Here is a 42205-nt window from a genome sequence, read left to right as displayed (position 1 = left end):
AAACGCACCCGCCAGTGCAGGTTGCCGGCGTGATAGCCGAGTTCAAGCGCGTCGCTTGCCGAACGCGGCGTGAATCTCAGCCAGCGCTGCTCGCCAGCGCGTACGATCACGGCGCGATGATGGTCGAGCACCAGCACGGCGCCGTCATGCAGTTTCTGGTCGCGCGGCAAGGTGATCGCCACCTCCTCACCCTTGTCGGTTCGCGCCATCAGCCGCCGGCGGTCGAGATCGCCGACGGCCACCGTCACGAACTCCACGGCGTGGTGGTGTTCGAGATGATGGATCGCCTCATGCATTGCCGGATCGCTTCGGCTGCCAAGCACGCCTTCAACTCGGAGCATCTCAAAATCCTTTCTGCGCTTGACCTGCAGGCCCCCAGCCGCCTTCGCGGCTAAAGGCCCATGTGTTTGTGGATCAGTTCGTTGCTGAGGTCGGCGGTGTCGCCGGCCGCCGCGATCTGTCCCTTTTCGAGGATGGCGAAGCGGTGCGCCGCGGTACGGGCAAAACGTATCTTCTGCTCGACCAGGATGATGGTCAGGCCATGGTCCCGGTTGAGCGACACGATCGCCTCTTCGATGTGCTCGACGATGTTGGGCTGGATGCCCTCGGTCGGCTCGTCGAGAACCAGGATGCTCGGGTCGGTGGCAAGCGCGCGGGCAATGGCCAGCTGCTGCTGTTGTCCGCCCGAGAGGTTGGTACCGCGCCGGTGGAGGTGATCCTTCAGGAACGGAAACAGCGTCCAGACCAGCGGCGGCACCGACGTCTGGCCGTCGGCGCGGGCGTTGCAGCCGAGCAGTATGTTGTCGAGCACGCTGAGCCCGGGCACGATCTCGCGCCCCTGCGGCACGTAGCCGATGCCGCGCCGTGCCCGCTGGTAGGTCAGGTCGCCGCTGATGTCGGCGCCTTCGAACTCGATGGCGCCTTTGGTCTGCACGCCGATGCCGAGCAGGCTGCGCAGCAGCGTCGTCTTGCCGACGCCGTTGCGGCCCATGATGCAGAAGACCTCGCCCTCGCGGATTTCAAGGTTGAGATCGTGGATGATGTGGCTCGTTCCGTAGAACGCGTTGAGGTCTTTGAACTTAAGCATGGCTGAGTGTCGCCGATCCCAGATAGGCCTCTATCACTGCGGGGTTGCGTTCGATCTCCTCGGCCGTCCCCTCGGCGAGCACAGCCCCCTGGTGCATCACGGTGATGGTCCGGCAGATGCGGCGGACGAAGGCCATGTCGTGCTCGATCACCAACACGGTGTGACCGCCGGCGAGATCGAGCAAAAGCTCCGCCGTCTTGTCGGTTTCGGCCGCCGTCATGCCGGCGGCCGGCTCGTCGAGCAGGATGATCTTGGGTTCCTGGCTCAGCACCATCGCCAGTTCGAGCCATTGCAGCTGGCCGTGCGACAGCTCCGAGGCCTTGCGCTTCATCGAGCCGAGAAGCCCGGTACGCTCGGCAACCGCTACCTCCTTGTCGCTCGGCCTCCCTTTCACCCGCTCGAACAGGTTCTCGAAGACGCGGACACGGCGATTGCTCGCCACCTGCAGGTTTTCCAGCACCGTCATGTCCTTGAACACCGTCGGCGTCTGGAACTTGCGACCGACGCCGCTGCGGGCGATTGCGGCCTCGCCGATGCCGGTGATGTTGCGGTCGCGCAGCCAGATCTCGCCTTCAGACGGCAGCGTCTTGCCGCACAGGAGATCCAGCAAGGTCGACTTGCCGGCGCCGTTAGCGCCGATGATCACTCTGAGCTCGCCATCGGCGATCGACAGGTCGACGTCGCGCACGGCGGGAAACTCATCGAAGCGCACGGTAAGGTTTTGTGTCCGCAGGATCGGTGCAGTCGACACCGCGCCTGCTTGGGATGGCCTATGAACGGCATTCATCGGTTACGCCTCCCTTGCCGACAGCTCAGACTTGACGAGAAGATCGGCCTTGTCGGGGCGCTCGGTCTTGCCGGAGAGCTTGGCTCCGCCGAGACGCTCAGCCTTGCCGGGACGATCGATGAAAGCCTTGAAGATCCCGGCTATTCCGTTCGGCATGAACAGCACGACGACGACGAAAAGCAGCCCCAGGATGATAGGCCACACCGGCTGGAAAGTCGCGCTTTCGCTGGCCAGCGAGCCGACGAAGTTGACGATCAGCGCTCCGATGCAGGCCCCGAGCAACGAGGCGCGGCCGCCGGTCGCCGCCCAGATCACCATCGAGATGCTGAGCGACGTCGCCATCAGCGACGGCGTGGCGAACTCCGACGTGACCGTGAAGAGCATGCCGGCCAGGCCGGCGACGCCGGCGGAGACACAGAAGATGAAGAGCTTGTAGTTCTCGACGTCGTAGCCGAGATAACGCGCGCGCGCCTCATCCTCGCGAATGGCCTTGAGCACCTGGCCGATGCGCCCGGTCAGCATGTAGCGGGCGAGCAGGATCACCGCGATCAGGGTGAGTGCGACGGCATAATAGGCGCTCGGTCCGTAGGGGTCGAATTCGAAGCCGCCGATCTCCAGCAGCGCGAGGTCGGCCAGGCCGTTGAAGCCGCCCGTCAGCGGCTGGTTGTTGATGATCAGCAATTGCCCGATCACCGCGAAGGCCAGCGTGATGATGCTGACATAGACGCCGGTCGTGCGCCGCTTGAACATGACGTAGCCGATGGCGGCGGCGAGGATGCAGGGCACGACGATGCCCGCGATCATACCGACCGCGACCGACCGGAACGGGATCCACAGGAACGAACCTGTCGTGACGCAGCACAGGTCACGAACCGCATTCGGTTCCATGTTGAGCAGCATCAGCTGCGGCACCGGATTGTTTTCCGGCACGGCAAGCGTCAGCGACATCGCCAGCATGTAGGCGCCCATGCCGAAGAACAGGCCCTGCCCGAGGCTGAGGATGCCGGCATAGCCCCACGACATGCTGATGCCGATCGCGCAGATCGAATAGACCAGATAGATCGCGACGCGGTTGGTCCAGAAGCTGTTGAGCACCAGCGGAAGCGCGAGCACAACGGCGAAGAAGGCGATGTAGGCGATGATGGAAGCGGTGCGGTAAGTCATGCGCTCGTCCATGTTGCAGCCAAGCTCAGCGGCTCTTGGTGACAAAGAGGCCCTGAGGCTTGAAGAGGAGAATGAAGATCACGACGGCAAACAGGACCGTCCGTCCGTAAACGTCGTTTGCCCAGGTGGCGACGAAACTCTGGACTTCGCCGAGAATGCCTGCCGAGGCGAAGGTGCCGAGCAGATGACCGACACCGCCGGCGACGACGACAAGGAAGGCGTCGACGACATAGGGCGTGCCCATGTCGGGCGACACGGTCTTGAAGCCGGACACCAGAACCCCCGCGATCCCGGCGAGGCCGGAGCCATAGGCGAAGGCCAGCATGTTGACGCGCTTGTCGTTGATGCCGCAGGCCGCGGCGGTATTCCGCGCAACCGAGACGGCGCGCAACTGGCTGCCGAAACGCGTCCTGAACATCAGGAGCCAGGTAATCGCACCCAGCGCCAGCGCGGTGACGAAGACGAAGGCTCTGTAGACCGGGATGTTCGCGCCGAACAGTTGAATGGCCTGCTGGAGCTCGGCGGGAACCGGGACGTTCTGCAGGTCGGAGCCCAGACCATCGATCTCGACACCGAACAGGCCGAGCCCGAAATGTATACGGATCAGCTGCTGCAGGATGAGCGCAATGCCCCACGTCGCCAGCAATGTATCAAGCAGCCGGCCGTAGAGCCTGCGTACCACGGTGCGTTCGATGATCAGCCCGAATGTCGCCGTCACCAGGAACGCCAGCGGCAGGCAGAGATAGATGTTGAAGCCGAGATGTTTGGTTGCCAGCACCGTGGTGTAGGCGCCGATCATCACCATCTCGCCATGGGCGAGATTGATGACGTTCATGGTGCCGTAGATGATCGCCAGGCCCAGGGCGACCATGAACAAGATCGATGCGATGCTCAGGCCGATGACAAAAGTTTCCATGCCGCTTCCATCCGCGTTGGTCGGGGGCGTGCCGGCACGAAATCCGTGCCGGCACAGCTGGCAGTCAGGGACTAGAGAGTCGCCCCACTCGTCGTGCAGACCCGCTTCTCGGCGGTCTCGCCGACGCTGGAGTAAGGCAGCGGCACCAGCGGTTCGGCGTACTGGTCGACGATGTCGAGCAGGCCGTCGGCGCGGGTCTTGCCGATGCGCGGCGTGAGGTAGCTGTGCAGGTTGTCGGGGTCGATGGTGACCTTGCCCTGGGGGGCGGCGAAGGACAGCCCGCCGGCATTGGCAACGATCGCATCGGGCGCGAGGTCGCCTGCCTTTTCCGCCGCCATCGCCCACATGTTGACGCCGATATAGACCGCCTCCATCGCGGCATGGGTCACGGCGTCTGGGCCGGCATAGGCCTTGAACGCCTCGACGAAGACCTTGTTCTCAGGCGTGTCGACGGTCTGGAAATAGGGCAGCGAAACATAGCTTCCGAGCGCGTATTCCGGGCCCATCGCCTTGATCTCGACCTCCGTCGTCGTCGAGGCGCAGAGCGGCAGCTTGTCGAAATCGTAGCCCTGGTTGCGCAGCTCCCTGTAGAAGGCGACGATCGAGTCGCCGACCACGTTGGAAAAGATCACGTCAGCGCCGCTCGCGCCGATCTTGGAGACCATCGACGCCCACTCGGTGTGGCCGAGCGGCAGATATTCGTCGCCGACCACCTGCATGCCGATCTTTTCGCAGATCGTCTTCGATGTCTTGGCCATGCCGCGCGGAAACGCATAGTCGGAGCCGACGATGAACACCTTGTTCTTGCCCAGGCTCTTCTGCAGCCACGGCAACGAGTTTTCCAGCTGCTGGTTAGGCACCGCGGAACCGGCATAGAGCACGTTCTTGGAGCACTCCTCGCCTTCGTACCAGGTCGGCCAGACGAGCAGGCCCTTGCGCCGCTCGACGACCGGCAGCACCGCCTTGCGGCTGGCGGTGGTGTAGCAGCCGAAGATCACCGGAACCTGGTCCTCGATCGTCAGCTTGCGGGCCTTTTCGCTATAGATGCGCGGTTCGGACGCCGGATCCTCGATGATCGCGCGCAGCTTGCGGCCAAGGACCCCGCCCTTGGCGTTGATTTCGTCGATTGCCATCTGGGCGCACTGGTTCATCGATTTCTCGACGATCGCGGTGGTCCCGGTCAGCGAATACATGATGCCGACGGGAATCTCGTCGGCTGCCCAGGCCTTGTCGCCCAGACGCAGGATCGAAGGAGCTGCCAGTCCGATGGCCGTGAGGCCCGACGCTTTCAGAAACGTACGCCGATCATGGTTCTTCATAGGTCCTCCTGTTCGCATCGTTGTGCGTTTGGTTTTTGTGAAGCCGCCCCATTCGCGACCACCTGCACGCTTTATTAGAACGTCCTAATAGTCAATACACTCATAAGTATATTTTATTCTGTATAAGTGCATTGACGAATACATTCTTCATTCCACATCCAAATCGACGCAGAGTAACAAACTACTATTTCTAATAGTTTCATTGTTATTTCGGCTTTACGGAACGAACCCTTTCACAAGTGGAGCAGCATGCTTCCAAACACGGACAAAACGATGCCGCGCACGCGTTCGCACGCGCTGACCAAAGAGCGTCAAGAAAGTGCTGCAGATCGAACCAACGGCTGCCAACGGCCTTGTCGGAAGCCGAAAAACAAAAAAGCCCGCCAACTCCGACGAGGAGTTTGCGGGCTACATAGCCACTCGGTGCGGACCGCATTGTCTCACACCGTATCGACATCCGAGGTTCACCCGGCGTCAATTATTTTTCATATTAGTCACGCATGTCCTTGAACGTCAAGAGCTCATGCGCGTTGATGATCGCGCTTGCCAGATCGTCCATCGGCACGCGCTTCGCCATCGCTTGCCGGCGGATGTTCTCATACGCGTCCTGCTCGCTAAGCCCTTGCGTTTCCATGAGAATATTCTTAGCGCGTAGGATGCGGTTGTTGCCGGCCAGCTTGCGCTCCAGCTTGCGGATGCGCTTGCTGGCATTTTGCCGCTCGAGCCAGAGCGCGCGCGCGATTGTCAGATTGGTCAACAGGCCGAACGGGCGTATCGGCCGCTCGATGACCGCCAGCGCCCCGCACTCCAGCACCACCTGCAGCGTGCTCGGATCCTCATAGGTGACGACCGCAATCAAGGCGGGATCGGATGGCTCCACCGGCCGGAACAGGCTCAAGATCTTGTCGCGGTTCTCCTGCTCGATCGAAACCAGCACCACCACCGCCGATGGGTTTATCGCATCGGGCAAGGGCCAGGTCGTTTCGCAACTGCAGCCGATACGCCTGAGATGTTCGACCAGCGCCAATCCCGCCGCATCCGGCGGGTGGATGACTTGGACACGCAAGCCCTTCAGGTCCTGGAGTATGCTGGTTGCCACCGAGAACGATCCGCTAAGCCTTGCGTTTCAGCTGATGGGGTTTGCTCATCCAATCATCGAATGACGCCGTGACGAAGTAGGGGTCGGGCCTTATCCTCGTCTCGGATTGCCAGATGATGTCGAACTTGCCTTCGACATTGACCCGCCCGATGCGCGACCACAATTCGGTGTGGTGGTTGTCGGGGTCGATGCGTATCCGCCCTTGCGGCGCGTCGAACTCCAGCCCGGCGAGATGTTTGGCCAGCGCTTCCGGTTCGTCCGTGCCGGCAAGCTCCAGCGCCTTGGCGTAAAGATGAACCTGGAAATAGGCAGCCTCGGCGCTCGCCGTGACAGGGGCGTCGGCGCCGAACCGTTGCTTGAAGGACGATACGAATTGGCGCGCCTGCGGCGTGTCCAGCGTCTCGAAGAACGACGCCGAGGTCAGGTGTCCTGCCGCGATGTCAGGTGCCATCTCCGCGACCTCCGCTTCGGTGGTCGTCAGGCTGGCGATCGGCATGGTGGCGACGTCGAAACCGGCTTCCTTGTAGGCCTCATAGAGCATGACTGCGCCGGTGCCGACGACCGTCGACACCACGATGTCGGGCTTCAGCTTGCTGATCTGCTTGATGACACGATTGAAATCCTTGCGCGCCGGTTCAACGGGCACGTAGAGCTCGTCGAGAATGGTCCCCTTGGCTCTCATCACCAGGTCCATGACGACGCGGTTGTACTCGTAGGGGAAGACGTAGTTGGAGCCGACCAGCAGGAAGCGCGTGCCGTAGTTGTCGATCAGATAGCGCGCAAGCTGGACCGCGTTCTGGTTCGACGACGAACCGGTATAGAAGCAACGCGTCGAATACTCGAACCCCTCATAGAAGGTCGGGTAAAACAGCATACCGCGATAGGCTTCGATTTCTGGCAGGACGGCCTTGCGCGCCGACGACATGTAGCAGCCGAAGATGACCTTGATGCCGTCCTCGGCGAGAAGGCGAACGGCGAGTTCCTGATACTTTTTGGCCGAACATTCCGGATCGTAGAAGACCGCTTTTATCTGCCGCCCGCGAACGCCGCCGGCTGCGTTGATCTCCTCGATGGCAAGGCGCGTCGCGTTCGCTTCGGCCGTCTCGGCCGCCGCGGTCACTCCACTGTTGGAAAACAGGACGCCAATCCGCCAGTCACCAGTCGCCATGCGCTATAAGCCACCTATTGAGCAGGTCGATAGAATACTGCCCGGTCATCGGCGCGAGCCGGGCGGAGTCTGCTTTGGGAGATTTGGGAAACGCCACTGTTTCCAGTCCCATAGAGATATCCTGACAGCTCGGGAAAGGCAACGCGGCTCTGCAGTTCTGCCACGCAGGCGAGGAGTGTCCGCGGCAGATGTGTTCCGAGCAGCAGCCGGCAGGAAGGCGATCCATCACCGCCTTCCGTCTTGTTCGAATGCCTAAGCCACGTCGTCAGGCGTTGCCGGTGAGCATGTCGTAAAGCGCCAGCGTCACCACATTGGTTGCAAGCACGAGGTCGTCGATCTTGAGCTTCTCGTCGGCGCGGTGCGCATTGGCCTCGAGCATGGTGCGCGGGCCGGCCCCATAAAGCACGGTCGGAATGCCGGCATTGCTGTAGTGTCGTGCATCGGTGTAGAGCGGCACGCCATGCGTCGGGACAGCCTCGCCGGCGAGTTCCGAGGCATGCCGCTGCAAGGCACCGGCCAGCCGCTCCTGCCCATCGAGCGGCTTCAGCGGATCGGCCAGCATCAGCTGGCGAACGTGGCACTCGACGCCCGGCATCTCGCGTGCGGTCGCCTCGATGAAGGCGATCAGGTCACGCGCCACCTCCGGACCATTCTCTTCCGGGATCATGCGGCGGTCGACGCGCATGACGATCTTGTCGGGCACGACATTGGTGTTGATGCCGCCCGAGATCAGCCCAACCACCAGCGATGGCGTGGTGATGCCTTCGACCGACGAGCGTTGCTCGGAAAAGCCCGAGCGCAGCGAGTAGAGCCGGCTCAGTATGTGGGTAGCCGCCTCCAGCGCATCGATGCCCGTTTCGGGCCGCGCCGCATGGGCCGACTTGCCGCGGACGTCGATATCGAGATGCAGGCAGCCATTGTGGGCGGTGACGACGCCGTAAGACAGGCCGGCGCAGATCGCATAGTCCGGCTTGGTCAGCCCCTGCTGCAGCAAGTAGAGCGGGCCAATGTCGCCGCCGACCTCTTCGTCGTAGGTCAGGTGGATCTCTATCGTGCCCGACAGCTTCTCGCCCAATGCGCGCAGCGCCAGCAGCGCATAGGCATAGGTGACGAAGTCGGACTTCGAGGTTGCCACACCCCGGCCGTACATCCAGCCATCCTTGATCTCGGCGCCGTAGGGATCAACGGTCCAGCCTTCGCCAGGCGCCACGACGTCGCCATGCGCATTGAGCGCGATCGTCGGACCGGGCCCAAACCTATGGCGGACAATCAGGTTGGTGGCACTGATCATGCCGACGCTCGCAACCAGCGCATCGGGCACCTTGTGTCGCTCGACGGTGAAACCAAGGCCTTCATACAATTGGGCAGCGCGATCGGCATGCGCTGCGCAATCTCCGGGCGGGTTGTCAGACGGCACCTTGACCAGCTCCGCCAGCATGCGCACCTGGTCGTCACGATGCAAACGGATGTAATCCAGCAGACGCCCTGAACCGAGGCCGGGGCTTTTTTCGATAGGGTTCGGTTCCATTAGGGTTTTCCCTGAAAATTCTCGATGAAATGCAAGAGCACAGCCGCCCCCGTTGCAACGTCTGCCGCGGTGACCGACTCCTCCGGCGAATGGCTGATGCCGTCCTTGCAGCGAACGAAGATCATGCCGATGTCGGTGATCGTGCTCATCGCCATGCCGTCGTGGCCGGCACCGCTGGGCAGGCGCAGAGGGCGCGTTCCGGCCGCTTCGACGGCGGCCGCGATACGGTCGACGAAATCGGGCGCGCATGGGCAGGACTTGAGATCGAGGATCTTGTCGATGTCGATCTCCACTCCGCGCCTTGCCGCGATGGCCCAGGCAGCGACGCCGAGTTCGTCGAAGGCAGCGTGGCGGACACTGTCAGCTTGCGAGCGCAGATCGACGGTCAAAGAGACCTCGCCCGGGATGACATTGATCAGTCCCGGGTCGGCCTTGACGAAGCCGACTGTGCCCACCGTATGGGGATGGACCGAGGCGATGCGCTCGACCGCCAGCGCGATCTCGGCTGCTGCCAGGAGCGGATCCTTGCGCATGCCCATAGGCACCGTGCCGGCATGATTGGCCGCACCCTTGAGCGTCACGACGGCGCGCGTCTGGCCGCTGATCGCGGTCACCACGCCGACCGACAAACCCTCGGCCTGGAGCACTGGTCCCTGCTCGATATGAAGCTCGACATAGCCAATCAAGTCGCCCGGCCGATGGGCTGCCCTGGCGACGGCCTCGGGATCGAGACCGAACGCGATCATGGCCTCGCGAAGGCTGATGCCTTGCGCATCCTTGGCGTTGAACAGGTCGTCACCGAACTGTCCCGTGATGGCGCGGCTTCCGGCGAGCGTCGTCCGGAACCGCGTACCTTCCTCGTCACTGAAGGCGACGACCTCGATACCGAACGGCAGGCGGCGGCCGCGACCGTTGAGCACGGCAACGCAGTCGAGCGAGGTGACCACGCCGAGCGGACCGTCATAGCGGCCGGCATGGACGACACTGTCCATATGCGAGCCGGTAATGAGATAGGGCCCGCCGCCGCTTTCGGAATGGTAGCGGCCGACGACGTTGCCGGCCTCGTCGATACGCGCGTCCATGCCGGCATCGTGCATCCATCCGGCAATGGTTTCGGCGGCCGTGCGATGTTGCGGCGACAGATAGAGCCGCGTCACGCCAATGCCCGGCTCGCTGATGCTGCCAAGCTCGTCGCAGCGCCGCATGATGCGCCGCCCGGCGTCGGTTTCGTTGAGGTAAGTCGACATGATGCTATCCCGGAGCCTTGCGCCGCTACTGCCGCTCAGGTGCATGGTGCTTGTGCCAATGGCGGGCGATTTCGTCGCGCCGGCAGATCCAGACGCCTTCGTGCTTCTGGACGTAGTCGAGGAAGCGCAGGAACGAAGCCCAACGCCCGGGGCGGCCGACGATGCGCAGGTGGAGCCCGGTGGACATCATCCGCGGGGTCCTGTCGCTCTCGCGATAGAGCACGTCGAACGTGTCCTTGAGATAGGTGAAATACTGGTCGCCAGAGTTGAAGCCGGCGGCCGCGACGAAACGCATATCGTTGGCTTCGAGTGTGTAGGGAATGCGCAGATGCTGCTTGCCGTTGACGTTTTCCCAATAGGGCAGGTCATCGGCATAGGTGTCGGAATCGTAGAGGAAGCCACCCTCCTCCACCACCAGCTTGAGCGTGTTGGGGCTGCAGCGTCCGGTGTACCAGCCGACCGGCCGCTCGCCAGTCACCCGCGTGATGGTGTCGATGGCAAGCTTCATCTGGGCGCGTTCGGTGTCCTCGCCCATCCACTGGTGGTCGATCCACTTCCAACCGTGGCTGGCGATCTCGTGTCCGAGGGAGTGCATGATCTTGCCGGCCTCGGGGTAGTGCTGCAGCGCCAGGCCGTTGGCCAGAACAGTGGTGTTGATGCCGCGCTGCTTGAACTCGTCGAACACCCGCCAGAACGCGACGCGCGTGCCATACTCGTAGAGCGACTCCATGTTCATGTTGCGCACGCCGAACAGTTGCGGCGCGCCGATGATGTCGGAGATGAAGTTCTCCGAATGGGCATCGCCGTGCAGGACGCAGTTCTCGGACCCCTCCTCGAAGGCGACGATGAACTGCAGCGCGAGCTTGGCGCCGTTCGGCCAGTTGGCCATCGGCGGCCTGTTGCCGTAGCCGACCATATCGCGGGGGTATGACATTGTTCGATCCTTTCTACCTGTTCCAGACGGACGCCGGCCTAGTCGCGCGGTGCGATTTCAAGATGCTTGACCGATCCGCTCAGCCGCTTGGGCAGCGGATAAGCGAGGTCACCGAATTTGCTGGTGCCGAGCCTCAGGGCGACGATGCCTTCAATGAGCTTGGTCGCAGCGGTAACGCCTTCGATGACCGGAACGCCGATCTGCTCCTGGATATGCGAGGCCAGGTCGGCCATTCCGGCGCAGCCGAGCACGATGGCGCCGATGTCGTCTTCGGCGACGGCGCGGCGGCATTCCTCGACGATGTCACGGCAGGCCGCCATGCCGGTCTCCTCGAGTTCGAGAACCTCGAGCCCGCAAGCCCGGACCTTGCGGCACTGATGCTCGAAGCCGTGAACCTGCAGCAGGTGCTCGCAGATGATCTTGGTGCGGGCGAGCGTGGTGACCACGGAGAAGCGGGTCGCCACGATGCTGGCGACATGGAAGGCCGCCTCGGCGATACCGATGACCGGCCCGCGCGCGATCTCGCGGGCGGCGAGATAGCCGGGATCGCCGAAGCAGGCGATGACATAGCCGTCGACACCGGCGTTCTCTCCCTCGCGGATACGCTCGAGGATGCCGATCGTGCTCAGCGCCTCGTCATAGTGGCTTTCGATCGACGGCGGGCCGCTCTCGACCGAGACTGACAGGATCTCGGTGCCCGACGAGGCAACGCCTTGCGCTGCAGCCAGGTTCTTCCTGGCGAATGCGGAAGTGGTCGTGGGATTGATGATCTCGATCTTCATGACCTGCCCCTAGCCGCCGAGATAGGCGCGGCGGACGTCGTCGTTCTCGGCCAGTTCATGCGAAGGCCCAGACAAGGCGATCTTGCCCGTCTCGAGCACATAGGAGTGGCTGGAGAGCTTGAGCGCCATGCGCGAGTTCTGCTCGACGAGAATGACGCTGACGCCATTGTCGCGGTTGATGCTGGTGATGAAGCGGGCGATCTCGCGGACGATGATCGGCGCGATGCCGAGCGACGGTTCGTCGAGCAGCAGAAGCCGCGGCTTGGACATCAGCGCGCGACCGATCGCCACCATCTGCTGCTCGCCGCCCGACAGGCTGCCGGCCTGCTGGCCGATGCGCTCGCGCAAGCGGGGAAACCGGGTCAGAATGCCTTCGAGGTCGGCAGCGACACCCGCATTGTCCTTGCGACGATAGGCGCCCATCAGAAGGTTGTCGCGCACGCTCATGAACGGGAAGATGCGTCGCCCTTCCGGCACCATCGCCACGCCGCGTGCCACGATCTGGTCGGGTCCCTTGCCGTCGATGCGCTCGCCGTCGAACCAGATCTCACCACTCTCAGGCGCGGTCAGGCCGGTAATGGCGCGCAGGATGGAGGACTTGCCGGCGCCGTTGGCGCCGATGAGGGAAATGATCTCCCCCTCGCCGGCATTGAGGGAAACACCCTTGACGGCGCGAACCCTGCCATAGGAGACGGCGAGGTCCCGGATCGAGAATTGCGCGCTCATAGGCCGATCTCCGTGTCTTCCGCGCCGAGATAAGCCTCGATGACCTTCTCGTTCTGCTGGATCTCCGCCGGCGTGCCCTCGGCGATCTTGCTGCCGAAGCTGACGACCACGATGCGTTCACTGACCGACATCACCGCGGCCATGTCGTGCTCGACCAGGAAAGGCGTGACGCCCTCGTCGCGAATTCTGCGGATCAGCTCGACGCCGCGCTTGGTCTCGTCCGAGTTCAGCCCGGCAAACGGCTCGTCGAGCAGGATGAGCTTTGGCTTGGCAGCAAGCGCTACCGCGATGCCGAGATTGCGCAGCATGCCGTGCGGCAAGGCGGCGGACACCGTATTGGCAAGATGTGCCATGCCGAGCAGGTCAAGTACGTGATCGGCGTATTCGCCGGCTTCCCGCTCGTCTTTCCTGGCGCGCGGCGTCCGGAAGATCATGCCGGCGAGCGAGGCCTTGCAGTCCTTGTGGTAGCCGAGCAGCACCGTCTCGCGCACGGTCATGTCCTGGAAGCTGGTGTTTTCCTGGAACGTCCTGACGATGCCGTGGCGGGCAACCGCATGCGGTCCGATGCCGGTAATGTCCTTGCCGTTGAAACGGACGGTTCCGCTCGTCGGGTTGAGGAAGGAGGCGATCAGCTTGAAGCAGGTGCTCTTGCCGGCGCCGTTGGGGCCGATGATGGAAAGGATCTCGCCCGCATCCAACGTGAAGTTCAGGTCGTTCACTGCGGTCAGGCCGCCGAAGATCTTGGTCAATCCGCGAACTTCAAGCATTGGACGCCTCCTCCAGCTTGGCGGAGCGCCGCTTGATGACGCTCAGGATTCCGTTCGGCATGAGCAGGATGCACAGGATCATCAGGCCGGAGAAAATGACGGTCTGATAGCGCTGGAACTCATGAAGGAGTTCGAAGCTGCTCATCATGACAACGGCGCCGACCAGCGGGCCAACGACGAATTCGAGACCGCCGACGAAGCAGTAGACCATGAAGTAGACGCTATCGAGCACCTGGAAAGTGGTGGGGTAGACGTTCTGCTGCAGAGTGGCGAAGAAGGCACCGCCGACACCGGCATAGAAGCAACTGACCATGAAGGCGACGACACGATACTTGGCGACATTGATGCCAAGACTCGACGCCAAATCCTCGTTCTGCCTGAGCGAGCGGAACACGGCGCCGACGCGGCTGGTGTCGAGAAGCCACATGAACCAAAGGCCGAGCAGCATCAGCGTGCCGGCGAGGTAGAAGAACGGCAGCCGCGCGCCCTTTTCGAAGGCCGGAATGATGGTCAGGCCGAACAACGACAATTCGCTGGGAAGCGGAAGGTCGACGATGCCCTGGGCGCCATTGGTCAGAGCCGGAAAACTCAACGCAGTCAGGCGGCAGGCCTCGGTGATGCAGAGCGTGATCATGGCGAAATAGACGCCCTTGAGACGCAGCACCGGCCAGCCGATCAGGCCACCGAGCAGGGCCGCGACGGCTCCCGACAGTGGCAGGCAGATCCAGAACGAGACGCCGAGTCGCGACACCAGGATGGCTGTTACGTATGCGCCGATCAGCGCAAATCCCGCCTGGGCAAGGTTGATGCGACCGATGGCGAAGGTCAGCCAGACACCGAAGCTGATGAAGCTGACGGCAGCCATGGTGGTGAACACGTTGAGCAGGTAGCCATTGGCGCCGAAGGCCAGCGGAATGGCAAGGAAGTAACCTGCCGCGATCAGCAGCCCCAGCCCGATGGGCTTCAGCGAGGAGCTTCGCTGCTCGCTTGGGGACAGGTTCACATTTGGCATGGATATGGTCTTTTGCATGGTCGTCTCAGCCCCAGGGCTTACCCATGATCCCGTTCGGCCTCACGATGAGGAAGCAGATCACGATCAGGAAGATGATGAGAAAGGTCAGTGAGCCCGGCAAAAGCGCGTAGCCGACGGATTCGAGGAAACCGAGGACGAAGCCGCCAAGGATGGCGCCGGAGAGCACGCCTGCACCACCGATCATGATCATCAGGAATGCCTTGATCGAGATGGCCGTGCCGGCGCCGGTGTGGACGGCGAAGATTGCCACGAGCAGGCCCCCGGACAGGCCGGCAAGGCCGGTCCCGAGGCCGAAGCCCATGGCCGAGAGCCACTTGAGATTGACGCCCTGAAGAGCGGTCGCCTCGCGGTCCTGTGCCATGGCCCTCAGCGCCCGGCCGGTCTTGGTGTAGCCGATGAAGGCCATCAAGGCGGCGATCAGCATCGCTGCGACGACGATGACGACGATGCGTCCGGTGGGTAGCCTGGCATCGAAAACTTCGATGACGCCGGTTGCGATTGGGGGAACGCCACGCTGCTTTTCGCCGAAGACGATCAGCGCCAGGCTTTCGAGGAACACCGCCGTGCCCATGGCCAGCAGCATCGTCACCTCCTCGCGCTTGACGCGCAGCATCACCGGCCGGAACAGGAACAGCTCCATGGCCACGCCGAGCAGGCCGACGATCAGGAAGGACATGACGAGGCCGAACCAGAACGGCAGCCCGAACACGACATTGAAGTAGTAAACGACGAACCCGCCGATCATGTAGAGCTGACCATGGGCGAAATTCACCACCTTCATGATGCTGAAAATGATGGTGATGCCGAGCGCGATCAGCGCGTAAGTCGTTCCGACGACAAGTGCATTGAGCATAACCTGCGTCATGCGAAGTCTCCTGTGCGAGGATGGACCTTCCGCCCATTCGCGATCCGCGTCATGCGGACCTCATGCGAGGGAAGTGCGGGCGGCGGTCATTGGGGGCGAACCGCCGCCCGTGTTCGTCAGTCAGGGAGTTTTCCGACGAACAGCGGCTTGTATTCGCCGTTTTCGACCTGCTGCACGACGATCGGCACGGAGACCTGACGCGGCTGGCCGTAGTCGGTGCGGCCGACATATTTCAACTCGCCGCCGTCCTTGAGGAACGGGTTCTTGCCGACGAAGCCGTCGAGTGCCGCCTTGAACACATTGGTGTCCTCGATCGCCTTGGGTCCGGCGCTCTGCAGCGTCTGGATCATGATCTCGGGACCGTAGACATAGAGGCCGGCGACATCGTTCCACTCGCCCCAGTCCTTGGTGTAGCGCTCGATGAACTTGACCATGAAGTCGCTGCGGATCGCCTCGGTGCTGGCACCGCCGGCGGCAATGAACCCGTTCGACGCGTCTCCGGCCACTTCGTAGATGGCCTTCGGGTCCTGCCCGGTCTCGGTGCTCATGGTTCCCGTGAAGCCAAGTTCACGCGCCGCCTTGATCAGCGGGCCGACATCCGAGGGCGATACGCCTGAAAGCACGATGTGATCCGGCGAGGTACCGATCACCTTGGTCAGGATCGGAAAGAAATCGGTGGTGCCGGACTCGTAGGTTTCCTGGTCGGAGACGACCTCCAGGCCGAGCGCCTTGGCGCCGGCTGAGCCTTCGTCACGCTGCTTGATGGGATCGGCGTTGTTTTCGGAGACAAAGGCGATCTTCTTCACGCCCTTGTTGTCCATCAGCCATTTGTAGATGACCGGGCCGACCTGGTAAGATGCCACCATGCCGAGGATCGACTGGGAGGCAGGTGCCTTGTAGAGCGACTTGGAGAAGGCGTAGGGCATGTTGACCGTGCCATTCGCCTCCATGACGGTCTTGGCGCTTTCCGCCGTGGAGTCAGTGTTCGGCCCCTGGATATATTTGACACCTTCCGACACCAGCTTTTCGGCACCGGTCTGGGCGCCCTTGGGATCGCCCTTGTCGTCGACGCACACGACCTCGATCTTGTAGGTCTTGTCACCGATCGCCACGCCGCCGTCGTCGTTCCACATGCCGGCCCGTGACTTGAACGTCTGGCACATGACGCCACCCCAGCCGGCAAACGGCCCGCTCATCACGCCCAGGGCACCGATCTTCAGAGTTTCTTCGGCATATGCCGAAGATCCAAACACCAATGCTCCGGTTGCCGTTCCTAATATAAGCACCCTGCGCAGGGCACTTTGTCTCTGCTGACGCAAAATCATCTTGTCCTCCATTGTGATACTCGGCCTTCATCTGCAATTGAACCCATGTCAATTGGTTCAATATGCTCAGATTACGCAGTTATGTTCCCTTGTTTTTGTTGTTATTTGAGCGTATGTCTGGCACTTGAAGGTGTCAATTATTTCATTGACACGGTGTCAAAGTAGCGAGAGCCGCATGAACTGGAAGCCGGAGATCAGGAAGGGCGCCGGGCCGATCTACGTGGCGATCTGCGATGCGCTCGAGCGCGGAATAGCCGAAGGTCAGTTGCAGCCCGGCGAGAAGCTGCCGCCGCACCGCGACCTCGCCTATCGGCTGGGCGTGACGGTCGGGACGATTGCGCGAGCCTACACCGAGGCGGCGGTAAGAGGCCTCGTCGTCGGCGAGGTCGGCCGCGGCACGTTCATCAACGATTTCGACAATCATCGCGACGACATCACCCGGCTGGTGGTGCCGGAAAAACCCCAACCGGAGGTAATCGACCTCGGACTGAACCTTTCCGCCATTGGTGAAGCCGACGAAATCCTCAGGTCGACCCTGAAGGATCTGTCGCGGTCAGGCTCGCTCGACGCGCTTCTCACCTATCAGCCCAGCGCGGGCATGATCTCGCACCGCGCCGTCGCATCGCAATGGCTGGAGGGTATCGGGATCAGGGCGCATCCGGACAATGTCATCATCTGCAATGGCGGACAGCACGGCCTTCTGATCAGCATGATGGCGCTGGCCGGCCATGGCGAGTCAATTGCCACGGAACAGCTGACTTATCCGGGTGCAAGGGCCATCGCGCATCAGCTCGGCATCACTCTCGCCGCGGTTCAAATGGACCACGAGGGTCTGGATCCTGCGGCCTTGCGCGAACTCTGCGAGACCAAGCGGCCGAAGGCGCTCTATTGCATGCCCGTTCTGCAGAACCCGACGACGATCACCATGTCCGAGCAACGGATGCGGGAGATCGCCGCGATCATCGAGGAGTATGGTCTCTGGATCATCGAAGACGACGTGTATGGCTTCCTTGCCGAGAACCGGCCGCGGCCCTTCGCCTCTCTCATTCCGGAACGAACCATCTACCTCACCAGCGCCTCCAAGAGCATGGCGCCTGGCTTGCGTATCGGCTTCCTGGTGGTACCGGCCAAGCTCAGCCGCTCCGTCCAGGAGATCGTCACCATGAGCAACTGGATGTCGCCACCGTTCATGGCGGCGATCGTGACCAACTGGATGGCAAACGGCTATGCCGACAAGCTGATCGCCTGGCACCGCAACCAGGCGCATGAGCGCCAGGAGGTGGCCCATCGGATCCTCGGCCACCATGCGGAGCACGCGTCCACATCCTGCTATCACCTCTGGCTGCAGCTTCCCGAACCCTGGCGAATGGATTCGTTCTCCGCCACAGCCCTGCGCGAGGGCGTTAGGGTGATCACCGCCGACGCTTTTGCCGTGAAACGCGATCACGCACCGCACGCGGTGAGGCTGTGCCTGGGAGCAGCACACTCCCTGCCGCAGATCGCGCTGGGCCTGAACCGGTTGATGGGCCTGCTCAACTCGCAGCCCAAGCCGCACATGGATCTGCAATCGATCGGCTATGTCTAGCCGGCAAGGCTGTCGGAGAGCGGAAGCTGGAGCCGGCTATGCGCGGGCCTTTTGCAGGGCGCGTCCGTTGTAAACCGTACCCTCGGCCTGACCTTGCGCGCCCCGGCGAACCGCCACGCGATCGAGCTGCGGAAACTGGGGTTCCAGCTTTTCCCAGATCCAGCGCGCGACATTTTCGAGCGACGGCACGGACAGCCCCTCGATCTCGTTGAGATATTTGTGGTCGAGGGTCATCCGGACGACCTCTATCTGCTGCTCCAGCTCATAGAGATTGGCCGGCCAGCCAAAGACCGGGTCGGGGTCTCCGACGAGGTGAACGCTGACCTGGAACGAGTGACCGTGGAGGCCCGAAAAAGGCTGCAGCTGGTGTGCTGCCTCGAAGGTGAACTCCTTGTAAGTCTCGATCATTTTGCCGTCCTGCCCATCGTCATGCTCAACCTGGTGCCGGATATCTGCCACCGGCTTCTGAGCCGGTCAATTCGATCAAAACAAGAAACATCCGCTTGCTACTTGCTGATGCACGATATCGTGCTGATTATTGTGGCATATTCAACGTCGTTAATGTGTTTTTCAGTGACCTTTGGCATGGTCCGATGCAAACTGACGGTGCCGGGGAGTACGTGCTATGAATCATCTTGTGTCTTCAACCATCCGCGCAGTGGCAGTGGCGACGTCATTGGCACTTTTCGCGCTGTCGTCGGCTCAGGCCGAAGACGGCAAACTGCAGGCCCCCAAAGGCACCCCGATCCTTGTCATCGAAGGCAAGATCAGCGTCACGAATGGCGATGGTGTGGCCTCGTTTGACCGCGACATGCTCGAAGCGCTCGGCGTCACCTCGATCGAGACCACGACGCCGTGGTTTACGGGCATGGTCAAGTTCGAGGGCGTTCAGCTCCAAAAGATCATGGAGCTCGTGGGCGCCGACGGCAAGGAGGCCGTTGCCGTTGCCCTCAACGACTACAAGACGACGATCCCGACGGAGGATTTTGCGCTCCACAACGTGCTGTTGGCGCTCAAGCGCGACGGCCAGTACATGGAGGTCAGCGACAAGGGCCCGCTGTTCATCGTCTATCCCTATGACAGCAAGCCGGAGCTTCAGAGCCAGAAGTTCTATTCGCGTTCGGTTTGGCAGCTGGCCCGGTTGATCATCCGGTAGGGAAGATGTCATGGCCGCTTTGTTGGCGCCTGGATCCCGCCGTGCATTTGCATTCCATCTGCTCAAGGCACTGCTGATTGGCACGATTGCCGTCTTCGCTGTCGCCGCTGCCTATTTGTCCGTCGTCATCTTCGAACGTCAGGCATCTATCGGGAAGCTCTCGCGATACGACGTGGCATGGAGTGCCAGCCAGGGCGTCAACGAATATCTGCGCCTCTACCAGCGGGTAGCCACGCTGGCTGCTTCGCCAAACGATCAGCTCAAGGCCGACACGCAGCTTCGCTTTCAGATTCTGAAGAGCCGGCTCGGCGGCTTCAGCACCGGCCAGTTCGAGGAATTTGTCGCCGAGGCGCCCGAGCGAAAGGCAACAATCGCCCAGCTGTCCAAATTCGTCGCGGACATGGACAGCGTCATCACCAGGATCGACGCCCCGGGTCAGGCGCAATCCATACTGACGTCGATGCGCGCGCTGGAGGCCGAACTGATCGGCCTCGCCTCGGAGGCCAACCAGTACAGCGCCGTGCAGGCGGCCAAGGTCGACGACGAGCTGTTGCGCCTCCATAGCGGCTTCTCCGCCGTGGCGATCGGCTTTTTCCTGTGCAGCCTTGCCTTCATCGCGCTTCTGGGATGGCACAACCGGTTGCTGACGCAGACATTCGATGCCCTCAATGCGGCCAATGACGATCTGCGCCGTACCTCCGATGACCTGGAGACGGCCAATGCCGCGGTGCTCGGCGCGAACCACGCGCTCGCCACCCAGAACGGCCTGTTTGATGCCGCCCTGAGCAACATGTCCCAGGGCCTTTGCATGTTCGACGCCGACCAGCGGCTGATCGTCAGCAACAGCAAATTCGCCGCCATGTACGGTCTGTCGGACGATAGCCTTGCGCCTGGGACCACGCCCCAGCAGATCATGCAGGCGTCGATCGATGCCGCAACGTCGACGCAGCACAGCGCCGAACTTGCCCATCGCTCCCAGCAACAGCTGATTGAAAAGGGCCAGCCCGGCGTCCTGCTGCAGAAGCTCGTCGACGGCCGCATCGTCTCGATCCTGCATCAGCCGATGGATTCAGGCGGCTGGGTTGCCACCTATGAGGACATCACCGAACGCCATCTCTCGGAAGAGCGCATCGCCCATATGGCGCGCCACGATCCTTTGACCGGGTTGCCGAACCGCCTGATGCTGCGCGAGCGCCTGGAGCAGGAGCTGGCGCATGGCCGCAGGCACCACCAGGACACCGCGGTCCTCTGCCTCGACCTGGACAACTTCAAGAACGTCAACGACACGCTCGGCCATCCCGTCGGCGACGCATTGCTGCGCGAGGTTGCCAACCGCGTTTCGGGCATGGTTCGTGAATATGACGTCGTTGCCCGCCTTGGTGGCGACGAATTCATCGTCATCCAGCCGGCGGTTGGACGCGAGGATGCGGCGCATGTGGCGCAGCGATTGATCGAAGCCCTCGAGGAACCGTACCATCTCGACGCCCACCATGTCGTCATCGGCGCCAGTATTGGAATTGCGCTTGCCTCGGATTGTGACGGGGTTGCCGACGACATGGTCAAGAATGCCGACCTGGCGCTCTATCGCGCCAAGAGCGATGGCCGCGGCAGCTACCAGTTCTATGCGCCCGAGATGGACGACCGGCTGCAACGCCGGCGCATGCTCGAACTCGACCTCAGGGGCGCCGATTTCGACAAGGAGTTCGAGCTGGTTTTCCAGCCGATCGTCAATCTCAAGAGCAAGCAGGTCGCCGTGGTCGAAGCATTGCTGCGCTGGCCCGGCTGCCAGCGTGGCCAGATCCGGCCTGACGAGTTTATCCCGATCGCCGAAAGCACGGGCCTGATCGTACAGCTCGGCGCCTGGGTCCTCGAAAAAGCCTGCCGGGAAGCCGTCAAATTGCCGGGCAACGTCAACGTCGCGGTCAATCTGTCGCCCGGCCAGTTCAGGCGGGGAAACATCGTCGACACCGTCGCCAACGTATTAAAGCTGACAGGCCTTGCCCCCGAACGGCTTGAACTCGAAATCACCGAATCCCTGCTGTTGGGCGACAACAAGGAAACCCTGCTTGCCCTGAACCGGCTGCATGCGCTGGGCGTCAAGATTTCGCTCGACGATTTCGGGACGGGCTACTCGTCCCTCAGCTATCTCAGGAATTTCCCCGTCGACAAGGTCAAGATCGACCGTTCCTTCATTGCCGAAATCGCCGGCAACCGCGACCATTGGGCGATCGTCAGCGCGATCGTGAATCTCTCGCATGCGCTGGAAATGACTACTGTCGCCGAGGGCATCGAGACCGAGGAACAGCTGCTGATCGTCCGGGCCACCGGATGCGACGCCGTCCAGGGACACTTCTTCAGTCCGCCAATGTCGGTTGCGCAGCTCAGGCGATATCTCGAAGACCAGCGCGCCAAGCTGACGCTGGCGTAATAGGCTCCAATGGGAAGTTCCCGGCCGAAGATTTTGGAAGATGGCTGAGTGTTGCAGGGGCCGAGCGAGATGTCATGCCTTGAGACAGCGCGCCGTGGCTCCGCCCCTTGACGCAATGCAGTGGTCACAGCACAGATTCGTCGGCCGCAAGATTGGTTGTACAACCACACCTAAAGCCAGGAGGCCTGCGTCTTGGGCAGGCGCTGATCAGGATCTATAACCTTGAGCGACGGCTGGCCCGGACCGTTCCAGCGCCACAATGCTACGCAACTGCCGCCGGGCGACATGAAGGACGGATAGACGACGCCGTCAAAGCCTTCGGTGAGCAGGCGCTGCTGCAGCAGATGGGTTTGCGGTGCCCTGCCGTCGTCGAGATCGGAACGCCACTCGCATCTGTGAATGCCGGCATCGATGCCGAGTTCGTCCAGCATCGCGGCATCGGTCAGGTCGGCCAGCCTCGCGTCCGACAGCTCGAGCTGGGCGATCAGCGCCGGATGCTGGACAAAACCCTGGTTGTATTCGGCCCAGGCGGTCGACAGCTCACAGGCCGCATACAGCGTCGGCGATCCTACCGGGTTCCAGCGCCCGCCGAAACGCGCAGCGCCCTCGCCCGAAAGCGGCATATGCGCCCAGCGCGGCACGAAGGCCCGCCACAAGGTTCGCTGCTGACGCAGGGCGGCTTCAGGCATAAACGCCGGAGCGCACCGCCTCCAGATAGGCCAGAACCTTGTCCGCCTTGCCCTCGCCGACCAGGTCATAGGCCGTCTTGCCGGCCCAGCCCGGGATGGGCTGATGCTTGAACCAGATCGCCGCGCGGCTTTCGTCGCCCGCCATCTCGGCGGCCATCGCCAGGATGCGGACAACGGGGCTGAGCGCCTGGTCGACCTTGCGTGCTCCGGAGCGCGCCGTCAGCGTGTTGCGGGCAACGCCAACGAGCCGGGCCAGGTCGGCCTGGGTGACACCCAGCAGTTCCGACACGCGGCGAGCCGAGAGAAACTGCGACCGGGCCTCACCGAAATGGGCCGCCGACATTCCCAAACTCTGAGCTGCCATGACACGTTCCTGACGTATTTTGATATCCACTCGTTCAATATGTGCGCATCATGCGCCCAATTCAAGCCCGGATTATGACCTCCAGGTCATTGCCAGCGTGCATGTTACTCTGCTCGACCCGCTCCCTCACGCATGTCGTGCAGGCGCCATCGCCTCCGCCACGAAGAGACGTCATGGCAGGCAAGCGGTCAATCCTCGGATTGGTCGACCTCGGCGGCTCCTCCAAGTCCCAGGGCAACATTTCCGGCAAGCAACTGCTCCTTGCTGAGCAGCCCGGCATCTTCGAGCGCTTCGAAGTCGGGCAAATCGCGCAACGTATCGAGTCCGAACTGCGACAGGAACGTCTTGGTGGTAACGTAGGTGTAGGGCGCGCCCGGCGTCGGACTGCGTGGTCCCGAGGCAATGAAGTCATGCGACCTCAGCACGCCGATCAGATCGCGGCTGACCTCCTTGCCGAAGAACGCCGTCAGTTCGCCTCGGGTGATCGGCTGGAAATAGGCAATGCACATCAGCACCAGCACTTCCGATTGCGACAGTGGGCGCGCCATATCGACCTGCCCCGTCGCCGCGCGAATGGCATCGGCAAACGCCTTCTTGGTGCGATGCTGCCAGCCGCCGGCAACCGAAACCAGCTCATAGGGCCGACCGGCAAGCTCTGCCCTGATGTCGTCGATGATCAGGTCGAGATTGCAATTCCTGCCTACGATCCGAACCAGCATCTCGCGCGGTACGGGTTCGCTGGCGGCAAAGATCACCGCCTCCACCCGGCCCATCCATTCGCGCCAGCGCAGCTCCGGCGGCAGGTGCTCGAGCTCGGTGTCGAGCAATGTCGGCTGATCCTTGTCCTTTCGGCGCGCTTCCGTCATCGCTACAGGCCGTACAGCCGGAAGGAGGCGCGCCCGGAGAGTTCGCGCACCGCTTCGAATGTCTGCAGCCGTTCGAACAGACGCCGTGCCGCAAATCGCGACAGATTGCGGGTGCTCAGCGTGCCGGGGACGGCATCGTCGTCGAGCAATCGCCGGATCGCTTCGCCTGCTCCTTTCGCCCGCAGCTTCGGCGTTGCCGCCGCAAGCCGCTCGGCGCGCCGGGCGATGTCAAGCGCGAGCCTCAAGCCGTCACCGGCCCCGTTTGCCAGAGCTACACACACCGCCCGCTCGAATGCAGCGTCCCCAGGCCGGATGCGTTTGCCGCGGCCGTCGCCGGAACGGAAGGCCGGGGAATACAGCTGCGCGGCCAGAAGCGGCACGGGTCGGGACCAGCCCAGCTTTCGCGCCAGAACCAGATCGGCCAGCCACCAGGCCAAGAGTTCGGCATCTCCCCGACCGGCAACGACGTGACCGGCGATCGCCGCCGCAGCCAGCGGAGCCGGCTTGTCCCCCGCGGCCAGTTCCTCGACGGTTTCGGCAAGTTTGTCGTACCTGTCGTCGACGCGCAGGCCGAGCCATTCGGTGATCTGCGCCAGCCCGCCGGCGTCGATCGTTGGCGGCCGCGAGGCCAGATGGCGCCATGCCCCGAGGATGCTGCCGGCAGGCCCGGGATCTCCGCTTGCCGGGCGCAGATACCAGGCGTCACGCAATGCGGCCTCTTCCTCCGTGCGTCCGGCCAGCCGAACGGCAGCGACGGCACATTTCAGTGCCAGCCGTTGGCGCCAGCTGCCGGCCCAGGCCGGCTCGGAGCGCACCAGATTGTCGAGCGCACACAGCGCAGCACCCGCGTAGAACGCGGCATCGGCGTCACTGGCCACTGGCCCATCCGGCAGCGCCCACGCAGGCATGCGCGGCAGCGCAGGCGGAACGGCAAGTGGTTGGATCGCTCGAATCATCGCTGACGAGCGTATTCGAGCAGTGCGCTTACTGCCACGGCTGCCGGCCTAAAGCGCACAGCCATTTCACCGGGCAAATGGCTCACCTCGCCTTCCGCAATGAACGATCCGTCATTGCGACCGGCAACCCGCCCCCTTTCCCAAGACATTGCGCGCAACACTGCACAGCCGACGCCGCCCGGCTATACTGCCACCAGATGGCCGCCTGATACTTCCCGGAACTGGCGCAGCGGGACCTGGTAGTCCGGCGCACGGATCGGGCTTTTCAGTTCGTCCGCGGCCGACATGCGCTTTTCGTGGCGACGATCGGGGTCCGGAACCGGCACAGCCGCCAGCAGACGCTTGGTGTAGTCGTGCTGCGGATTGCCGAAGACTGCCGCACGCGGGCCGATCTCGACGATTTCGCCAAGATACATCACCGCCACGCGGTGGCTGACGCGCTCGACCACCGCCATGTCATGGCTGATGAACAGGAAGGCTAGGTTAAGGCTCTGCTGCAGGTCGAGCATCAGGTTGATCACCTGCGCCTTGACCGAGACGTCGAGCGCCGAGACGCTTTCGTCGGCGACGATGACTTTCGGCTCGAGCGCCAGCGCCCGTGCAATGCAGATGCGCTGCCGCTGGCCGCCGGAGAACTCGTGGGGATAGCGGCTCGCCATGTCGGGCGACAGGCCTACCTTGCTGAGCAGATCGGCGACCAGCTCGCGCCCCTGTTTTGCCGTGCCCATCCTGTGCTCGAGATAGGGCTCGGCAATCGCCTGGCCGACCGTCATGCGCGGATTGAGCGAGGCGAACGGGTCCTGGAAGATCATCTGCACCGATTTGCGCATCTGCCGCATCTCGTGCTTGTCCATGCCAATGACGTCCTTGCCGTCGATCTTGACCGCGCCCGAGGTCGGCTCGATCAGCCGCATGATGGCGCGGCCGGTGGTCGACTTGCCGCAGCCGGATTCGCCGACCAGGGACAGCGTTTCGCCGGCAAACAGGTCGAAGGAAACGTTCTCCACCGCATGCACACGCCCGCCGACCCGGCCGAACAGGCCAGTAGGGATGTCGAAGCGCTTGACCAGGTTTTTCACCTGCAGGACCGGTCTGTCGCGAACGACCGTATCGGGTTTTTCCACGGGCAGTGTGCACTCGCCCGTCGAGGTGTTGACGATGGGAAAGCGGAGCGGGCGGTCGTATTGCTCCATCGAACCGAGCACCGGCACGGCGGAGAGCAGCGCGCGGGTGTAATGGTGCTTGCCGCGATGGAAGATGTCGGCGGTGGCACCGGTTTCCACCTGATCGCCGCGGAACATCACAACCGTGCGGTCGGCCACCTCCGCCACCACGCCCATGTCGTGGGTAATGAACAGCACCGACGTTCCCTGCTCGTCCTGCAGCATCTTGATCAGGTCGAGGATCTGTCCCTGGATGGTGACGTCGAGCGCCGTCGTCGGCTCGTCGGCAATCAGCAGTTTTGGGCGCGAGGCCAGTGCCATGGCGATCATCACGCGCTGACGCATGCCGCCCGAAAACCGGTGCGGATACTCGTCGAAGCGCGAGGCGGCGGAGGGAATGCGCACCTTTTCCAGCAACCGGATGGTCTCGGCCCTGGCGTCGGCGAAGGACATGGCATTATGGCAGAGCAGCGCCTCGGAGATCTGGTCACCAATGGTGAAGAGCGGATTGAGGCTCGTCATCGGCTCCTGGAAGATCATCGCGACGTCGTTGCCGCGCACCTGCCGCATCTTGTCTTCGGGCAGGTCGGTCAGGTTCCGGCCGTTGAGGACGATCCTGCCCTCGATGCGGCTGGTGTCGGGCGGCAGCAGGCGCATGATCGACAGCGACGTCACGCTCTTGCCCGACCCGGATTCACCGACGATGGCAACGGTTTCGCCGGGCGCGACATCGAAGGAGATGTCGCGCACGACAGGCTTCCATTTGCCGTCGACCATGAACGAGGTCGTGAGTTTCTGCACCGACAGAACCGGATCGACGGTCTGGCCAAGGCTGTTTTCCTGAACGCTCATTATCTCTCCTCCCTGACCTGATCGACAGGCTGCGCGCTCAATCGGGCCAGCGCAGCAGGCCGTCGAAGCAGTGACGGCTGCGGTTCTCGAACGGCGTGGCGATGATCTCGTTGGAGGCGCGTGCCCTGTCGAGTTCCTCGGCCAGGCGCCGGGCGACGATCGTCTCCTGGCCCGGATGCAGGTTGCAGGGGTCGAGGTAGAAGTAATCATGCTCGACCTCGTGGTCACGCACGATGATGGGCTGGTCGCCGCCCGCCAGCGCAGATGCCAAATCCCAGGCCGTGATATGCGCCTCCTGCGCGCTGATGTTGACGCGCAGCCGGTCGAGCGGGTTCTTCGTCGGGTCCGGCTCGATCACGGCGTTGACGCCGGGGCGGCCGTCGAGCGTCTCCTTCCACAGCCTGAGATAGCCGGTCTCGCGTTCACGGATGCCGGCGTGGTCGCGCTTCTCCCAGGCTTCCAATGCGGCCATGGCGCCATAGACGCTTTCCTTGCCGACCTTCATGCCGCGGCCGATGCCGAGGTTCTGCAGGTAGGCGTGTCGGACCAATTCCTTCTTGCCGGCGACGATGCCGGACGTCGGCCCTCCCAGGAACTTGTGACCGGAGTAGAGAACCATATCGGCGCCCTGGGCGAGGAAGATGCGCAAATCATACTCGGACGCCGCGTCGACGATGACAGGCACGCCCCTGGCATGTGCGATCTCGACGAATTCGAGCAGGTTGAGCAGGCCGTAGTCGACGACATGGTGCGATACGACATAGACAGCCGCCGCCGTCTTGTCGGTGATCGCATTCTCCATGTGGAAACGGTGGGTGGATGTCGCCTGTCCGATGATGACCGGCTTCGCCCCGGCAAGGCGGACGGCCTGATCGACAGGCGCGCCATAGCTGACGATGTGCCCCATCTGGATGATTACTTCATTCCTGGCAGGCGTCTGATCCGGCAAACGTTCGATCGCCAGCAGGTTGTCACCGGTCATGGCGCCGGCGACGGCGAGCGAGATCCCGGCCGAGCACGACGCGGTTATGTGGCCGGCTTCGGCGCCCGTGAGACGGGCGATCACCGCACTTGCCTTGCGTTGGAGATCGTTGATCTCGACAAACTGCGGCAGGATCTCGGCCATCGCGGCGATCGCTTCCGGCACGACGATCGAGGCGCCGAGGCTCGTCATCGTTCCCGACACATTGATCACCGGTCGCAGGCCGAGCTTGCGGCGGACGTCTTCGGTCATTTTCCTCTCCCGTGCATCGGCAAGCGTCGGCTTTCGGCTCGACAAGATATGCCATAATAATGTAATAGATTACCCAGACTATCAGGAGCACGCCCTTGGACGCGATAACTCAATCCACTGATGCGACTGACGAACCGACGTCGGCAAACGGCGCCAGGCGTTCTCGGGTTTCGGGCATCGACCGCGCCCTGCAGGTGATCGACTATCTCTACGAAACCGGCGAGCCAGCGGGCGCCTATGCCATCGCCAAGGCGATCAAGGCGCCGCTGTCGACCGTCTACGTCATCATCGACGATCTCGTCGAGAAGAACATGCTGGCCCGCAGCCCCGATGGTTCCATCTGGCTTGGCGCGCGGCTCTACCACTATGGCCTCGCCTATGCGCGCTCGCTCGACTTCATGGGCGTCGCCAACCGCGAGATGCACGATCTCTGCCGCGACGTCGGCGAAACGGTCCAGCTGTGCGGCCGTGAAGGCGACCACATGCTGGTGCTCGCCATGGCCGACGGCCCGAGCCCGTTCCAGGTCGCCTCCCGTGTCGGCACGCGGGTGCCGCTGAACTGGACAGCATCCGGCCGGCTGCTCGTCGGCCATCTGCCCGAAGCCGAGCGCATCGACCTTTTCAAGCGTTGCGCCCGCATGTCGCCGACCGGTCGTGCAGAAGTGGATGCGACCGCCCTTTCGGCCGCCGCGGGCAAGGCGTTCCAGCAGCGGCTTTCGATGCAGATCGCGGAATCCGACTACGCGGTGGCCTGCATTGCTTCGCCGGTCTGCGACCGCGACGGGAAATGCGTCGCGACGATCTCCATCGTGCTGCCGGAGCAGAAGGTCCTGTCCGACGAGAGCCACTACACAGACCGCGTGCGCGCCTCCGCCGAGCGGATCGAGACCTCGATGGGTTGGCGCAACCGCTAGCGTCATCGCTCAGCTCCGAAGTGCCACGATCGCTTCGATCTCCACCGTGATGTTGCCGGGGAGAGAACCGAAGCCGACGGCCGAGCGCGCGTGGTGACCGGCCTCTCCGAACACATCGATGAAGAGATCAGAACATCCGTTGATGACCTGTGGGTGGTCTTCAAAATCAGGCGACGCATTGACCATGCCGAGCAGCTTGACGACGCGCTTGACCCTCGAGAGATCGCCGAGCGCTTCCTGCATCACCGCCAGCAGGTTGATCCCGACAAGGCGGGCGTGCTGATAGGCCTGGCTGACGCTGACACCTTCGCCGACCTTGCCCGTCCACAACCTGCCATCCGCCTCGCGAGGCCCCTGCCCCGAGAGATAGAGCATGTCACCCTCGCGCACATGGGTGACGAAGTTGGCGACCGGCGGCGGTGCCGGCGGAAGCTGGACACCCAGCATGATCAGGCGGTCGGCAGGACTTGCGGTTGCGGAGGCGGCGATGGCTTGGGAGGCGGTCAATTCAGGTCCAGTCTCTGGGATCATGTTTCAGCGCCACGACAGGCCATGGCTGTGACGCACGAGCTTGCGGGCGCGTGGCACGTATCGGCTGGCGGCAACGGCCTCCGATCCGATGATTGCGTAACGCGGTTCGAACAGGCGCTTGAGCCGTGAGGTGTCGCCGTTCGAATCGGTGGCTTCGAGGTCGCCGTCGACGAGATCGAAGATGGTGAAATCCGCACGCGCACCAACAGTGATCGATTTCGGCATTTCCACCTTGATCGCCGAGGCCGGCGCATGGGTGACGGCTTCGACGACCCTGCCGAACGGCATGCCGACCGACAGCAGCTTGGACATCGTCGTCGCGAGATCCCAGACCGGGAAATTCATCGAGTGGCCGTGCAGGTCGGTCGAGATCGAGAACGGCATCAATCCGCGCTGGATCGCGGCCTCGGCGACCTTGAACGAGAACGACGCGCCACCATGGCCGATGTCGAGCCGCACGCCTTCGGCAGCGCAACGCTCGGCGAGCGTGAACAGGTCCTCGTCTTCCATGATGCTCGACCCGGCCTTGCCGTTGAAGCAATGGGTGACGATGTCGCCGGGCCCAAGAATCTCCAGTACCTCGTCATAAAGGGCCGGCGGCTCACCGACATGGACCATCATCGGAATCTTCAGGATCTTGGCGATCTTCTTGCCGAGCTTGACCGGGGTCACGCCCCATGACCCCGTGATGACGTGGCTTGCACGCACCTTGATGCCGACGATGTGCTCACTGTTGTCGGCATGGCACTGCAGGATGCGGTCGAGATCGATGTCCTTGATGTCGCGCAGCTCCGGAACACGATTGCAGGCGACGAGGCCGATGGACCCGAGATTGAGGAATGCCTTGATGCGTTCGCGCGCGGGTTCGATGATATATTCGCGAAAGCCGTGAAAATTGGACTCACCCGCTGAACCGGCATCGACCAGCGTCGTCACGCCGCGTTCGACCCCGCATTCGGACGGCCGGATCGAGATGTCGGTGCCGCCGTACCAGACATGGACGTGCAGATCGACCCAGCCGGGCGAAATCCAGGCTCCCCTGGCGTCTATGCGTTCCGCGCCTTCTGGCGCCTGAAGCGACGGTCCGACGGCTGCGATCATGCCATCCGCCCCCACCAGTATGTCGGTTGGCAGCGACGTGCTGTCGCCAAGGGCGACAGGCCTGACATTGGAAATGAGAAGGGGCTTGGCCGTTGCTGTGGCTGCCATCTTACATGTCCTTTCGCAGTCTCGGGTCGAGCATGTCCCTCAGGCCGTCGCCAACCAGCTGCAGCGACAGCACCGAGAGAATGATGGCGAAGCCGGGAAAGTAGGTCATCCAGTCGGCTTGGCCGATGTACTGGCGTCCACCGGCGATCATGGTTCCCCAGGTCGGGATTTCCGGGCTGACGCCCAGCCCCAGGAACGACAAGCCAGCCTCGGCAAGCATGGCGCTGGCGAACAGGAAGGTGCCCTGCACCAGGATCGGCGACACCAGGTTGCGCAGCACGTGCCGTGTCATGATGTGGAAGGTCGAGATGCCCATCGACTTCGCCGCCTCGACATAAGGCAGCTCGCGAATGACGAGCGTCGAGGCGCGAACGATGCGCGCCAGCCGTGGCGCATAGACGATCGACAGCGCCACGATCACCGTGACCAGCGACGGGCCGAGTGCTGCAACAAGAGCAATCGCCAGCAGGATGTCGGGGAATGCCATCATGGCGTCGATGAGCCGCGCGATCGGCGTGTCGAGCGAACGGAAGAAGCCGGCAAGCAAGCCAAGCGTCACGCCGATGAGCGCTGACAGCGTGACCACCGCAGCACCGACCAAAAGCGACAGCCGTCCCGCATAGATGGTGCGCGAGAAGATATCGCGGCCGAATTCGTCTGTTCCGAACCAGAACATCTCGCTCGGCGGCTTCAGTCGGTTGACGATGGAAAGCTTGGACGGCGAGTAAGGCGCGATCCAAGGCGCAAGCAGGGCAAGCAGGACAAAGACCGCCAGCACGATGACGCCAAAGGCGACGGTCTTGCGCTTCAACAGTCGGCGCAGGAACAGGAACTTCGGCTCCGGGGCCGGCAAGGATGCGGAAGCGAGATCGGTCATCAGTAACGCACCCTTGGATCGACCAGCAGATAGAGCATGTCGATGGCGAAGTTGATGAGGACATAGAGGCCGGCAATGACCAGCAGTGCACCCTGGATGACGGGATAGTCGCGCCTCAGCACCGCCGAGACCACAAGGTTGCCGACACCAGGTAGGCCGAAGACCGTTTCGGTGACGACAGCACCTGAGATCAGCACGGCGGCGGTCAACCCGACCACCGTCAGGATCGGGATCAAGGCGTTCTTGAGTGCGTGTTTCAGCACAACGCGCCGCTCGACGACGCCCTTGGCACGCGCCGTGCGGATGTAATCGTCGCCCAGAACGTCCAGCATCGAGGCGCGGGTAAAGCGCAGGATCAGCGCCGACGACACCAGGCCGAGTGCCACGGCGGGCAAGGTGAGATGGTACATCCTGTCGAGAAACGCCGCATCCGGCCCGCCGTAACCGGACACCGGAAACCATTGCTGCCGAACCGCGAACACCTGCATCAGGATCAGGCCCAGCCAGAAGCTCGGGATGCTGGCAGCCAGCATGGCAAGCAGCGTCGAGGCCTGGTCGATGAAGGACCCGCGCCGGTAGGCGGCATAGATACCGATGGGCAGAGCGATGACGCAGGCGATGGACAGCGAAAAGACGGTGAGGAAGAAGGTTGGCTCAGCGCGTTCCATCAAGGCTGCAGACACTGGCATATTGAGGAAAATCGAGTTGCCGAGATCGCCCTTCAACAGTTGGGCGACATAGAGAAAATACTGGACGAAAATCGACTTATCGAGGCCAAGGCGCGTCCTGAGCTCCGCTATGTCCTGGGGCGTGGCATCGGGCCCCAGCATGACGGCGGCCGGATCGCCTGGTGTGACGCGCACGATCACGAAAACGATCGTCACGACGATGAACATCACGACGATCATTCCGGCGATGCGCTGAAGGATATAGCGTATCATGGCAGGTCCCGTATCCGCGTTGGCTTCGCGGCAATGGGCGGGCGCCGGTCTGATCGCCGCCCGCTGTTGTCAGCGTCTTACTTCTTGATCGAAGCGTTCCAGAAATAAGGCCACGGAGCGGGATCCACGCCCTGGAGCTTGTTGGAAATCGAGCCCACGGCGTTGAAGTTGCCGATCTTGATGAAGGGCACGTCGCCGTAGATGACCTTCTGCACGTCGGCCCAGAGGGCCACACGCTTGGCCGGGTCGACTTCGGCGGTGAAGGCATCGACCGCTGCCTTGCGTTCCGGCGTGTCCCACCAGCCGGGCGCCGTCGTCGACAGCGAACCGATCAGTGCCGGCTCCGGCAGGAACGGGCTGTGGGTGATGTAGATGTCCCAAAGGCCCTTCTCGGCGCGGCGCTGGGTCAGCGTCGCCCAATCCACCACCTGCAGATCGACATTGAAGCCGGCGAGCTTGAGATACTCGGCGGCGACCTGCGCCATCTTGTAGTGGAACTCGTACTGGCGACTGGTCAGGATACGGACAGGCTCGCCCTTGTAGCCGGCAGCCGCCGCAGCAGCTTTGGCGCCTTCCGGATTGGCGACGTTGTAGTTGCCTTCAACGCCGGCATCGGTGCTCCAGGAGAAACTCGCCGGATAGATGTTGCCTTCGAGCCCGTAGAAATCGGTGCTGCCGAAAGCCGCAGCCAGCATGTCTTCCATACTGAGCGCTTGGCGGATCGCCTTGCGGACTTCGACGTTCTTCGCCGATCCCTCGGCCGTGTTGAAGACGAACACCGGATAACCGAACGGCTTCAGCACGATCGGCTGCGTCGCGGCAGCACCCTTCAGCTTGTCGAAGGATTCCACCGGCAAAGCGTCGACATAGTCGTACTGGCCCGAGACGGCGGACTCAACGCGGGTGTTGGCGTCGGGCACCGGCACGAAGCGGATTTCGTCGAGATAGGCATGGCGAGCGCCGCCATAACCGTCGCTCGCTTCCGATCGCGCCGTGTAGCCGTCGTAGCGCACGAGCTGGATGTACTGGTCGGCCTTGCGCTCCTTCAGCATGTAGGGGCCGGTGCCGACAAACTCGGCCATCGTGTCGGCCTGCTTCTCGGACGGAATGATGATCGCGGCCGAGTTGTTGAAGGCGAGCAGCGAGGCCAGCGGCGCATAGGGATGCTTGAGCGCGATGGTGACGGTCGACGGATCGGTCGCAGTGATCGAGGCAATGAAGTTGCCGGCCTGCTTGCCACGCGAGGCGAGCTTGACCCAGCGGTTCAGCGAGGCGACGACGTCGGCCGAATCCATGTCGGTGCCGTCGTGGAACTTGATGCCCTGGCGCAGCTTGATGGTCATGGTCTTGCCGTCGGCGCCGATCTCCGGCAGCGCCTCGGCGAGAAGCGGGGTCACGGTCCATTTCTTGTCGAAAGTATAGAGCGTCTCGAACATATGCTGCGTGACGATGCCGACCAGGTCGGCAGTCGACGTCATCGGATCGAGCGTCGGCGGCTCGCCAATGGTGGCGACGTTGATCACCCCTCCCTTTTCCTGCGCCGAGAGATAACCCGGCGAGGCGAACAAAAGTGCTGCAGCCAAGGATGCAAGTTTCAGCTTCATTGAACGTCCTCCCTAACGTATTCCATTTTTATGGAATATAAGCTGTTATTAGAGAGTACATGAGCGATTTCCGCTGTCAATGCCCGTGACGAAGAAGCTGGGAATCTGGGTACAATGCCAAGTATCTCTGGCATTTTTCACAACCCATCCATCCATCCAGTTTCTTTGAAAGAAATGCCTCGATGAAGGAAACCTTGAATTTTCTGGGCTACTACAAGGTCGACGACACACTTTACGAATTGTCGTCCAACGCCCGTTCATCTTGAAGCCATCAGGCCTTCCAACATCGATACCGACTGGGGCTTTCCAGCACACAGACATGGATCCACTCTTGTCTCCAGCCCGCGTGAAGGGCGGCTGTTTGTGCTGGCATGACGGGCATGGAACCGGTAGCCGAACCAGGCATAGGCGACCTAGCCCGCCCCCGTCGAAGCCGGCATCGCTTCGCGAGGATCGCGGAATGCTCGCCTCCCCGGCGCCAGGCGCAGACATCCTGAGTGGTCACCCCCACCGCGCGATTGGAATGCTGCGTTTGGTCTCCGTCACAAGCTCACGACATAATGCGTGCGCATTGTCCTTGGCTCGCGCTTGGTGATCCTCAGCAAGGCCCCGGCCTCGTCCAACGCATTTACCTGGCGCAACACCAGCGCGTGCGCGACGCCAAAGATGCGGGCGAAGATGCGGCCGTCATGGGCGATGTCCATCTCGTCTGCCGCGATAACGGCAGCCTGGAGTTTGCTAAGATCGGGATATACCTGCAGGACCTGCTCCACTGCCGCCATGAAGGCGCCATCACTCACGACACCTGGGCCTCGCGGAGCCGGAACGACACCATGATCGACTTGGATGTCGGCGTGGCGCTTTCGATGCCGGCGCTGGAGAGCGGCACGAGCACGTTGAGCTCGGGAATAATAGCCGGCAAGGCTACCGCGCGGGACATCGTAGGGCACGAAGCGGAAATTGCGGGCGACGCGCTCGATACCGTCATCATGCGCACCGACGACATCGACGCGGTCCCCTGCCCGGGCACCGATCGCCTCAAGGTCGTCCGGATGGATGAAGATCACCTCCCGCTCGCCATAGACGCCGCGGTAGCGGTCGTCGAGGCCGTAGACGGTGGTGTTGTATTGCGAACGGAAGGCCTGCAGCGCGAAGCGTCCACCGCTCTTGCGGGCGCGCTGATGCACCGTCTCCTCCGGCAGCGGCCCGGCGGCGAAGGTCGCCTTGCCGGCCTGCGTGTTCCATTCCCGATGCGCCGCGGCATTGCGCAGATGGAAGCCGCGCGGCTTGCGCAGCCGCCTGTTGTAGCTGATCCGGTTGAACCCGGCGGTCGCGGCCGCCGGACACCTATTTCACGAAGGCCTTGCCCAGTCCCATGGCCCGTTCGACGACCATGATGACGCCAAGCGTCAGCAGGATCAGCAGCGCCGAGGCTGCGGCCACCAGCGGGTCGGCCTGGTTGTAGACATAGTTGTAGAGTTCGACCGGGAGCGTGCTGATGCGCGGGCCGGTCAGGAACAGCGTGATCACCACCTCGTCGAAGGAGACGAGAAAGCAGAGCGCTGCAGCCGCGACGATGCCGGGAGTGAGCATCGGCACCGTGACGCGGAAGAACACTGTCAGCGGCTTGGCGCCGAGCGTGCGTGCCGCCTCCTCGCAGGCCCTGTCCTGGGTGCTGAGCGACACCGCCAGCACGCGCAGCGCATAGGGCAGTGTCACCACCAGATGGGCGAACACCAGTCCCTGCATCGTCGCCAGCAATCCGAAGGAGGCAAAGACGATCAGGATGGCGAGGCCGAGCACGATGGTGGGCAGAAGCAGCGGCGCGGTGAACAGGTTGAACAGAAGATCCCGCCCAAGAAACTTCAGCCGCGTCATCACATAAGCCGCCGGCACGGCAATCACGATCGACAGCGCCGTGACGATCGCCGCCAGCGACAGGCTCGTCCAGAACGCCTTCAGCATCTGGCTGTTGGCAAACAGCGCCTCGTACCAGCGCGTCGACCAGAAGGTCGGCGGGAAGCGCAGCACCTGGTCACCCGAAAAAGACAGCGGGAAGACGAGCAGGACGGGCGCAAGCAGATAGGCAAACAGCACGAAGACGAGGATGCGCATCGGCCAGGTTGTCTTGTGGATTTCCATGATGCCCTCCTCAGTCCAGACGCCGCAGCACGGCGGAATATGCCCAGAGTGCCGCCCCGAAGACGATGAGCACCAGGATCGACAGCGTCGAGGCCAACGGCCAGTTGAGCGTCACGATGGCCTGGTCGTAGATCTCGGTGGCGAGCAGGAAGACGCGGCCGCCGCCCATCAGCTTGGGCGTGATGAAGGACGACACTGCGAGCACGAAGCACAAGAGGCAACCGAGGGCGATGCCGGGCAATGTCAGCGGCAGGATCACCTTCAGGAAGGTCCGCGACGGAGTGGCGCCAAGCGTCCGCGCGGCCTCCTCAACGCGGGGGTCGAGCCGCCCGAAACCGGCCATCAGCGCCAGGATCATGTAAGGCATCAGGATCTCGGTCAGGCCGATGAAGACACCCTTGATGTTGAACATCAGGCTTGGCGCCGGCAGTCCGACGGCCTTGATGGCGCTGACCACCGGGCCGTCGTCGACAAGAATGGCAATCCAGCCATAGGTACGCACAACCGCCGAGGTAAGCAGCGGCGAGATGACGAGCACGGTGAGGAAAGTCCGCCACGAGCCGGTCGACCGATGCAGGTAAAGCGCGATCGGATAGGAGACGACCAGCGTCGTCAGCGTGATGGCGAGGCTGATCCAGACCGAGTTGAAGACCAGTTCGAGATAGAACGGATCGCTCAGCAGCCCGGCCCAGTTGTCCCAGGTGAAGACGTTCTCGATGCCGCCGCCGATGCGCGACTTGTTGAACGAATAGCGGGCGAGGTTGAGCACCGGCAGGATGAAACCGATCGCATTGATCAGCGCGATCGGCAGGAGCAGCATGACGGCCAGTTCGCCGTTGCGCCATTGGCGCGGGAGGGTGGCTGCCGCGCTCATTGGCCGCCGCCCGGATAGACCAGCGTGTCCTCGGCCGACCAGCCGAGCACCACACTGTCGCCGACGCCGACCGGCCTGCGCTCGCGCCGCGTCGCCTCTTCGACCACGATCTCGTCGTCGCCGACACGAACCCCGTATTGGACGAGGTCGCCGACGAAGGTGAGGCCCGACACTGTGCCCTTGACCTTGTTGTCGGCTTCCCTGGTGTCGCCCGCCTGACCCTGGAGATGGATCCGGTGCGGCCGCACGAGGACCTCGACAGCCCCGGGGGCGACCGTGGTGGCGGAGTGGAGCTGTTGTCCGGCAGCCGAGAGGACGCCATCCGACCCGATCTTGCCCTTGAGCTTGTTGGTGCGGCCGACGAAGTTGGCGACGAAGGCCGTTGCCGGCCGCTCATAGACCTCGGTCGGCGTGCCGAACTGCTCGACATGACCGTTTCGCATGACAACGACGCGGTCGCACATCGACAGCGCCTCAACCTGGTCATGGGTGACGAACACCGCGGTGATGCCGCTCTCCTGCTGCAGGGCGCGGATCTGGACGCGCATCTCGTCTCGCAGCTTGGCGTCGAGATTGGACAACGGCTCGTCAAGCAGAAGGATCGACGGCTGGATCACCAGCGCACGGGCAAGTGCTACGCGCTGCTGCTGGCCGCCCGAAAGTTCCTTGGGCTTGCGGTGGGCGAGATGGCTGAGTTGCACCATTTCGAGCGCCCGGCCTGCCCGCTCCTCCGCCTCGCGTCCCGAGACATTGCGCATCTGCAGACCGAACTGGACGTTGCGCGAGACGTTCATGTGCGGGAACAGGGCGTAGCTCTGGAACACCATGCCAATGTCGCGGTCATGGATGGGAAGGCGCGTGATGTCGCGCCCTCCCACCACGATGTGGCCACGGGAGGGCGTGTTGAGCCCGGCGATGATCCTGAGCGTCGTGGTCTTGCCGCAGCCGGACGGGCCGAGGAACGCAACCATTTCACCTTTGCGGACCGAAAGATCGAGCGACGGGATGACATTGACGTTGCCGAAGCTGACGCCAATGTTTTGCAGCCTGAGATGCTCTTCGGGGGCGGAAGAGACGGGCATGTGCGACTCCCGGACCAACATCAGCGGCTGAGCGGGATGACGCGGCGGCGCCACTGCTCGGTGATGGCCTCGCGGATCTTGGCGACCTCGAGCCAGTTGATGGCGATCATCTTGTCCATCACGCCGGCCGCCGTGCGTTCGAGCGCCTTTTCCGAGATCAGTGCGGCGGCCTTCGCGTTGGTCGGCGCATAGAACATCTGTTCGGTGAACGCCGCCTGGGCCTCCGGGCTCAGCGCATAGTCGACGAACTTCTTGGCGCTTTCGCTCGCTGGCCCGCCCTTGACCAGGCCGATGACGTTGATCTGGAAGCCGCTGCCTTCCTGGGGCAGCACGACGCCGAGCTTGCCGGCCGACAGGTCGGAATAGACCTGGGCACGTGCGTTCCAGCCGATGCCGATGGCAGCCGTGCCGCTGGAGATGGGCTGGTAGACGTCGGGGCGCGGTTCCCAGGTCTGGACATTGGGCGCCAGTTCCTCGAGCCGCTTGATGCCGGCGTCGACGCTCTGGATGTAGTCGGTGCCGCCGGCCATCTTGTCGGTAATGATGGTCAGCGTCGTGCCCTGGATGTCAGGCACGGCTGGGATGGAGACCTGCTTGGCGTATTGTGCGTCCCACAGCGCATTCCAGGAGGTCGGTGCTTCTTTCACCTTGTCGGTGTTGTAGAGCAGGACAAGGTTGTCGAAGGTCACGCCGACGGCGTTGACGCCGTCGGCCCTGGCCTGCGGGTAGAGGTCGGCGAGGTGCTTGGTGACGGTCTCGTCCATCGGGGCGAAGATGCCCTCATCGGTGGCAGCCTTGGCCACCGAGACGTCCATGATGGCGATGTCGATCTGCGGCGCGCTGACCTGGGCGCGGAGCGTGCCGAGCATCTGGGCCGAGTTCGGCATGCCGTAGAACTCGACCTTGACGTCGGGGTTGGCCTTCATGAAGGGCTCGACGACGGCCTTCACGTAGTTTTCCTGGAAGATGCCCGAATAGGCGGTGAGTACCACCGTGTCGGCCATCGCCGCCGATGCCGCGATGGACATGGCAAGCGCTGTCATGCTCACGCCGGCGGCGCGTTTGAATGCAGTCATCAGATATTCCTCCGTTCCTGAACCGAAATTGTTCCCGTTTGTCGATATTGGGCCGCGTCAGGCGGCCGAGGCGTCCACAATCCTGGTGGCGCCTGAGATGTCCGGCAGCTTCTCGCCGTTGCGCAGCCGCTCGAGCAGGACGAGCTCGTTCTGCTGCATGCCGATGGCCTTGTCGGCCGCCCATTCGGCCTTCGCAGGATCGAGCACAAGGACGCCGCTCTCGTCGGCGATGATGGCATCGCCCGGGTTGACCGTCTGGCCGCCGACCGACACCGGCACGTTGATCGCGCCCTCGAGGCCGAGGATCTTTGTGGTGATCGGCGACGGGCCGCGGCACCACATCGGCAGATCGACCCGACGGATCTCCGAGAAGTCCGTCGCCGGGCCGTCGATGACGGCGCCGACGATGCCGCCGAGCTTCATCGAATGAGTCACCACGCCGCCCCAGCAGGCGTGCTTGTTGTCGCCGCAACGGTCGACGACGACGAAATCGCCCGGACGGACCAGCTTGGTGAGATAGTGCAGGATGGTCGAGTCCGCATGAGGAAGGCGCACGGTCACGGCAGTGCCGGCGATGCGCTTCTCCGGCAGCACGGCGCGCAGCTCGCGATCCATGAAGCCCGAATGCAGGAAGTGGCCGACGGTAGCTGTCTCGACCTGCTCCATCTTCTTGATGAGGTCAGGCGCGATCTGCTGCGGCATGGCATTGACGACGAACATTGGGGGGCAGCTCCTTAGAGGACGTGGTGCTGGGCGACTGGCACGTCGCGGCGAACATTGGCGACGCGGTTCAGGTCGACCGTGGCGGTGGCCGAACCAACGCCGTCGGAGCACTGGGCGACCATCAGGCCCCAGGGGTCGATGACCATCGAATGGCCCCAGCACCATTTCTTACCTTCGGCATGGGCGCCGGTCTGGCCGACGGCGACAAAATAGGTCTGGGTTTCGACGGCACGGGCCCGGGCCAAAAGCTCCCAGTGATCCTTGCCCGTCATCAGCGTGAAGGCGGCCGGCAGGACGATGACGTCGGCACCCTTGTCGCGCAGGGCACGGAACAGCTCGGGGAAGCGGATGTCGTAGCAAATGGCGCAGCCGACGGTCGTGTCGCCGACCTTGTAGGTCACCACGTCTTCGCCGCGGCTGATCGTATCGGACTCGCGGTAGGAGACGCCGCCGGGCGTGTCGATGTCGAACAGGTGCATCTTGCGATATTTGGCGATCTCCTCGCCCTTCGGCCCGAACACGACCGTCGCATTGTAGTGGTTGTTGCCGGCCTTCTCGACCATGGAGCCGCAATGCAGGGTGACGCCGAGTTCCCGCGCCAACGACGCCATGCGCTTGTAGGAAGCCCCGTCGGGGAAATATTCGCCGCTGCCATGGACCGCGTCGCGACCCTCGCCGAGGAAGGCGAAATATTCGGGCAGCACCACCAGCTCCGGTTTCTCCGCGGCGACCACCTCGCGAACCAAACGCTCGGCATCGTCGAGGTTCCGCGCCTTGTCGGAACCGGAATTCATTTGCACCATACTGATCTTCATCGAAGTCCTCCAAGTCTCATCTGGAGGTATCGTCAGGCCTCGGCGAGGTGATGACAAACGATAAAGAATTGTCGTCCCCGATAGAAAAAACTTGTGCACCCAAGGCTACGCCGAAACGCCCATCGTGTGCAGCGACGCCTCTCGCGCGATCACCGAAAGCATTGATGGAATTAGATTTTCAGGATCATCGGCATAGACGGCATGGAGCTTGAGCGCCGGGAACTGCGGCGTGATCGAGAGCAGCTGCAGCACGCCCGACGCGATCATCGGCGCCACGAGCGGCAGCGGCAACAACGCGACGCCGACACCATCGCAGGCGAGCCGCGACATCGCCGAAAGCGAGTTCGAATTGGAGATCACGGGGGGCGACACACCCAGTTCCTCGAACTGCCGGAGCAGCCAGATATGCGGCACGCTGTTGCGCGAGAAGGTCAGCACTGGATAGGCGCGAAGGTCTTCCAGATTGAGCCTGCTGTCGCCAAGACCGAAGGAGGGCGCGGCGACCCAGACACATTCCATGCTGCCGAGGTCGATGTTCTTGAGGCCCGGGCTCAGCACCGGGCCCATCAGCAGCGCGAGGTCCAACCGCCGCTCGCTCACCTCGCGCCCGATCGCCAGCGACGTGTCGACATTGAGATCGAGCCCGAGCGAGGGAAAACGCTCCTTCACGCGTTCGATGAAGTTGGGCAGCCAGGCATGCACGATCGAATCGATGGTGCCGATCGTCACCGTTGCCCTCAGCTGCTGCGGGCTGCCGATCGCCACCTTGAAACTTGTCGCCGCCTTGAGCAGTTCCTCGGCCGGCTGCAACGCCCGCTGCCCGATCGTCGACAGCCGCACGCCGCCGGGCAAGCGCTCGAACAGCTCGCAGCCCATCTCCGCTTCCAGGCTGGCGATGCGATTGGAAACGGCCGCTTGCGTCGCGTTCAGCCGATCAGCCGCGGCGCGAAAGCTCCCCAGCCGGGCGACCCAGACGAAGGTTTCGACGAAGCGCAGGTTCATCGCCGATCCATAGTCCAGCCAATCGGCCAAGACAAATCAAAGTCGGCACTTCGTCACCATCGCGCCTGTAGCTGCTCGACATACGAGAAGTGGCGATCACAATCCGCTGTCGCCGCAGGTCGGCACCCAACTGGTCAAGGACTTTCAGCATAGCATTTCGACAATGCCCTGCATCAACGTGCGTTCCAGCGCCAAGCGGCCAAAACCGCTCACAAAAAAGACCCACGGCAACACCGCGGGTCCATAGTTTTGGCATATCCGAGTACACTGGGAGCCCCTTACCAAATCCGGACGGCCGCCGGAGGGGACACTGTCAGCAAGGCAGCTTGTTCTAGCCGCAGCGGCGCATCGTGGACGGGGCGTTCTGGAAGAACC

The 42205-nt window shown here is 62.9% G+C and carries 41 protein-coding genes and 1 pseudogene; 4 read left to right on the top strand and 38 right to left on the bottom strand.

The window, feature by feature from the left end:
• From HNQ95_RS17525 to HNQ95_RS17445, 17 genes are all read right to left on the bottom strand, one after another.
• On the bottom strand, positions 1–341 hold a 341-nt coding region (locus HNQ95_RS17525), incomplete at its 3' end, for an urease accessory protein UreE (RefSeq protein ID WP_182574673.1).
• Positions 342–391: 50 nt separating this feature from the next.
• Positions 392–1087 carry an urea ABC transporter ATP-binding subunit UrtE gene (urtE, locus tag HNQ95_RS17520; protein ID WP_154384474.1) on the bottom strand — a complete coding sequence of 232 codons (696 nt, stop codon included), beginning with the start codon at positions 1085–1087 and terminating at the stop codon, positions 392–394.
• Complete coding sequence (gene urtD, locus HNQ95_RS17515) at positions 1080–1874, bottom strand: urea ABC transporter ATP-binding protein UrtD (RefSeq protein ID WP_154384473.1); 795 nt, start codon at positions 1872–1874, stop codon at positions 1080–1082. The genes urtE and urtD overlap by 8 nt, the downstream gene beginning before the upstream one ends.
• A gap of 3 nt (positions 1875–1877) precedes the next feature.
• Positions 1878–3038: an urea ABC transporter permease subunit UrtC gene (gene urtC, locus HNQ95_RS17510; RefSeq protein WP_182574674.1), complete on the bottom strand. Its 1161-nt coding sequence runs from the start codon at positions 3036–3038 to the stop codon at positions 1878–1880.
• Between the two features lie 25 nt (positions 3039–3063).
• Positions 3064–3954 carry an urea ABC transporter permease subunit UrtB gene (urtB, locus tag HNQ95_RS17505; RefSeq protein WP_182574675.1) on the bottom strand — a complete coding sequence of 297 codons (891 nt, stop codon included), beginning with the start codon at positions 3952–3954 and terminating at the stop codon, positions 3064–3066.
• Between the two features lie 71 nt (positions 3955–4025).
• Entirely contained in the window at positions 4026–5273 is a 1248-nt protein-coding gene (locus HNQ95_RS17500) for a transporter substrate-binding domain-containing protein (protein WP_182574676.1), read from the bottom strand.
• Between the two features lie 490 nt (positions 5274–5763).
• Positions 5764–6372: an ANTAR domain-containing response regulator gene (locus HNQ95_RS17495; RefSeq protein WP_067967401.1), complete on the bottom strand. Its 609-nt coding sequence runs from the start codon at positions 6370–6372 to the stop codon at positions 5764–5766.
• Between the two features lie 13 nt (positions 6373–6385).
• On the bottom strand, positions 6386–7540 hold the full coding sequence (locus HNQ95_RS17490) for a transporter substrate-binding domain-containing protein (RefSeq protein WP_182574677.1): 1155 nt from the start codon (positions 7538–7540) through the stop codon (positions 6386–6388).
• Positions 7541–7805: 265 nt separating this feature from the next.
• Positions 7806–8978 (bottom strand): ArgE/DapE family deacylase, encoded by a 1173-nt coding sequence (locus tag HNQ95_RS17485; protein ID WP_210283807.1) that lies wholly within the window; start codon positions 8976–8978, stop codon positions 7806–7808.
• 89 nt (positions 8979–9067) lie between these two features.
• Positions 9068–10315, bottom strand: a complete 1248-nt coding sequence (locus HNQ95_RS17480; protein WP_182574679.1) for an allantoate amidohydrolase — start codon at positions 10313–10315, stop codon at positions 9068–9070.
• Between the two features lie 25 nt (positions 10316–10340).
• Positions 10341–11249, bottom strand: coding sequence for an allantoinase PuuE (gene puuE / locus HNQ95_RS17475; protein WP_083948812.1), 909 nt, complete (start codon positions 11247–11249; stop codon positions 10341–10343).
• A gap of 38 nt (positions 11250–11287) precedes the next feature.
• The gene (locus HNQ95_RS17470) at positions 11288–12031 is read right to left on the bottom strand and encodes an aspartate/glutamate racemase family protein (protein ID WP_182574680.1); all 744 of its coding nucleotides are present in this window, start codon (positions 12029–12031) and stop codon (positions 11288–11290) included.
• A 9-nt stretch (positions 12032–12040) separates the two neighbouring features.
• Entirely contained in the window at positions 12041–12757 is a 717-nt protein-coding gene (locus tag HNQ95_RS17465; protein WP_182574681.1) for an ABC transporter ATP-binding protein, read from the bottom strand.
• Positions 12754–13524 carry an ABC transporter ATP-binding protein gene (locus HNQ95_RS17460; protein ID WP_182574682.1) on the bottom strand — a complete coding sequence of 257 codons (771 nt, stop codon included), beginning with the start codon at positions 13522–13524 and terminating at the stop codon, positions 12754–12756. The genes HNQ95_RS17465 and HNQ95_RS17460 overlap by 4 nt, the downstream gene beginning before the upstream one ends.
• Positions 13517–14536, bottom strand: a complete 1020-nt coding sequence (locus HNQ95_RS17455) for a branched-chain amino acid ABC transporter permease (protein WP_182585816.1) — start codon at positions 14534–14536, stop codon at positions 13517–13519. Before HNQ95_RS17455 ends, HNQ95_RS17460 begins: the two co-directional genes overlap by 8 nt.
• A 25-nt stretch (positions 14537–14561) precedes the next feature.
• Positions 14562–15422: a branched-chain amino acid ABC transporter permease gene (locus HNQ95_RS17450; protein ID WP_067967374.1), complete on the bottom strand. Its 861-nt coding sequence runs from the start codon at positions 15420–15422 to the stop codon at positions 14562–14564.
• A 116-nt stretch (positions 15423–15538) separates the two neighbouring features.
• Positions 15539–16675 carry an ABC transporter substrate-binding protein gene (locus HNQ95_RS17445; RefSeq protein WP_210283806.1) on the bottom strand — a complete coding sequence of 379 codons (1137 nt, stop codon included), beginning with the start codon at positions 16673–16675 and terminating at the stop codon, positions 15539–15541.
• A 247-nt stretch (positions 16676–16922) separates the two neighbouring features.
• Here HNQ95_RS17445 and ehuR point away from each other — a divergent pair, with 247 nt between their 5' ends.
• Positions 16923–18332: a MocR-like ectoine utilization transcription factor EhuR gene (gene ehuR / locus HNQ95_RS17440; RefSeq protein ID WP_182574684.1), complete on the top strand. Its 1410-nt coding sequence runs from the start codon at positions 16923–16925 to the stop codon at positions 18330–18332.
• A 36-nt stretch (positions 18333–18368) separates the two neighbouring features.
• Here the strand turns inward: ehuR and HNQ95_RS17435 are convergent, their stop codons facing one another.
• On the bottom strand, positions 18369–18740 hold the full coding sequence (locus HNQ95_RS17435) for a 6-pyruvoyl trahydropterin synthase family protein (RefSeq protein ID WP_182574685.1): 372 nt from the start codon (positions 18738–18740) through the stop codon (positions 18369–18371).
• Positions 18741–18957: 217 nt separating this feature from the next.
• Here HNQ95_RS17435 and HNQ95_RS17430 point away from each other — a divergent pair, with 217 nt between their 5' ends.
• Together HNQ95_RS17430 and HNQ95_RS17425 are read left to right on the top strand one after the other, a co-directional pair.
• The gene (locus HNQ95_RS17430; RefSeq protein ID WP_182574686.1) at positions 18958–19488 is read left to right on the top strand and encodes a putative pterin-binding protein; all 531 of its coding nucleotides are present in this window, start codon (positions 18958–18960) and stop codon (positions 19486–19488) included.
• 10 nt (positions 19489–19498) lie between these two features.
• Positions 19499–21916 carry a putative bifunctional diguanylate cyclase/phosphodiesterase gene (locus HNQ95_RS17425; RefSeq protein ID WP_182574687.1) on the top strand — a complete coding sequence of 806 codons (2418 nt, stop codon included), beginning with the start codon at positions 19499–19501 and terminating at the stop codon, positions 21914–21916.
• A gap of 170 nt (positions 21917–22086) precedes the next feature.
• Here the strand turns inward: HNQ95_RS17425 and HNQ95_RS17420 are convergent, their stop codons facing one another.
• The 6 genes from HNQ95_RS17420 to HNQ95_RS17395 form a co-directional block, all read right to left on the bottom strand.
• The gene (locus HNQ95_RS17420; protein ID WP_154384463.1) at positions 22087–22605 is read right to left on the bottom strand and encodes an RES family NAD+ phosphorylase; all 519 of its coding nucleotides are present in this window, start codon (positions 22603–22605) and stop codon (positions 22087–22089) included.
• A complete protein-coding gene (locus HNQ95_RS17415) occupies positions 22598–22969 on the bottom strand; it encodes an antitoxin Xre/MbcA/ParS toxin-binding domain-containing protein (protein ID WP_067967357.1) in 372 nt (123 codons plus the stop codon). The genes HNQ95_RS17420 and HNQ95_RS17415 overlap by 8 nt, the downstream gene beginning before the upstream one ends.
• A 188-nt stretch (positions 22970–23157) precedes the next feature.
• Positions 23158–23835 carry an SMC-Scp complex subunit ScpB gene (gene scpB / locus HNQ95_RS17410; protein ID WP_154384462.1) on the bottom strand — a complete coding sequence of 226 codons (678 nt, stop codon included), beginning with the start codon at positions 23833–23835 and terminating at the stop codon, positions 23158–23160.
• Positions 23836–23837: 2 nt separating this feature from the next.
• Positions 23838–24791 (bottom strand): DUF1403 family protein, encoded by a 954-nt coding sequence (locus tag HNQ95_RS17405; RefSeq protein ID WP_154384461.1) that lies wholly within the window; start codon positions 24789–24791, stop codon positions 23838–23840.
• A 182-nt stretch (positions 24792–24973) separates the two neighbouring features.
• Positions 24974–26806: an ABC transporter ATP-binding protein gene (locus tag HNQ95_RS17400; protein ID WP_154384460.1), complete on the bottom strand. Its 1833-nt coding sequence runs from the start codon at positions 26804–26806 to the stop codon at positions 24974–24976.
• A 37-nt stretch (positions 26807–26843) separates the two neighbouring features.
• Positions 26844–28040 carry an aminotransferase class V-fold PLP-dependent enzyme gene (locus tag HNQ95_RS17395; RefSeq protein ID WP_182574688.1) on the bottom strand — a complete coding sequence of 399 codons (1197 nt, stop codon included), beginning with the start codon at positions 28038–28040 and terminating at the stop codon, positions 26844–26846.
• 95 nt (positions 28041–28135) lie between these two features.
• Here HNQ95_RS17395 and HNQ95_RS17390 point away from each other — a divergent pair, with 95 nt between their 5' ends.
• Positions 28136–28954 (top strand): IclR family transcriptional regulator, encoded by an 819-nt coding sequence (locus HNQ95_RS17390; protein WP_154384458.1) that lies wholly within the window; start codon positions 28136–28138, stop codon positions 28952–28954.
• A gap of 9 nt (positions 28955–28963) precedes the next feature.
• On the opposite strand, the gene HNQ95_RS17385 is transcribed toward HNQ95_RS17390, so the two are convergent.
• The 14 genes and pseudogenes from HNQ95_RS17385 to HNQ95_RS17320 form a co-directional block, all read right to left on the bottom strand.
• Positions 28964–29401, bottom strand: coding sequence for a RidA family protein (locus tag HNQ95_RS17385; protein ID WP_067968411.1), 438 nt, complete (start codon positions 29399–29401; stop codon positions 28964–28966).
• A gap of 87 nt (positions 29402–29488) precedes the next feature.
• Positions 29489–30694 (bottom strand): amidohydrolase/deacetylase family metallohydrolase, encoded by a 1206-nt coding sequence (locus HNQ95_RS17380; protein ID WP_154384457.1) that lies wholly within the window; start codon positions 30692–30694, stop codon positions 29489–29491.
• Position 30695: 1 nt separating this feature from the next.
• Entirely contained in the window at positions 30696–31571 is an 876-nt protein-coding gene (locus HNQ95_RS17375) for an ABC transporter permease (protein ID WP_067967330.1), read from the bottom strand.
• Entirely contained in the window at positions 31571–32512 is a 942-nt protein-coding gene (locus tag HNQ95_RS17370) for an ABC transporter permease (protein WP_182574690.1), read from the bottom strand. Before HNQ95_RS17370 ends, HNQ95_RS17375 begins: the two co-directional genes overlap by 1 nt.
• A 77-nt stretch (positions 32513–32589) precedes the next feature.
• Entirely contained in the window at positions 32590–34116 is a 1527-nt protein-coding gene (locus tag HNQ95_RS17365) for an ABC transporter substrate-binding protein (protein WP_154384456.1), read from the bottom strand.
• A 542-nt stretch (positions 34117–34658) separates the two neighbouring features.
• Complete coding sequence (locus tag HNQ95_RS17360) at positions 34659–34916, bottom strand: hypothetical protein (protein WP_154384455.1); 258 nt, start codon at positions 34914–34916, stop codon at positions 34659–34661.
• Positions 34913–35423 (bottom strand): annotated as a pseudogene (locus tag HNQ95_RS17355) (CbbBc protein); the annotation flags it as partial. The pseudogene HNQ95_RS17355 and the gene HNQ95_RS17360, both read right to left, overlap by 4 nt.
• A 40-nt stretch (positions 35424–35463) precedes the next feature.
• Positions 35464–36258: an ABC transporter permease gene (locus HNQ95_RS17350; protein ID WP_067967319.1), complete on the bottom strand. Its 795-nt coding sequence runs from the start codon at positions 36256–36258 to the stop codon at positions 35464–35466.
• Between the two features lie 10 nt (positions 36259–36268).
• Complete coding sequence (locus HNQ95_RS17345) at positions 36269–37132, bottom strand: ABC transporter permease (RefSeq protein WP_154384454.1); 864 nt, start codon at positions 37130–37132, stop codon at positions 36269–36271.
• Entirely contained in the window at positions 37129–38214 is a 1086-nt protein-coding gene (locus tag HNQ95_RS17340; protein WP_210252505.1) for an ABC transporter ATP-binding protein, read from the bottom strand. Before HNQ95_RS17340 ends, HNQ95_RS17345 begins: the two co-directional genes overlap by 4 nt.
• Positions 38215–38234: 20 nt before the next feature.
• The gene (locus HNQ95_RS17335) at positions 38235–39290 is read right to left on the bottom strand and encodes an ABC transporter substrate-binding protein (RefSeq protein WP_182574692.1); all 1056 of its coding nucleotides are present in this window, start codon (positions 39288–39290) and stop codon (positions 38235–38237) included.
• A 57-nt stretch (positions 39291–39347) separates the two neighbouring features.
• Positions 39348–40010: an RraA family protein gene (locus tag HNQ95_RS17330; protein ID WP_067967307.1), complete on the bottom strand. Its 663-nt coding sequence runs from the start codon at positions 40008–40010 to the stop codon at positions 39348–39350.
• 14 nt (positions 40011–40024) lie between these two features.
• Positions 40025–40828, bottom strand: a complete 804-nt coding sequence (locus HNQ95_RS17325; protein WP_154384453.1) for a carbon-nitrogen hydrolase family protein — start codon at positions 40826–40828, stop codon at positions 40025–40027.
• A 105-nt stretch (positions 40829–40933) separates the two neighbouring features.
• A complete protein-coding gene (locus HNQ95_RS17320) occupies positions 40934–41830 on the bottom strand; it encodes a LysR family transcriptional regulator (protein WP_067968402.1) in 897 nt (298 codons plus the stop codon).
• Positions 41831–42205: the final 375 nt, after the last annotated feature.

The organism is Aminobacter ciceronei (assembly GCF_014138625.1).
Lineage (GTDB): Bacteria > Pseudomonadota > Alphaproteobacteria > Rhizobiales > Rhizobiaceae > Aminobacter > Aminobacter ciceronei.
The sequence above is the reverse complement of the archived record's forward strand: the minus strand, read 5'-3'. Positions and strand labels throughout refer to the sequence as shown.

Bases quoted from the DNA above. Each gene is read 5' to 3' on its own strand.
- HNQ95_RS17345 (WP_154384454.1), bottom strand. From the start codon at position 37,132: ATGAGCGCGGCAGCCACCCTCCCGCGCCAATGGCGCAACGGCGAACTG.
- HNQ95_RS17465 (WP_182574681.1), bottom strand. From the start codon at position 12,757: ATGAGCGCGCAATTCTCGATCCGGGACCTCGCCGTCTCCTATGGCAGG.
- HNQ95_RS17455 (WP_182585816.1), bottom strand. From the start codon at position 14,536: ATGCCAAATGTGAACCTGTCCCCAAGCGAGCAGCGAAGCTCCTCGCTG.
- HNQ95_RS17500 (WP_182574676.1), bottom strand. From the start codon at position 5,273: ATGAAGAACCATGATCGGCGTACGTTTCTGAAAGCGTCGGGCCTCACG.
- HNQ95_RS17340 (WP_210252505.1), bottom strand. From the start codon at position 38,214: ATGCCCGTCTCTTCCGCCCCCGAAGAGCATCTCAGGCTGCAAAACATT.
- HNQ95_RS17330 (WP_067967307.1), bottom strand. From the start codon at position 40,010: ATGTTCGTCGTCAATGCCATGCCGCAGCAGATCGCGCCTGACCTCATC.
- HNQ95_RS17480 (WP_182574679.1), bottom strand. From the start codon at position 10,315: ATGTCGACTTACCTCAACGAAACCGACGCCGGGCGGCGCATCATGCGG.
- HNQ95_RS17415 (WP_067967357.1), bottom strand. From the start codon at position 22,969: ATGGCAGCTCAGAGTTTGGGAATGTCGGCGGCCCATTTCGGTGAGGCC.
- ehuR (WP_182574684.1), top strand. From the start codon at position 16,923: ATGAACTGGAAGCCGGAGATCAGGAAGGGCGCCGGGCCGATCTACGTG.
- HNQ95_RS17395 (WP_182574688.1), bottom strand. From the start codon at position 28,040: ATGACCGAAGACGTCCGCCGCAAGCTCGGCCTGCGACCGGTGATCAAT.
- urtD (WP_154384473.1), bottom strand. From the start codon at position 1,874: ATGAATGCCGTTCATAGGCCATCCCAAGCAGGCGCGGTGTCGACTGCA.
- HNQ95_RS17420 (WP_154384463.1), bottom strand. From the start codon at position 22,605: ATGCCTGAAGCCGCCCTGCGTCAGCAGCGAACCTTGTGGCGGGCCTTC.
- urtB (WP_182574675.1), bottom strand. From the start codon at position 3,954: ATGGAAACTTTTGTCATCGGCCTGAGCATCGCATCGATCTTGTTCATG.
- puuE (WP_083948812.1), bottom strand. From the start codon at position 11,249: ATGTCATACCCCCGCGATATGGTCGGCTACGGCAACAGGCCGCCGATG.
- HNQ95_RS17365 (WP_154384456.1), bottom strand. From the start codon at position 34,116: ATGAAGCTGAAACTTGCATCCTTGGCTGCAGCACTTTTGTTCGCCTCG.
- urtC (WP_182574674.1), bottom strand. From the start codon at position 3,038: ATGACTTACCGCACCGCTTCCATCATCGCCTACATCGCCTTCTTCGCC.
- HNQ95_RS17490 (WP_182574677.1), bottom strand. From the start codon at position 7,540: ATGGCGACTGGTGACTGGCGGATTGGCGTCCTGTTTTCCAACAGTGGA.
- HNQ95_RS17430 (WP_182574686.1), top strand. From the start codon at position 18,958: ATGAATCATCTTGTGTCTTCAACCATCCGCGCAGTGGCAGTGGCGACG.
- HNQ95_RS17370 (WP_182574690.1), bottom strand. From the start codon at position 32,512: ATGATACGCTATATCCTTCAGCGCATCGCCGGAATGATCGTCGTGATG.
- HNQ95_RS17460 (WP_182574682.1), bottom strand. From the start codon at position 13,524: ATGCTTGAAGTTCGCGGATTGACCAAGATCTTCGGCGGCCTGACCGCA.
- HNQ95_RS17425 (WP_182574687.1), top strand. From the start codon at position 19,499: ATGGCCGCTTTGTTGGCGCCTGGATCCCGCCGTGCATTTGCATTCCAT.
- scpB (WP_154384462.1), bottom strand. From the start codon at position 23,835: ATGACGGAAGCGCGCCGAAAGGACAAGGATCAGCCGACATTGCTCGAC.
- HNQ95_RS17405 (WP_154384461.1), bottom strand. From the start codon at position 24,791: ATGATTCGAGCGATCCAACCACTTGCCGTTCCGCCTGCGCTGCCGCGC.
- HNQ95_RS17435 (WP_182574685.1), bottom strand. From the start codon at position 18,740: ATGATCGAGACTTACAAGGAGTTCACCTTCGAGGCAGCACACCAGCTG.
- HNQ95_RS17325 (WP_154384453.1), bottom strand. From the start codon at position 40,828: ATGAAGATCAGTATGGTGCAAATGAATTCCGGTTCCGACAAGGCGCGG.
- HNQ95_RS17385 (WP_067968411.1), bottom strand. From the start codon at position 29,401: ATGCTGGGTGTCCAGCTTCCGCCGGCACCGCCGCCGGTCGCCAACTTC.
- HNQ95_RS17380 (WP_154384457.1), bottom strand. From the start codon at position 30,694: ATGGCAGCCACAGCAACGGCCAAGCCCCTTCTCATTTCCAATGTCAGG.
- HNQ95_RS17485 (WP_210283807.1), bottom strand. From the start codon at position 8,978: ATGCTGGCGGAGCTGGTCAAGGTGCCGTCTGACAACCCGCCCGGAGAT.
- HNQ95_RS17350 (WP_067967319.1), bottom strand. From the start codon at position 36,258: ATGGAAATCCACAAGACAACCTGGCCGATGCGCATCCTCGTCTTCGTG.
- HNQ95_RS17450 (WP_067967374.1), bottom strand. From the start codon at position 15,422: ATGACGCAGGTTATGCTCAATGCACTTGTCGTCGGAACGACTTACGCG.
- HNQ95_RS17320 (WP_067968402.1), bottom strand. From the start codon at position 41,830: ATGAACCTGCGCTTCGTCGAAACCTTCGTCTGGGTCGCCCGGCTGGGG.
- HNQ95_RS17470 (WP_182574680.1), bottom strand. From the start codon at position 12,031: ATGAAGATCGAGATCATCAATCCCACGACCACTTCCGCATTCGCCAGG.
- HNQ95_RS17400 (WP_154384460.1), bottom strand. From the start codon at position 26,806: ATGAGCGTTCAGGAAAACAGCCTTGGCCAGACCGTCGATCCGGTTCTG.
- urtE (WP_154384474.1), bottom strand. From the start codon at position 1,087: ATGCTTAAGTTCAAAGACCTCAACGCGTTCTACGGAACGAGCCACATC.
- HNQ95_RS17375 (WP_067967330.1), bottom strand. From the start codon at position 31,571: ATGACCGATCTCGCTTCCGCATCCTTGCCGGCCCCGGAGCCGAAGTTC.
- HNQ95_RS17335 (WP_182574692.1), bottom strand. From the start codon at position 39,290: ATGACTGCATTCAAACGCGCCGCCGGCGTGAGCATGACAGCGCTTGCC.